46 protein-coding genes and 3 pseudogenes (1 of these 49 only partly in view) are annotated in these 57,671 nt (G+C 42.5%); 32 read left to right on the top strand and 17 right to left on the bottom strand.

Annotation, left to right across the window (positions count from 1 at the left end):
* Both H5114_RS05740 and H5114_RS05735 read left to right on the top strand, forming a co-directional pair.
* Positions 1-120, top strand: the 3' portion of a protein-coding gene (locus H5114_RS05740; RefSeq protein WP_182722421.1) for a tyrosine-type recombinase/integrase. It extends 477 nt beyond the left edge of the window; 120 of the gene's 597 nt are visible here — the last part of the coding sequence; its start codon lies beyond the left edge, outside the window; the stop codon is at positions 118-120.
* 225 nt (positions 121-345) lie between these two features.
* A pseudogene (locus H5114_RS05735) lies at positions 346-504 on the top strand (IS3 family transposase); the annotation flags it as partial.
* 1,005 nt (positions 505-1,509) lie between these two features.
* Here the strand turns inward: H5114_RS05735 and H5114_RS05730 are convergent.
* Positions 1,510-1,761 (bottom strand): hypothetical protein, encoded by a 252-nt coding sequence (locus H5114_RS05730; RefSeq protein ID WP_102036839.1) that lies wholly within the window; start codon positions 1,759-1,761, stop codon positions 1,510-1,512.
* A 398-nt stretch (positions 1,762-2,159) separates the two neighbouring features.
* Between H5114_RS05730 and H5114_RS05725 the strand changes: the two are divergent.
* Together H5114_RS05725 and arfB (H5114_RS05720) are read left to right on the top strand one after the other, a co-directional pair.
* A pseudogene (locus H5114_RS05725) lies at positions 2,160-2,935 on the top strand (DUF4113 domain-containing protein); the annotation flags it as partial.
* Between the two features lie 1,007 nt (positions 2,936-3,942).
* The gene (gene arfB, locus H5114_RS05720; RefSeq protein WP_123884033.1) at positions 3,943-4,356 is read left to right on the top strand and encodes an alternative ribosome rescue aminoacyl-tRNA hydrolase ArfB; all 414 of its coding nucleotides are present in this window, start codon (positions 3,943-3,945) and stop codon (positions 4,354-4,356) included.
* A 276-nt stretch (positions 4,357-4,632) separates the two neighbouring features.
* On the opposite strand, the pseudogene arfB (H5114_RS05715) reads toward arfB (H5114_RS05720), so the two are convergent.
* A pseudogene (arfB, locus tag H5114_RS05715) lies at positions 4,633-4,866 on the bottom strand (alternative ribosome rescue aminoacyl-tRNA hydrolase ArfB); the annotation flags it as partial.
* A gap of 321 nt (positions 4,867-5,187) precedes the next feature.
* Here arfB (H5114_RS05715) and H5114_RS05710 point away from each other — a divergent pair.
* The 7 genes from H5114_RS05710 to H5114_RS05680 all read left to right on the top strand — a co-directional run bounded on the left by H5114_RS05710 (position 5,188) and on the right by H5114_RS05680 (position 12,773).
* Positions 5,188-5,553 (top strand): STAS/SEC14 domain-containing protein, encoded by a 366-nt coding sequence (locus tag H5114_RS05710; protein ID WP_124015177.1) that lies wholly within the window; start codon positions 5,188-5,190, stop codon positions 5,551-5,553.
* Between the two features lie 163 nt (positions 5,554-5,716).
* The gene (locus tag H5114_RS05705) at positions 5,717-5,893 is read left to right on the top strand and encodes a DUF3012 domain-containing protein (RefSeq protein ID WP_082707351.1); all 177 of its coding nucleotides are present in this window, start codon (positions 5,717-5,719) and stop codon (positions 5,891-5,893) included.
* A 44-nt stretch (positions 5,894-5,937) separates the two neighbouring features.
* Positions 5,938-6,348, top strand: coding sequence for a hypothetical protein (locus H5114_RS05700; protein WP_124015369.1), 411 nt, complete (start codon positions 5,938-5,940; stop codon positions 6,346-6,348).
* Positions 6,349-6,532: 184 nt separating this feature from the next.
* Positions 6,533-7,765 carry an efflux RND transporter periplasmic adaptor subunit gene (locus tag H5114_RS05695; protein ID WP_182722420.1) on the top strand — a complete coding sequence of 411 codons (1,233 nt, stop codon included), beginning with the start codon at positions 6,533-6,535 and terminating at the stop codon, positions 7,763-7,765.
* A 16-nt stretch (positions 7,766-7,781) separates the two neighbouring features.
* The gene (locus tag H5114_RS05690) at positions 7,782-10,994 is read left to right on the top strand and encodes an efflux RND transporter permease subunit (protein WP_182722419.1); all 3,213 of its coding nucleotides are present in this window, start codon (positions 7,782-7,784) and stop codon (positions 10,992-10,994) included.
* Positions 10,995-11,181: 187 nt separating this feature from the next.
* Positions 11,182-11,556: a BlaI/MecI/CopY family transcriptional regulator gene (locus H5114_RS05685; protein ID WP_124015175.1), complete on the top strand. Its 375-nt coding sequence runs from the start codon at positions 11,182-11,184 to the stop codon at positions 11,554-11,556.
* Entirely contained in the window at positions 11,556-12,773 is a 1,218-nt protein-coding gene (locus tag H5114_RS05680) for a M56 family metallopeptidase (protein ID WP_182722418.1), read from the top strand. The genes H5114_RS05685 and H5114_RS05680 overlap by 1 nt, the downstream gene beginning before the upstream one ends.
* Positions 12,774-12,840: 67 nt before the next feature.
* On the opposite strand, the gene H5114_RS05675 is transcribed toward H5114_RS05680, so the two are convergent.
* Positions 12,841-14,049, bottom strand: a complete 1,209-nt coding sequence (locus tag H5114_RS05675) for a potassium/proton antiporter (protein WP_182722417.1) — start codon at positions 14,047-14,049, stop codon at positions 12,841-12,843.
* A 303-nt stretch (positions 14,050-14,352) separates the two neighbouring features.
* Between H5114_RS05675 and H5114_RS05670 the strand changes: the two genes are divergently transcribed.
* The 4 genes from H5114_RS05670 to H5114_RS05655 all read left to right on the top strand — a co-directional run bounded on the left by H5114_RS05670 (position 14,353) and on the right by H5114_RS05655 (position 21,815).
* A complete protein-coding gene (locus H5114_RS05670) occupies positions 14,353-14,727 on the top strand; it encodes a hypothetical protein (RefSeq protein ID WP_182722416.1) in 375 nt (124 codons plus the stop codon).
* A 230-nt stretch (positions 14,728-14,957) separates the two neighbouring features.
* Positions 14,958-17,780, top strand: a complete 2,823-nt coding sequence (locus tag H5114_RS05665; protein ID WP_182722415.1) for a hypothetical protein — start codon at positions 14,958-14,960, stop codon at positions 17,778-17,780.
* Between the two features lie 86 nt (positions 17,781-17,866).
* Positions 17,867-20,551, top strand: a complete 2,685-nt coding sequence (locus H5114_RS05660; RefSeq protein ID WP_124015170.1) for a TonB-dependent receptor domain-containing protein — start codon at positions 17,867-17,869, stop codon at positions 20,549-20,551.
* A gap of 313 nt (positions 20,552-20,864) precedes the next feature.
* Positions 20,865-21,815, top strand: a complete 951-nt coding sequence (locus H5114_RS05655; protein WP_182722414.1) for a hypothetical protein — start codon at positions 20,865-20,867, stop codon at positions 21,813-21,815.
* A gap of 68 nt (positions 21,816-21,883) precedes the next feature.
* On the opposite strand, the gene H5114_RS05650 is transcribed toward H5114_RS05655, so the two are convergent.
* The 3 genes from H5114_RS05650 to H5114_RS05640 all read right to left on the bottom strand — a co-directional run bounded on the left by H5114_RS05650 (position 21,884) and on the right by H5114_RS05640 (position 25,235).
* Entirely contained in the window at positions 21,884-22,930 is a 1,047-nt protein-coding gene (locus H5114_RS05650; protein WP_182722413.1) for a methionine synthase, read from the bottom strand.
* Positions 22,931-22,974: 44 nt separating this feature from the next.
* A complete protein-coding gene (locus H5114_RS05645) occupies positions 22,975-23,949 on the bottom strand; it encodes a DUF1852 domain-containing protein (RefSeq protein WP_124015165.1) in 975 nt (324 codons plus the stop codon).
* A gap of 794 nt (positions 23,950-24,743) precedes the next feature.
* A complete protein-coding gene (locus H5114_RS05640; protein ID WP_259395242.1) occupies positions 24,744-25,235 on the bottom strand; it encodes a protein tyrosine phosphatase family protein in 492 nt (163 codons plus the stop codon).
* Positions 25,236-25,804: 569 nt separating this feature from the next.
* Here H5114_RS05640 and H5114_RS05635 point away from each other — a divergent pair.
* Together H5114_RS05635 and H5114_RS05630 are read left to right on the top strand one after the other, a co-directional pair.
* Entirely contained in the window at positions 25,805-26,560 is a 756-nt protein-coding gene (locus tag H5114_RS05635; protein WP_124015163.1) for an ABC transporter substrate-binding protein, read from the top strand.
* 462 nt (positions 26,561-27,022) lie between these two features.
* The gene (locus H5114_RS05630) at positions 27,023-27,817 is read left to right on the top strand and encodes a transporter substrate-binding domain-containing protein (protein WP_182722411.1); all 795 of its coding nucleotides are present in this window, start codon (positions 27,023-27,025) and stop codon (positions 27,815-27,817) included.
* A gap of 82 nt (positions 27,818-27,899) precedes the next feature.
* Here H5114_RS05630 and H5114_RS05625 read toward each other — a convergent pair whose 3' ends face one another.
* The 4 genes from H5114_RS05625 to H5114_RS05610 form a co-directional block, all read right to left on the bottom strand.
* Positions 27,900-28,334: a dCMP deaminase family protein gene (locus H5114_RS05625; RefSeq protein WP_124015161.1), complete on the bottom strand. Its 435-nt coding sequence runs from the start codon at positions 28,332-28,334 to the stop codon at positions 27,900-27,902.
* Positions 28,335-28,545: 211 nt separating this feature from the next.
* A complete protein-coding gene (locus H5114_RS05620; protein ID WP_182722410.1) occupies positions 28,546-30,480 on the bottom strand; it encodes a radical SAM protein in 1,935 nt (644 codons plus the stop codon).
* Positions 30,481-30,795: 315 nt separating this feature from the next.
* Positions 30,796-31,473: a monofunctional biosynthetic peptidoglycan transglycosylase gene (mtgA, locus tag H5114_RS05615; protein ID WP_124015159.1), complete on the bottom strand. Its 678-nt coding sequence runs from the start codon at positions 31,471-31,473 to the stop codon at positions 30,796-30,798.
* 205 nt (positions 31,474-31,678) lie between these two features.
* Entirely contained in the window at positions 31,679-32,317 is a 639-nt protein-coding gene (locus H5114_RS05610; protein ID WP_182722409.1) for a DsbA family protein, read from the bottom strand.
* A 163-nt stretch (positions 32,318-32,480) separates the two neighbouring features.
* Here H5114_RS05610 and H5114_RS05605 point away from each other — a divergent pair, with 163 nt between their 5' ends.
* The 4 genes from H5114_RS05605 (at position 32,481) to H5114_RS05590 (ending at position 37,603) form a co-directional block, all read left to right on the top strand.
* Complete coding sequence (locus H5114_RS05605; RefSeq protein WP_182722408.1) at positions 32,481-33,758, top strand: glycerophosphodiester phosphodiesterase family protein; 1,278 nt, start codon at positions 32,481-32,483, stop codon at positions 33,756-33,758.
* Positions 33,759-34,087: 329 nt separating this feature from the next.
* The gene (locus H5114_RS05600) at positions 34,088-35,041 is read left to right on the top strand and encodes a TAXI family TRAP transporter solute-binding subunit (RefSeq protein ID WP_182722407.1); all 954 of its coding nucleotides are present in this window, start codon (positions 34,088-34,090) and stop codon (positions 35,039-35,041) included.
* Positions 35,042-35,141: 100 nt separating this feature from the next.
* Entirely contained in the window at positions 35,142-37,199 is a 2,058-nt protein-coding gene (locus H5114_RS05595) for a TRAP transporter permease (protein ID WP_259395241.1), read from the top strand.
* The gene (locus H5114_RS05590) at positions 37,199-37,603 is read left to right on the top strand and encodes a DUF1850 domain-containing protein (RefSeq protein WP_182722406.1); all 405 of its coding nucleotides are present in this window, start codon (positions 37,199-37,201) and stop codon (positions 37,601-37,603) included. The genes H5114_RS05595 and H5114_RS05590 overlap by 1 nt, the downstream gene beginning before the upstream one ends.
* A gap of 93 nt (positions 37,604-37,696) precedes the next feature.
* Here the strand turns inward: H5114_RS05590 and H5114_RS05585 are convergent, their stop codons facing one another.
* Positions 37,697-38,620 (bottom strand): manganese-dependent inorganic pyrophosphatase, encoded by a 924-nt coding sequence (locus tag H5114_RS05585; protein WP_182722405.1) that lies wholly within the window; start codon positions 38,618-38,620, stop codon positions 37,697-37,699.
* Positions 38,621-38,839: 219 nt separating this feature from the next.
* A complete protein-coding gene (locus H5114_RS05580; protein ID WP_182696771.1) occupies positions 38,840-39,301 on the bottom strand; it encodes a YhcH/YjgK/YiaL family protein in 462 nt (153 codons plus the stop codon).
* 105 nt (positions 39,302-39,406) lie between these two features.
* Between H5114_RS05580 and H5114_RS05575 the strand changes: the two genes are divergently transcribed.
* The 3 genes from H5114_RS05575 (at position 39,407) to H5114_RS05565 (ending at position 42,346) form a co-directional block, all read left to right on the top strand.
* Positions 39,407-40,462: an alpha/beta hydrolase gene (locus H5114_RS05575; RefSeq protein ID WP_182722404.1), complete on the top strand. Its 1,056-nt coding sequence runs from the start codon at positions 39,407-39,409 to the stop codon at positions 40,460-40,462.
* Positions 40,463-40,675: 213 nt separating this feature from the next.
* Positions 40,676-41,254 (top strand): LON peptidase substrate-binding domain-containing protein, encoded by a 579-nt coding sequence (locus H5114_RS05570; RefSeq protein WP_124015151.1) that lies wholly within the window; start codon positions 40,676-40,678, stop codon positions 41,252-41,254.
* A gap of 111 nt (positions 41,255-41,365) precedes the next feature.
* Positions 41,366-42,346: a pseudouridine synthase gene (locus tag H5114_RS05565; RefSeq protein WP_182722403.1), complete on the top strand. Its 981-nt coding sequence runs from the start codon at positions 41,366-41,368 to the stop codon at positions 42,344-42,346.
* Between the two features lie 92 nt (positions 42,347-42,438).
* Here the strand turns inward: H5114_RS05565 and H5114_RS05560 are convergent, their stop codons facing one another.
* The 5 genes from H5114_RS05560 to metJ form a co-directional block, all read right to left on the bottom strand.
* Positions 42,439-43,833, bottom strand: a complete 1,395-nt coding sequence (locus H5114_RS05560) for a tetrathionate reductase family octaheme c-type cytochrome (protein WP_182696768.1) — start codon at positions 43,831-43,833, stop codon at positions 42,439-42,441.
* A gap of 62 nt (positions 43,834-43,895) precedes the next feature.
* Entirely contained in the window at positions 43,896-45,608 is a 1,713-nt protein-coding gene (locus H5114_RS05555) for a DUF3373 domain-containing protein (protein WP_182722434.1), read from the bottom strand.
* Between the two features lie 152 nt (positions 45,609-45,760).
* Positions 45,761-46,090, bottom strand: coding sequence for a cytochrome c (locus H5114_RS05550; protein WP_124015148.1), 330 nt, complete (start codon positions 46,088-46,090; stop codon positions 45,761-45,763).
* A 309-nt stretch (positions 46,091-46,399) separates the two neighbouring features.
* Complete coding sequence (locus H5114_RS05545) at positions 46,400-47,137, bottom strand: sulfite exporter TauE/SafE family protein (protein WP_182696767.1); 738 nt, start codon at positions 47,135-47,137, stop codon at positions 46,400-46,402.
* 194 nt (positions 47,138-47,331) lie between these two features.
* Complete coding sequence (gene metJ / locus H5114_RS05540) at positions 47,332-47,646, bottom strand: met regulon transcriptional regulator MetJ (RefSeq protein WP_011638970.1); 315 nt, start codon at positions 47,644-47,646, stop codon at positions 47,332-47,334.
* Between the two features lie 207 nt (positions 47,647-47,853).
* On the opposite strand from metJ, the gene metB reads away from it, so the two are divergent.
* The 8 genes from metB (at position 47,854) to H5114_RS05500 (ending at position 57,369) form a co-directional block, all read left to right on the top strand.
* A complete protein-coding gene (gene metB / locus H5114_RS05535; protein WP_182696766.1) occupies positions 47,854-49,023 on the top strand; it encodes a cystathionine gamma-synthase in 1,170 nt (389 codons plus the stop codon).
* Between the two features lie 140 nt (positions 49,024-49,163).
* The gene (locus tag H5114_RS05530) at positions 49,164-51,557 is read left to right on the top strand and encodes a bifunctional aspartate kinase/homoserine dehydrogenase II (protein WP_182722402.1); all 2,394 of its coding nucleotides are present in this window, start codon (positions 49,164-49,166) and stop codon (positions 51,555-51,557) included.
* A gap of 463 nt (positions 51,558-52,020) precedes the next feature.
* A complete protein-coding gene (locus H5114_RS05525) occupies positions 52,021-52,617 on the top strand; it encodes a 3'-5' exonuclease (protein ID WP_124015144.1) in 597 nt (198 codons plus the stop codon).
* A gap of 353 nt (positions 52,618-52,970) precedes the next feature.
* The gene (locus tag H5114_RS05520) at positions 52,971-53,456 is read left to right on the top strand and encodes a VOC family protein (RefSeq protein ID WP_124015143.1); all 486 of its coding nucleotides are present in this window, start codon (positions 52,971-52,973) and stop codon (positions 53,454-53,456) included.
* 541 nt (positions 53,457-53,997) lie between these two features.
* Positions 53,998-54,882 carry a methylenetetrahydrofolate reductase gene (gene metF / locus H5114_RS05515; RefSeq protein ID WP_124015142.1) on the top strand — a complete coding sequence of 295 codons (885 nt, stop codon included), beginning with the start codon at positions 53,998-54,000 and terminating at the stop codon, positions 54,880-54,882.
* A gap of 331 nt (positions 54,883-55,213) precedes the next feature.
* Complete coding sequence (locus H5114_RS05510) at positions 55,214-55,837, top strand: c-type cytochrome (protein WP_124015141.1); 624 nt, start codon at positions 55,214-55,216, stop codon at positions 55,835-55,837.
* Positions 55,838-55,847: 10 nt separating this feature from the next.
* Positions 55,848-56,945, top strand: a complete 1,098-nt coding sequence (locus H5114_RS05505; RefSeq protein ID WP_182696763.1) for a c-type cytochrome — start codon at positions 55,848-55,850, stop codon at positions 56,943-56,945.
* A gap of 169 nt (positions 56,946-57,114) precedes the next feature.
* The gene (locus H5114_RS05500; RefSeq protein ID WP_165870036.1) at positions 57,115-57,369 is read left to right on the top strand and encodes a cysteine-rich CWC family protein; all 255 of its coding nucleotides are present in this window, start codon (positions 57,115-57,117) and stop codon (positions 57,367-57,369) included.
* Positions 57,370-57,671: the final 302 nt, after the last annotated feature.

Raw genomic sequence — 57,671 nt, 5'->3', positions numbered from 1 at the left:
ACTAAGGATATTCGAGCCGTCCAACTTTTACTCGGACATACTAGAGTAGACAACACAATTCGTTATCTTGGTGTTGAATTGGAGGATGCTCTTACACTTTCAGAATCTACTGATTGTTAATACGGTATGCCCCCAGAACCTAAGGCTATTTTTTGTGGTATTCTGACTATTAATCAATGACTTATAATATCTTTGGGTCATATATATGTAAAGAATTTATTGATTGAAACTAATCACTAAAAACACCTGTATATCGAGCTTTGCTATACTTATTATAATGCAAACCATATATTTTAGAGTATAAAATCTAACTCACTTTTGTCCATTTTCAAGTTAGCGTGGCCGAGACATGATGGTCTTGATGTTGGAATACTGGCGAAGCGAAAAGCGTTGTATCAGACAAAAAGAAATTAACATCTAGAGCTATGGTCAAAAGAAGAGCAAAACTGGCAGCCAATAAACGCTGTGGCGTTAAATCCAGAGCAACATAAAGAAGCTGCTTAACAATTTAGGCGACAACTGTCTTGAAAAACGCCGTTAACCGCATAAGGTAATGCTCTGCTAATTCTGGTCTAGAAAAATTCCAATCACTCATTGTTACCTCTAATTACACGCAATTATCTAACTCATGTATAATTATACGCAAGACAGGTAAATATGTGTAATTTGATTTACGTGTTTATTCCTGTTCAATTAATTATTGTCTGAAGGCGAAGGTGACAAATGATATTCTCACTATCGCTTCCCACCTTGGAATAGTGGTTCGCCCATCAAGACTTACATGCACATCGAAAACCCCAAAATTCCATTTAGGATGAATAGGTTAGGCCTATCCTACCACCCTTAAATCTTTATAATTTACTGATTTTGTTGATCTTTTTTGTAACCCATACACATTTGAGACTGAAAGCAGTCAACAACACCGAATTTGAGACCGACTTGTCTGAGGTTCAAAGAGGAATAGTCTTCTGCAATAAAATAAGGTTTTGATAACAAATTAGGATCTACAAGCAATTCTGAATACTGGTCCACGAGTTGCGAAGCAGTGGCCCATTGTGGGCGGAATATGCAATTAAGAGTGGCTCCTAACGTCTGGTTTTCTTGTCCTCCCGTTGGGCTATCTGTTTAAGGGGTTGTGCCATACAAAAAGTAATTTAACAATAACTAAATTAGAGTATCACCGGCACGGTTCTGTCCTGTCCAAAAGTGAGTTTGCCAAGCTATAAAGTTGAGAGTGTTTTTCACTGACCACTAGAGTTCTTTCCTGTCTCTATAGGAAGTCAAATGAGTCTAAATGTAGACTTCACCAATGACGTCTACAACTTAATGACCAAAGAAAATTATTGATTATTAAATCCATGAAAAACGAAAAACATGTATTCAAAAAGAATAAATCAATGACTTACGCTATGTTTTTCGTTTTCACATGGATCTAATCTCGAATTATTTCGCAACTTATAGAATAACTATTAACTCTTAATAAATATTGGAATTTACATTCGCTCTAACTTAAGCATTCCCACCCAATTCAGTCCCTTTTATGTACTCGATAAACGCCTTTGCATGCCCACCTTCGCAAACAGATAGGGCTGTGATATTACCGAATGCGGGTATTGGTTTATTGTTAAACCAAAATATGACCTTGTCAGGCTCCTCTGCCCAACTGAGCAATACAGGGAAGAGATAAGCTTGTTCTTCAATTGTAAAAAAACACTCTAGATTCTCTTTTAGTTGTTCATAAGAAGCTTGTATATAAGTCATCAGTTATGCCCTTAATGGTTAAATAAAATCCTAAGTAAGCCTATGTTTTTGATGGTATTTATTCAATTTAAAACTAGTGGGACACCTGACTTTCAGGTTTTTACATCAAACGTCTAAGCATTTTGAAGGTAAGAATATTTATGTACAAGAATTGTGTCTGAATTTATATGGTTAAGTGTCTGGCAGATAATGAGTTTAATATCAGATTATTTTAAAGCATTCTTGTTGAACCATTTCAAATTCTGGTTTTGGAATATGGATAACCTCGTCGTCACTACCGTTCAATATAACATTAAAAATCTCCCGTACATTGAGTTGAAACGGCTCAAGCATCTGTTCGATGCTCAGTTATCTAAAGACTTAGTTGGTAAAACAATTGCTGAACGAGAAAATTGAACGGTGTCTGCTTCATTAGTAATGAAGCAGGAGCGTATAGCAATCTTAAAACAACTAAGTGTCAGTGATGTTTGGGGGACTGGACGGCGTATTAGCAAGAAACTAGAGCTAATGAATATTCATTCGGCATTTCAATTAGCCTCTATGCCGCCTATTTTGGCAAGAAAGCAGTTTAATATTGAGATTGAACGTACGGTTCGTGAGCTCAACGGACAAGCGTGTAAAGTATTGGATGAAGAAAGGGCAGATAAAAAGCAGATCTTCTCAACCAGAAGCGTTGGAGAGCACATAACTGATTATGAATCGCTATTACAAGCATTGGGTAAACATGTCTGTATTGCAGCAGCTAACAGCACGCAAACAAGTCTCAAACTTCAAAACCATGCTGGTTTTTGCCAGTAACTCACAGCATTATGAGCGTCCTGTCAGCTATAAAGTTGTAGTGCATTTCCCCAGCCCGACGAGTTGTACTGTCGATCTCACTAAAGGAATGAGTGGTGCCGCAGTTCAGTTATTACGTGACGGTGTGCGTTATTATCTAATCGGTATTGGAGTTATCGATTTAGTCAGTGATAAGCGCAACCAGCTCGATTTATTTAACCCTCCTACTGCAAATCCTCTACGGATGCTTTCCTTAGACAACATTAATCAACGTTATGGCCGTGATACCTTATTTTTAGCAGCACAAGGAGTTGAGCATAATTGGGCCATGCTCCGTGATTCCCCTACCCCTCAGTACACGACTAGTTGGGGCTGTTTACCTAATATTAAGTGCTAAAAATTTTAGTTAAGTGGCAGGATAATATTCTTAATTTTTGCGCTGTTGATTGTTGGCTGAAGCTAAAATCGTTATATGTAACGGTTTCATGAAAGAAGATATGGCGACTAAAAATGATTAAATTTAAAGATCGACAGCTTGCTTTAAATGATCAAGCCCAAAAGTGAATGATCAATCAAACTATTTTGATCATAAGCTCTAAAACTGCATGACTTAACCTGTTAAACGCAGCCAGCTACCTAGGCCTTAATACTAAAAATCATGAGTTGCTCTCTTCGAAGAATACCAATGATGAGTGGTATTTCTCGAAGACTGAGTGCGTGAGATAGTAGTGGAAGACACTTCGAAAAGTTTTATTGGCTATCGAGTTGAGGTAACTTCCAGATGTACCGGCCTTTCATTTTGTACCTATCAACCCAAGTATTGTCTTGCTGCCAGAAGATTCTCCGTTTGATACGACTTCCGCTGACGGTATATCAAGGCTGAACTATGCAATTGTCACTGATAGCAGATCAGCCTATTGGTGCCATGATATAAATCGGCTGATCAAACTCCCCGCTTAAATCAGGGGTTCTACACCGGAACCCCAGAAAATTCCGTCACTAAAGCTAATGACCATCTGATTTGTATGATATTGAATAAATTACGGGTCATGTGACAGTTTTTAACGTCAAAATCGTCGTTTATGCTTTGTCACTAAATCGGTCGTTTACGTGACATCTCCTCTGATTGCTAGGTCGGTGTTTTTCAAGACAGTTGTCGCCTAAATTGCTAAAATCTTCCTATGAGCCTCCTTAAAATTGGCCGACCTCTCTTTCTATTGGTTATTATCTGAAAGATTGAACATAAAGCTAATTTGTATTCAAAATTAAATTGAGAAGCATTTGTTAGGAAAAAATGCTGGTGTTTGATTGCTAAAGTGGCAGTATTCATTTGAGTATCGTATTGTTAAGTAATACCACAACCGATAGCATGATCTGTAATATTTCAGAATCAGTAGGTGTACCATGCTAGAAATCTCGAGTAACGTAATCATAGGCGATTGGGAAGTTGAACTTAACGCAATAAGATCAGCTGGAAATGGAGGGCAAAATGTTAATAAAGTAGCAACAGCTATCCACCTGAGATTTGATATTAATCGTTCATCTTTACCAGCGATTTATAAAGAAAAAATTCTTAAGCTATCTGATAGTCGCATTTCCTCAGATGGTGTAATCATTATCAAATCACAACAGTTCAGAACTCAGTTACAAAACAAAGAAGCCGCACTAGAGCGTCTAAAAGAACTAATTTTATCCGCAATGATTATTAAAAAATCTCGAAGAGCATCAAAACCAACATTTGGCTCACAGTTACGCCGAATGGATAGCAAAACGAAACGAGGAGCATCTAAGGTAATGAGGAAAAAAGTAGATTTCTAGTAGGTCAAGAAGCTAAAAAATTACAGAAGTGAAGTCTTAGTATTGAGAATTAACAAAAAATCGATAAATACTAAATTATTGTATCCTCTCTTTTTAAAACTAATAAATACCATTTATAGTAATAGTCTTTGAATAAAAATATTGAGAAAGAGGGTTAATTTAAGATTTTCAATATTAAAACTAGAATGAAGACATTGGATAGTATGTTACGTATCGAATGCGGAAAAGCTAGAGCAATGTTGATAGATTGACAACTTTTACTTCATTTTGCATGTATCTGGGAAACTGGCACTTTATAATGATTTTGCCGCTTTTAGTTATGCGATGGTCGGCTTTTTCGAGCAGTTTTTGTTGATAAAACTCAGGTAAAGACGATGAGGCAATATCAAAGGTGAGTTGAGCGGCGGTAGAGACTTTATTAATGTGCTGGCCACCCGCACCGCTTGAGCGGACAAATTGCCATTCAATTTCGTTGTCTTGCAATATGACTCGTTGAGTAATTTGTATCATTCGGGTGTGGTCGTCCCCTTAAATTGATTATCGATAAACCTATTCTTATACTTAATATTTCAAAAGTACGAGGGTTTATTTTATGTGGTATTGGCCTATTCTACCGTAATTGGACAAATTTTTCAGTGTTGTCATTTGACCACCTCTAGTCTGATCAGTTGGCTCGGAGCAACTAAAATTCTGATTGGCCTCTGAGTTATTACATATTTAATGAAATGAATAGAATAGTTTTGCTATTATTAGCGCCATTGTGGCTTTACACGATTACATCACCGTATAAAGTCTGTTCTATGGCCTGATTACAAGGCTGGAGTTGCCGTTATGTTGTGTCAAATTCCCGATATTTCCAAGGGTGTGATTAGTTTATTTGTCAGTGGCCGTTTATCGGCACAAGATTATCGTACCCGTTTACAACCTGCCATTAAGAGTTACCGTAAAGATTGGAATCAAGTGTGTCTGTATATTGAAGCAGATGTATTACTCGAAGGCTGGGAATTTGGTTCATTAACCGGCAGTGGTGAAGTGCAGTTACCTGAGTTTGATGCGCTAGTGTTTGTCGGTGGCCCTGATTGGGTGGGTAATTCGGTGAGGTTGATGGGGCCATTTATGCAAGGCGAAGTAGCATGGTTTCCGTTAGAGCGTAAGCAAGATGCCGTTTCTTGGATTGCCAAACGTTCTGCGTGCTAGAAGCCGTGTGGTAGCAGATTTGATATTGCTAACGATTATTTATGGCGAAAATGACTCATCATAAGCGTTAGCTAGTAGCAAATTATCAGCAACTGTTGCAAAATTCATCTTCAAAGGTCAGTAGGCCTTAGTATTAATCGATTACTCTAGAACAGGATTACTTATGTCATTATCAAAGCTTTTTGCCGTATCAAGTGCGTTATTGTTAACGCTTAGTTTAACGGCATGTGCCCCAGAAGTGGGTAGTGAAGCATGGTGTAAGCAAATGAAAGAAAAACAAAGTGGTGATTGGACTGCTAATGAAGCTGCCGATTATGCCAAGCACTGCGTATTTAAATAATATTGTTTAGGAGTGGGTGGTTGAGTTATCGCGTTTTGCCTTTTATGGCTAGTATAGCCAAATTACTGATTGCCATTGTGCTACTACAATTTGTGGGCGCCAACATGGGCGCGCATCAATTGCATGCGGGCAACAGTAACGAAGAGCAAAATAACCACCCACATCTGCAATTTACCACCGAAGTGATTACCCTTGCTGAATGTGTCGACTGTGCCTGTGCGCTCGACGGCTTAGGTATTCATTCCGTTAATGATGATCATCAGCATGCTGCCAGTAGTACCGATATTGAGCGCGTTGATGTGTGCTTAGATTGCCAGTGTCATGGCGGTCATGTGGCACTTGCTATGCTTAACGATAATATCACCCATGAGCATTTTCATGATGCTTATGCCAATGTTAGCCTGCACTACTTAGCTCCAGAATCTTTTCCGACTTATCGTCCTCCGATAGCTTAATCCTGTTAAACAGCTTTTTATTGTTTAGTTCTGCACCTTGATCTGCTCACATTGCGTAAATGAGTGCTACTTTTCTGCATTTTATTTTAACGTTATCTGACGCTTATTAAGACTGGTGGCTAAACCGATTATCGTTGATTCCCTCTGGGGTTGTCGACGGTCTAGATTGTTTTTGGGATTGACCATGAAAACCAAATTAGTAGCGTTTTTATCTTTATTGGCAGGATTAAATGCCAAATTTACCGTACCTCATCTCAATAGTCGTGTCGTTATCATTGCTCAGTCAACAGCATGGATAAATAGCCAGAGGGGGCTATTGCTCTGTTCTGGGTTATTGACATCATTATTGTTATTGTCGAGCTTGCCTGTTCAGGCAAGCAATGAATCTACAGCAACTGACCACCAAGAGTTATTGTTAAGCTTAAATACTGAGCAAAGACAGTTAGCCGGAATTGAAGTGTCTGAATTGAGCCTACAAGCGTTTAATTTACAGGCGGTCGCGACCGCGCAATTAATCGTCGATAAAGACAAAACCATTACCATAGCCCCGCAATTAGACATGCAGATCCTCAAGCGTCATGTAGTGCCCGGAGAGCAGGTCACCCAGGGGCAGCCGTTGTTAACCATAGGTGGTGCTGACATTGCTGCTGCCCAAGCCGATTACATTAATGCCGCCACTGAATGGGATCGGATCAAGCGCATGACCCCAGGCACCATCAGTGCCAGTCAGCGGATGCAAATCGAAGTGAATGCCGAGTTAAAGCGAGCTATTTTACAAGCCATCATGATGACACCCGCGCAAATTAAAGCCTTAGCTAAATCACCGAGTTCGATTGGCCAGTTCCAGTTATTAGCACCTATCAATGGGCGAGTTCAACAAGATGTCGCGACGTTAGGCCAGGTACTCGATGCGGGTACGCCTTTAATGCAACTCACCGATGAGTCGTATTTATGGGTGCAGGCCGAGCTTACGCCTCTACAAGCGGATCAAGTGGATATGGGCCGCAATGTGTTAGTGCGTGTCGGTGATCGTACTCGTGACGGCATTATTATTGGTCGTTCCCATGAAATTAGTGCGCAAACCCGTACCGAGCAAGTGTTGGTGAGAATGGCAAATCCAGGCCATGAATTACATGCAGGAGAGTTTGCCGAATTGTACCTAGCGGAAGATAAGCAGGTTAAATCGGTTGGCTTTATTGTGCCTGATGCTGCGTTAACTCGCAGTGGTGATGGCGACTGGCAAGTGTTTATTGAGCAGGAGGGGAAGTTCAGTGCAGTCGAGGTGACTGTGGTTGAGCGTCAACGCGGGTTGAGTTTTATTCGCGGTTTAACACCGAAAACTCGGGTGGTGATTTCTGGGGCTTTTTTCTTAGCATCTGAGCAAGCCAAAGCTGGTTTTGACATCCACAATCACTAAGCGCTAGGACATCATCATGTTATATAAATTAATTGAGATTGCCGTTGAAAAGCGGTTATTGGTTTTACTTAGCTTGCTCGCAGCGGTTGTGGCTTCAATATTCATGCTGCCAAAACTAAATTTAGATGCATTTCCAGATGTGACTAATGTGCAAGTGACCATTAACACAGAAGCTGAAGGTTTGGCTGCCGAAGAAGTTGAAAAACTGATTAGTTATCCGGTCGAGTCGGCTATGTATGCCTTACCCGCGGTGACTGAAGTGCGTTCATTATCGCGCACTGGTTTGTCGTTGGTGACAGTGGTATTTGCCGAGGGAACCGATATTTACTTTGCCCGTCAGCAAGTGTTTGAACAACTACAAGCTGCCAAAGAGTCGATTCCTGCGGGTGTTGGCACTCCCGAAATTGGCCCGAATACCTCAGGTTTAGGGCAAATTTATCAATACATTTTACGGGCTGAACCTGAAACCCATATCAGCGCATCTGAGCTGCGTAGCTTAAATGATTACTTAGTTAAGCTGATATTAATGCCAGTAAGCGGTGTGACCGAAGTATTGTCATTTGGCGGCGAGGTGCTGCAATACCAAGTGCAAGTTGACCCTAATAAACTGCGCAGTTATGGCTTGTCGCTGACCCAAGTTAGCCAAGCATTGGAAAGTAATAATCGTAACGCAGGCGGTTGGTTTATGGACCAAGGCCAAGAGCAATTAGTGGTCCGTGGTTATGGTTTATTGCCCGCAGGCGATGCTGGCTTACAAGCCATTGCCGACATTCCGTTAACCGAAATCAATGGCACGCCCATTCGAGTGGCCGACATTGCTAACGTGGCATTTGGTAGTGAAATAAGAGTCGGTGCAGTGACCATGTCGCGTAGGCAAGCTGCTGATAATAACTCGTCATCTGATGTACAAGCACTGGGTGAAGTTGTTGCTGGCGTCGTGCTTAAACGCATGGGGGCCAATACCAAAGCCACCATTGATGACATCAATTCACGTATTAGTTTGATTGAGCAATCCTTACCAAAAGGAGTGTCATTTGAGGTGTTTTATGACCAAGCCGATTTGGTCGAGCAAGCGGTGACCACTGTGGTTGAAGCGTTATTGATGGCCTTTGGGTTTATCGTGATTATTCTGGCGTTGTTTTTGGTCAACATCCGCGCCACCTTATTGGTATTGCTGTCGATCCCAGTATCGATCGGGATCGCGTTATTGATCATGTCTTATTATGGTATGTCGGCTAACTTAATGTCCTTGGGTGGTCTGGCGGTCGCAATAGGTATGCTCGTTGATGGCTCGGTGGTGATGGTTGAGAACATCTTTAAGCATGTTAGCGCTGAAACGGGCGCCAACCCAAATGCTGCTGTGCATCTTGATGGTGATAATCATGCTACTCGTAAAAGTGGCCCTGATGCCCAAACCCAAAGTATGGCGATTAGGGTCATGCTGGCGGCCAAAGAAGTGTGCAGCCCTATCTTCTTTGCGACAGCGATTATCATCGTGGTGTTTATGCCGTTATTTGCCCTTGAAGGTGTAGAAGGTAAGTTATTTCAGCCGATGGCGATTAGCATTATTTTAGCCATGATGGCGGCATTGGTGGTGGCATTATTTGCAGTACCCGCATTAGCGGTATTCTTGTTCAAACGCGGTGTTGTGGTGCGTCAAAGTAAAGTGCTGGCACCCATTGATGCGGTTTATCGCCGTATTCTGACACTGGTATTATCAAGCCCTAAATCGGTGATGTTAGCCGCTGTAGTGTTGTTTATATCAAGCATGTTGTTATTGCCAAAGTTAGGCACTGAATTTGTGCCAGAACTCGAAGAAGGCACCATTAACTTACGCGTCACACTGGCACCGACAGCAAGCTTGGCCACTTCTATTAACGTCGCGCCTAAAATTGAAGCCATGCTGCTGGAGTTTCCTGAGGTGGAATATGCCTTAAGTCGCATTGGCGCACCAGAGCTTGGCGGCGACCCCGAACCTGTGAGTAATATTGAAATCTATATTGGTCTTAAGCCGATAGAACAATGGACATCGGCAAGTAACCGCTTTGAGCTTCAGCGATTAATGGAGCAAAGATTAGCGATATTCCCGGGATTATTGCTGACCTTCTCACAACCGATTGCGACTCGAGTGGATGAGCTATTATCAGGGGTTAAAGCGCAGTTAGCGATTAAGATATTTGGCCCAGATTTGAGCATATTATCGGAAAAAGGTCAGGTACTAACAGACTTAGTCGCAGCCATTCCTGGGGCGGTTGATGTATCGTTAGAACAAGTCAGCGGTGAAGCTCAGTTAGTGGTTCGGCCTAAACGTGAAGTACTGGCACGTTATGGGATCAGCGTTGATGAAGTTATGAGTTTAGTCACTCAAGGTATTGGTGGTGCCAGCGCTGGCCAGGTGATTGACGGTAACGCCCGTTATGACATTAACCTGCGATTAGCCGCGCAATATCGTAATGCGCCTGATGCAATTGAAGATTTGCTCCTCAGTGGCGCCAATGGTGCGATTGTTCGCTTGGGCGATCTCGCTGATGTGGTGATTGAAATGGCGCCGCCGAATATTCGTCGTGACGATGTACAGCGCCGCGTGGTGGTGCAAGCCAACGTGTCGGGGCGTGATATGGGCTCGGTGGTCAATGATATTTATGCCATAGTGCCGCAAGCTGCATTACCTGCTGGCTATACTGTGGTGGTGGGCGGCCAATATGAAAACCAGCAACGAGCGCAACAAAAGCTAATGTTAGTGGTGCCCATTTCTATCGCACTGATTGGTCTATTGCTGTATTTCTCGTTTGGTTCAGTCAAACAAGTGGCCTTGATTATGGCTAATGTGCCATTGGCATTAATCGGCGGCGTAGTGGCTTTATATGCTACTGGCACCTATTTATCTGTGCCCAGCTCCATCGGCTTTATCACCTTGTTTGGTGTTGCGGTGTTAAATGGTGTGGTGCTGGTGGACTCAATCAACCAGCGCAGACAATCATCAACTGAAAGCCTATACGACAGTGTTTATCAAGGTACAGTCGGGCGTTTACGTCCAGTGTTAATGACGGCACTGACGTCTGCATTAGGGCTGATCCCTATTTTGTTATCGTCTGGCGTGGGCAGTGAAATTCAACAGCCGTTAGCTGTCGTGATCATCGGCGGTTTGTTTAGCTCAACCGCCTTGACGTTATTGGTGTTGCCTACGGTTTATCAGTGGTTGTATCGCGATAAACTATCATTGTCATAAAGCCTATTCGCTAAATAATACTTCAATCTTAAGCCTAATCATCTGATTAGGCTTTTTCATTTTTATGAGTAAATCATGTAAAAAACTGCTTGCTTATTTAAGATTACAGTTGTAATTTAAATAAATCGATTACATCTGTAATCCTTTTTTGTCTTCACAAGTTTTAACAACAAATGAGCGGTATAGCATGAAAGAGATCAGCAATAGTGAATTAGTGGTGTTGCAGCAGCTTTGGCAACAGTCGCCATTAACCTCGAGCGAAGTGGTTGATGCCTTAGCACAAAGCCATGACATGCATGAGAAAACGGTGAAAACCTTGCTTAATCGTTTAGTTAAAAAACAAGCCGTCAGTTTTGAAAAACAGGGGCGGGTTTACCATTATTCACCGTTAATCGCTGAGCAGGACTATACCGTTAAAGAGTCGCTTTCTTTTGTGGATCGCATGTTTGCCGGCAAGTTAACCCCATTGGTTGCCGGATTTGCGCAGAAAAACAAACTGTCGGCAGAAGATGTCGCCGACCTGCAAACTTTACTCGATGATTGGCAAAAGGAACAAAAGTGATGATCAATTGGTTTATGGAACAAACCCTTTCACTGAGTATGGTGTGTTTGGCAATACTGCTATTACATCGGTTTTTATTGTCTAAGCTTGGCGCGCACTATACCTATTTTATGTGGATATCAGTGCCGCTATTTGTTTTTGCCGATTTACTGCAAATGATATTACCACAGCACTTTAGCTGGTTTGGCAGCAGTAATGGCGTCTCAGTCATCGAGCAATATTATGTGTTGGCGAATGATACTGTTGCCTTGTCGGCAGGTTTACTTGATCAACTCTATTTGCCTTATCTCTACGCCGCAGTGGTTGCCTTATTAGTGATTAATATCGTAATGGAATACGCCAATCTGCAACGGTTAATTAATAATGCAAAACCGCTAGCTGTAAGCTCTAGCAGGCTTAAGGTGCTGGTTCATTCTCAGATTGAATCACCTATGTTAGCGGGATTTTTCACCCCCAGTATTTTAGTCCCTGATAGCTTTATGCAACTCGATGACTGCCAGCAGCAAGCCATTATTCAGCACGAGATGTATCACTATCAACGTGGTGATTTGTGGATGAATATATTGGCTTATGGCTTAACCGTGTTGTTTTGGTTCAATCCCTTGATGTGGCTCAGCTACCGCCGATTTAGACAAGATCAAGAATTGTCATGTGATGCGCAAGTGACCGCCGACATGAAAACCCAAGCTAAAATTGCCTATAGCCAAACACTATTGGCCTATTCACAGCATGCACCTTTGAGCATGCTACACACCCCTTATGGGGACAAAACTATCTTAAAAGAGAGGATCTTACAGATGAAAAAGCAACATGGAAAAAGCACGCTAGCATTGATTGGAATGACCTTGGTTATTGGTATGAGTGCCTTTATGTTTAATCAGCAGGCATTGGCAGGTGACAATCTTAAGGCTAAAACCAACACCGATGCTATGGCAATGCCAGTAATCAGAATTGAGCCTAGCTATCCCATAGATGCCGCTAAAGAAGGGCTCAACGGCTATGTGCAAATGATATTTGATATTAGCCCTGCAGGAAAAGTGAGTAATGTTAGGGTAATGAAGTCAGCGCCAAAACAAATGTTCGACGCATCGGCAGTTGAGGCGCTTGAACAGTGGCAGTATCAAACTTCAGCAGATGGTTTTAAAGACGTACAAGTACAGTTAGATTATGTGATCCATCAGCCTGAAAAATCAGTGGAGAGAATCACAGTAAATTAGGGTTTAGTTATATCGCCAATATTGAAAATGATTCAATGCCTCATTGCTATGGGGCATTGAATCATTTTTAAACCTGAGGCGGTTTGGGTTTTAATTTGAGTCCCAGTTTATTGGCAAGTGGTTCGATGGCTGCGCCTTGAACAATGACCGATATCAGCACAATAAAAAACACCATGTGGATCATTTCTCGCGAACCTTCAACACCTGCCGCAGCGGGGATCAGCGCAAATACAATTGGCGTAGCGCCTTTTAGGCCTATCATAGAGACAAACAAACGCTTGCGCCAAGTTGCTTGCCTAAAGGGCAGATAACACAATTGCACCGCTAACGGCCGTGCCACCAGAATAAGCAAGATAGCAGGCAGTAAAGACACCATAAACACAGGTAATAACTGCTGCGGGAATATTTGTAAGCCCAAAATAATAAACATTAATGATTGCGCTAACCAAGAAATCCCATTAAAAAAATGCTTACTGACTTCAGCACCTTTCTTTAAATAGTTACCAATAATCACTCCGGTAATGTAAACCGCAATCAGTTCGTTACCGCCTAATATTTCGGTACCAGATACTGTGATGGCAAAAGTCGACAAAATAAATACAGGGATAAGTCCAAATTCAGGTAGTTTGATACGATTCAATGTCCAAACGGTTATTTTACCCATCAATAGGCCAATAATTGCCCCAACACCAATTTGTTGTCCTAGGTTTAATAGTATCGATATTGTTGTCGGAGCGCCGTTAGTACTATTGATAATGTAGTCGGTTAGCATGATAACCATCAGCAAGGCGACCGGGTCATTAGTGGCCGATTCGAATTCTAAAATAGTGCCGGTGCCGTGTTTTAATTTAAGTTTTTTGGATTCTAAAATAGAAAATACGGCTGCAGCATCAGTCGATGACACTACCGCCGCAAATAACATGCAAGTAATGAGGTTAAAGTCGAGTAAGGCATTCAGGATAAAGCCAAAAATGATCGTCGTGAAGATGACACCGGCAGTGGACAGCATGCCGCCTTCTTTCCAAGAAAATTGAATATTTTTCATTGGTGTATTCAGCCCGCCCACAAATACTATGGTGTTTAATGCGAGAGTGCCAATCAATGAGGTCAGTTGCAGATCATCGTATACAAAACCAAATTCCCCATTACCAAAGGCAAGTCCTACACCCATGAAAATTAAGAGTGAGGGTAGGCCTAATGTCTTAGAAGGGTGATGGAGCAAAATGCCAATAGCAATAAGAATAGAGATCCCTAAAATAATGATATCAGATGGCATATAGGCACTCCGAGGCTAATTTAAACGTTACTAAATGGCTATTTTAACATTAAATTAGCCCAAACTTGCTTTATGAGTATTTATTAATAGTTATTAATATTAATTTATAACTCATCAGTGATTTGCACCAACTAGCATGCGTTCAGGTATCAGAATTTATAAATAGCGGCTATGAGCCACTCTACTTTAGCTTTCATCATAATTGATAGATCTTTTTTCCTGCTCAACAATATTGGTTTGCCACATTTTCATTACATTATTTGGTGCTAATATCTGCATGTAGGAGTGCATTGTGGAGACATCATGGCGATATTAATTAGTGTTTGGGGCGTTATCATCAGTTGTGTTGGGCTGTTTATGTTACTTAAGCCACAAGGTTTTGCTGATGTTATTGTTCTATTTAGTCGCCAAAGGTATTTTCATGCTGTCGAAATCATTTCTCGGTTAATGATTGGCGCAGCATTGTTACTCGATGCGCATAATACTTCATTCCCGCTAGTGTTTGAGGTGATAGCTAACTTGCTGTTTATTATTGCAGTTTTTCTAGTTTTTATGACTGAAAAATATCATAAGATGTTTGCTTTATGGGCCGGTACACATTGTATTAGTTGGTTCAGACCTGCTGGTGTAAGTGCGCTGATATTTGGCTTATGGGCAGTATATGTCAGCATCAATTAACCACTCTTATTTGTTATGCAAACAGTTGCTAAGTTATTTTTTTGTCTTTTTTGTTAATTTTTTTCGCAAGTAAAATTCCTCCTAAGCCGCAGCACCATTGAACTTGAATATTTCTGAAATGTTAATGAAATGTGAGTGTAATATTTAAGCAGTCTCTTTGTCATTTTTGCAGGTTAGTTTGTCATCCAGCCAACTTACTCACATGCTTACATCCGTCTCCGGAGATGATAATGGAACTGAAAAATCTTTTTAAACTGACTGCACTTTCTACTGCTCTTGCTGCAACATTAGGGCTCGCTGGTTGTGGTGGCGATATTAATATCAATACAGGTAGTGATGTTGTTACCCCTACCACACCAACAACGCCAACTACTCCAACTCAGACAGCTCAAGAAAAATCATACAGTGGCTTTGCAACTAAAAGCACCACAATGACTGCTGTTGATGGAAAAGAAGTTTGGGTATTAAAAGGAACATTAGCGCCTTCAACAGCCGCATCAACCGTGACAACGGGTGGCCAAGATGGCGACAAAATTGTACTAGGTAATGATGTTGTTTGGCAGCTAGATGGTGCTGTCATCGCCGGTGGCGATAACGCCAATTCGGTTGAGTTATCTATTTTGCCCGGCACTAAAATACTCGGTGGTAGCGATTCTTATTTAGTGATCAGCCGTGGTTCAAAAATCATTGCCGACGGTACAGCAACTGCGCCAATCGTATTTACTTCAGTTGAAACCGCTTTAGGGCAAGAGGGTAAAGCGGGTCAGTGGGGTGGCTTAGTGTTGCTTGGTAATGCACCGGTAAACACATGTCCTGATTTAACCAATTGTTCAGCGTCTTTTGAAGTGGGTAACCATAGCTACGGCGGTAACGATACTGAAGATAATTCTGGCTCAATCAAGTATGTACGCGTTGAGTTTGGTGGTTTCAAAATTAACGACACACAAGAAATGAACGGCATCAGTTTTGCTGCTGTAGGTGCGGGTACTGAAGTTGATCACGTACAAGTGCACATGAATAACGATGATGGTTTTGAATTTTGGGGCGGCAATGTTTCCGTTACCAATATCGTACTAACAGAAAACTTTGATGACTCGTTAGATTGGACTAACGGTTGGCAAGGTAGCGCACAACACGTTTATATTCGTCAAGCTGATAACGGTTCTAACCGTGGTATTGAAGCCGACAGTAACAGCGACGCAAGCGCATTACCTATGTCGAAACCAACACTCGCCAACTTCACTATCCAAGTCGCTAACGGCACTAACAGTGGCGGTGACGATGCAGAAGGCATTTTGTTCCGTAAAGGCACAGGTGTTAATGCTTATAACATGCTCGTTAAAGGTGATGTTGATTCGGGCGAATGTTTAGAAGTTAACGATGACGACACAGTAAACAATGCCAATACTGCAGAATTAATCATGCAGAACAGTTTAATTGACTGTGTTGAGCCGTTTAAAAATGCTAAGGCAGATGCAGCAGAAGGCCGTACATTGGCATTAGATGTTGAAGCATGGTTTAACGACCAAGACGGTAACTTAGTTGCTGCAGCAGATTTAACTGACTATATGCCTAATTCATCATCGGTAGCCTTAACCGGTGGTAAAGCTGACTTAAGCAACCTTGATTCTCGCTTAGTGAATGCCCAGTATATTGGTGCATTTGACGGCACAAATGATTGGACGACTGGTTGGACTACAGCAATCCATGATGATGCGGCGCCAACACCAACTGAGCTGCCGGTGTTAACTTCTTGTCCTGTTGGCACTACAGCTTCAGCTGCGACAGCGGGTTTATATAAAGATGCATCAGTGACGCTTATTTGTACTCTAGAAGGGAATGTTCTGAGTAACACAACCTTACTTGCTGGTCAGAACGTGATGTACAAAATTGATGGCGGCGCTGTTCTTGTCGGGGCAGATAAAACCACATCGGCAACATTAGCAATTCAAGCGGGTGTAAAATTATTCGCGACATCTAACAGCTATATTGCCATTAGCCGTGGTTCTAAAATTATGGCTCAAGGTAGTGCTACTCACCCAATCGAAATGACGTCAGAAGAAGATGTTATTGCCGGTGCCACTGGTGAGCGCGGACAATGGGGTGGATTAGTTATCTTAGGTAACGGTTTAACAAATACCTGCCCAGATAAAACGGCTTGTGATGCATCGTTTGAAGTAGGTGACTTCCCATATGGTGGTAACGACAACGCAGATAACAGCGGACAAATCAGTTACGTAGTAGTTAAGTATGCTGGCTTTAAAGTCAATGATACTCAAGAAATGAACGGTATCTCATTTGCGGCAGTGGGCAGCGGAACTCAAGTAGACCACATTCAAATTCACGCTAACGGCGACGATGGCGTTGAGTTTTGGGGCGGTGCTGTAAACTTGAAATATGTCTACTTAACAGCCAACTTCGATGACAGCTTAGACTGGACCAATGGTTGGACGGGTAAAGCACAGTTTGTCTACATCACTCATGAAGACGGCAATGCAAACCGCGGTATTGAAGCTGATAGCAGCAGTGCTGGTGCAGCAGCGACCCCTGTTTCTGCCCCTAAGTTAGCTAACTTCACTATTTTACCCGGTACAGATACTGCAAACGCTAGCGGTGACAACGGCGAAGGTATCTTACTTCGAGTGGGAACAGCAGGTGAGTTATACAACGTACTTGTGCAAGGCCGCAAAGGTAGTACCGCTGACACTGAGTCTGGTGAGTGTTTAGAGCTAGATGGTTCAGTATCAAGCTTGGTTGATAACGTGAATAACAACACCTTAGTGATGTCGCATTCAATTATCGATTGTAATGAGCCATTCAAGACTTCAGGTACTACCGCGATTAATACTGAAACCTGGTTCTTGGGTCAACAAGGTAACTCTGCAACGGCAGTGACTATCACTGACGGCATGCCAGCAGCAACCGATACAACACTACTTGGTAAAGGTAAAGATTTAAGTACAGATGATAGCTTCTTCGAATCAACCAACTTTATTGGTGCATTCGATGGCCAGAATGACTGGCGTCAAGGTTGGGCTTACTTTCCACAGTAATCACCTTTGATGAACTAAATCTGTGACCTATTAATAGCCGCTCGCAAGGGCGGCTATCTCTGAACCGCATACAGGATAGTATAAGTATGAAAACCAAGCCGAGTTTTACCGTTAATAAGTTAAGCCTTGCCATTATCTCTGTGATTTCTGCGGCAACGTTATTAACCACAACCCCCGTATACTCGCAAGAACCCGCGCCTGTTCGTGATCCTGGTGAAGTGATTCCGATTGAACCCATTGAAGTGATTTCAGTGACAGGGCGTTTACGCAGCTCAGCATCAGAAGCAACCGAAGAGCGTCGTGAACAAATTGCTGTAGCCGATATTATGGGCTCAGAACAAATTTCAAGAACCGGTGACGGTGATGCAGCAGCAGCGCTTCGTCGTGTGACAGGTTTGACCTTAAAAGATGGTAAATTTATCTATGTTCGTGGTCTGGGTGAACGTTATTCAAGTACTTCGCTTAACGGCGCGACTGTACCCTCACCGGATCCAACCCGTAACGTAGTGCCACTGGATATGTTCCCAGCATCGATCATTGAATCGTTATCGGTGCAAAAGTCAGCGTCAGCCAATGCGCCAGCAGCATTTGGTGGCGGACATGTGGATATTCGTACTAAATCTATCCCTGCAGACTTCTTTTTTAAAGCTTCTGTGGGCGGTCGTTATAACACTAATGACTCGAATGACAGCTACACCTATAACGGTGGTGGCGATGATTGGACTGGCCAGGACGATGGCACCCGCGGCATGCCAAGCAACATTAATAATACTATTGATCAATACGGTGGCATCAGCCCGATTGATATCGTCAGTGGCTCAAATGGAGCGATTAATTACCCTGCGGCGCAACAAATTAACCGTGAGTTAGCGTTAGATATGTATCGCGACATGACGCTACAAAGTCAAAGTACAGATCCTGCCGTGCGCGGTGATATTGCCATTGGTGATCGTTGGGACATTAGCGACGACATCATTTTTGGTGCTTTGTCTGCGGTGTCGTACAAGAAACAAGCTGAAAATTACACTAAACGTGAAGTTGAGCTTGATGGCGACAGCAGCCAAGTGCAAGTTGAAAACCAAAAAGATATTGTTGGCACCGATTCGATAGTGCAAGTGTCTGGCATGTTGAACTTAGGTTTAGAAATTGGCTACAACCATAAAATCGAAACCTTCACCACTTATCTTCAAGATACCTCAGATGACGTATCAACGGGTATTGAAGAAACTATCGATACCTTAGGCGAGCCTAATGCACTGCAAGTTTATGCTATTGATTACGAAGAACGTTCGTTAATCAGTAATCAAATAAAAGGTCATCATTTCATTGAGTATTTGAATGACGCTGAATTTAATTGGAAGTTTTCTGATGCACGTTCTGAGCGTTATGCACCAAATGAAGTGTCGTATACCTATAACGTGATTTTAGATGCAAATAACCAGTTACTCTCTCGCAATCTTAACACTCAAGATGCACCTAAGTATGTCTACAGCCGCTTAGAAGATAACACTCAAAACTACGCCTGGGACTTTACTTACCCAATCAATTTAGATGCCACAGTGATTAAACTGACAACGGGTTATGAATACTTTGAACGCACCCGAGAAAGCTATGCTACCCGCTTAGGTTTTGATGTTGATTTAAGTCCAACAGATGTTAACGGTGGTATTTTATCCGGCGACTTTAATGATATTTTCTCTGATAAAAATATCAACGACAACACTCTAGGGCTAGAGCTAAAAGACGCGTCAACCGATACTGAAGACTACATTGCCGCCGAGAAAAACGATGCTGCGTTTGTCAGCATGGACATCGACTTTGACGATGTATGGCGAGTCTATGCTGGTCTTCGCTACGAAGACTTCCGCCGTGTCACTTTGCCTATTGACCCAAATGGACAGATTTCAGATGAAGGTGGCCGTTACGATTTGGCGGATTACGCCATCGCTGAAGATGGTTGGTTCCCGTCGTTATCATTAACCTGGAAACAAACCGACACCACTCAGTGGCGTTTAGGCGCAAGTAAAACCATAGTGCGTCCAGATCTCCGTGAAGTATCGCCAGTTCGCTTCCAAGATCCGGTTACCGACTTTGATTTCTTCGGTAATCCAGAACTTAAGAGCTCCGACATTCTAAACTTCGACTTACGTTGGGAATATTACTCAGATTCGGGTAACAATTTCAGTATGGGCGCGTTCTACAAGGATGTAGACGCACCGATTGAACCTATTCAACGTATTTCAGAAGCCGGCCGTCAGCTGAAGTTTTATAACGCCGAGTCGGGTTATGTGTATGGTCTTGAAACCGAGTTTTTACAAGAATTGGCGTTTTTGGGCAGCGAAGGCAGTATTTGGGAAGACTTCTTTGTGGCGGGGAACTTAACCCTTGGCGACTCAGAAATCAATATCGCTGCTAATGGCGAAATTGACCCAACCAATCAAACGCGTCGTATGACTGGGCATTCACAATGGGTGGCAAACTTACAATTAAGTTACGACTCATCAGACAGTTATCACAGTGCTACATTGGTATATAACGTGTTTGGCGAACGCATTGCCTACGGCGGACGTGGTGGTTTAGATGATGTATTAGAAAAGCCATTTCACAGCCTAGATTTTACCTATAGTTTCTTCCCGACAACCAGCACTACTGTGAAGTTAAAAGCGAAGAATATCTTAGGTGAAACCACGGAATACCAACAGCAAGATATTGAAGTTTATGCCAAAGATCCTGGCACTGAATTTACCTTGCAGTTTAGTTATCAATACTAATACGCGTTAGTTTTAAGACTTAGAAGAGTACTGGTTTTTAGTGATTTTTACTCATCATTTCAATCGCTAAAAATGTGCACGGCCACTTTCTTCGGAACAAAGAAAGTGGCCTTTTTAGGTTATGTCGCTGCGAAACTCATATAAGTTCAGCTTATCCTCATGATGAATAGATTAACCCCAGTTTAGACATTGACACTTTTTCATTCCAAATTGGGTAGAATACAGATTCGCTCATGATTGAACTCTCGATGGAACCACCTTAATGCCCAAAGTATCATCCGTATCCATTCACCTTAAAATATGTGTTTACATAATGTTAGCGTTATCAGCCAGTGCTTGTGCTATGCCTCTAGGGCTCACTCAAGCCGGTACGATTGTGTCATCTGATATTGATGAGGCCAGTGGTTTAGCCACATCGCGACTTAATGACAAGGTATTATGGGTACATAATGATAGCGGCGATTCGGCGCGATTGTTTGCGATTGATTCAAGCGGCAAGCAACTGGCAACGGTTAACGTTGAAGGGGTAAAAAGTATCGATTGGGAAGATATAGCCTCGTTTACGTATCACAATCAGTCTTATTTACTCATCGCCGATATCGGTGATAACCAGGCGCAACGATCGCAGTATCAATTACATCTGATCAAAGAGCCTGATTTGAGTCAATTACACGGTAATAAACTACTCTCGGTCAAACCCAGTTGGAGTATGACATTTACCTATGGAGATGGTGCTCACGATAGTGAATCTGTAGCGGTTGATGTTGCCAAGCAAAAAATACTGCTACTGACTAAACGCGATAAATTGCCGATTTTGTATGAGTTGCCATTGATCGATCCTGCTTTAGGACAAACTGAATCAAACCATTCAGCTAACAATCTAGCCGCTAATTCAACTAAACAGTTCAACAGGCAAGCAAAAAAGTTGGGCGAGATAGCGCCGTTACCATCGGCGATGCTCGATTACACCAGTATCTATACTTGGATAGGTTTTGCCGGAAAGCCTACGGCAATGGACATTTCTGCTGATGGCTTATCGGCGGTGGTATTAACCTACACTCACGCGTTCTATTTTACTCAAACAGAGCTAGGCGATTGGTTAACGCTGTTTTCTTCACCGCCACAACAGATCAATTTACCCAGTATCAGACAAGCCGAAGCGGTGGGTTTTAGTCAAGATGGCCGCAGTATTTACATCACGTCTGAAAATCTACCTGCGCCATTGTATAAAGTTGATTTAAAGGCTTATCGAACTCAATTTTAGGTGATTTACACCCGCGCTGCGATGAAATCCCCTAAATTGAATAAATGTTAACCCCTAAGGTTTAACAATCACTTGGCCGAGAGCTCTTTTCTAACAATTTCAGCCCCTGCACTCAATGCATGTAACTTACCTCTTGCGACATGATGAGGTAAGGGCGCCATGCCACAGTTGGTGCATGGATATAGTTTATCGGCATCGACATACTGAAGTGCTTTTCGGAGGGTATTGGCGACTTCCTCTGGTGTTTCAATAGTATTGCTTGCTACATCTATGGCACCAACCATCACTTTTTTACCTCGAATGAGTTCAAGCAGCTCAATGGGCACATGAGAGTTGTGGCATTCTAGTGAGATAATATCGATATTAGACTGCTGTAGTTTAGGGAAAGCTTTTTCATACTGTCGCCACTCTGAACCCAGTGTTTTTTTCCAATCTGTGTTGGCTTTGATGCCATAGCCATAACAAATATGCACAGCTGTTTCGCACTTTAGTCCTTCAATGGCTCTTTCTAAACAAGCAATTCCCCAATCATTTACCTCATCAAAAAAGACATTAAATGCTGGCTCATCAAATTGAATAATATCAACACCTGCCGCTTCTAATTCTTTGGCTTCCTGATTAAGTATTTTAGCAAATTCCCACGCTAGCTTTTCGCGACTTTTATAATGGTCATCAAAAAGCGTATCTATCATTGTCATGGGGCCTGGCAGAGCCCATTTAATGGGCTGTGTGGTTTGCTGACGTAAAAACTTGGCATCTTCAACAAAAACTGATTTTTGGCGACTAACCGGGCCGACAACCGTTGGTACACTGGCATCATAGCGATCACGAATTTTAACGGTTTTACGTTTATTAAAATCAACGCCGTTAAGATGTTCAATAAACGTAGTTACAAAATGTTGGCGTGTTTGCTCACCATCACCAACAATATCAATGCCTGCATGTTGTTGATCTTTTAATGACAAACGTAACGCGTCTTGTTTGCCCTTAATTAATTCTTCACCTTGTAGTTTCCAAGGTGACCAAAGTGTTTCGGGTTCAGCGAGCCAAGAAGGCTTAGGTAAACTGCCTGCAGTTGAAGTGGGTAGTATTCTTTTGTTAATAAGTTTTTTCATAATAAATCATGCCGTATATTGGGTGTAATTATTAAACGCAGCGATTAAACGTAATTGGCAGACCATTGCTCAAGCACCGTTTGATATGGTTTGATGAAGTGTTTTTCAGCAAACTTTCCCTGCTCATTAGCCAATTGGCTACGTTCTTCTCGATCATAAACAATTTGCGTTAATGAATGATCCTGGTTCTTTAAATTGGGTTGATAGGACTTTCCAGCAGCGGCATTCGCATTATAAATCTCTGGTCGGTAGATTTTTTGAAAGGTTCCCATGGTGCTGATGGTGCTTATAAGCTCAAGATTAGTGTAATCATTAAGTAGATCACCAAAGAAATGGAAAGCCAACGGCGCAACACTATTTGGCGGCATAAAATAACGTACTTGTAGGCCCATTTTTTTGAAATATTGCTCAGTCAAAGACGACTCATTTGGCTGGTATTCAACACCCAATACAGGATGCTGATTTTCAGTTCTATGATAGGTTTTGTTATCTGAAACACTAAGGCAGATAACAGGCGTTTTGTTAAAATTTTGTTTGTAAGCATCTGAATTAACAAAATACTGAAACAGCTTGCCATGCAGCTCGCCAAAGTTATCTGGAATACTAAAGTTGGGCTGGTCTTTATTATGAGCCTGCAGTAATACGCTAAAATCATAATCCCGCACATAAGAGGAAAAATTATTTCCTACAATACCTTCAATGCGTTGATTAGTTTGATGATCAACAATATTCGTTTTCAATATTTCAATCGATGGGAAGGTTTTACCACTGCCTTCAATATCCATATCAACAGAAATGATTTCAAGTTCGACGGAGTAACGATCGCCTTTAGGATTATCCCAATTCGCTAAGGCATTAAAACTGTTGTCAATCATCTTCAACGCGTTGCGCAAGTTTGCTTGGCGATAGCTTCCTCTGGCCAAATTAGCAAAGTTGGTGGTGATACGTGTATTGTTTGATGGATGATAATTTTCATCGAGACAAATGCTCTTAATCGTAAATGTGAAATCTTTATTCATGATGATCTGGTATCCAATTTTGTGATTTAAAAGCCGGAATTTATGTTTTGCTCTTTATCGATATGTTCTATTCGTACTGATTTTCTGAGCAAGTCGCTGTTACAGCTTTGTTTGCTTGGTGCCTGATGGCTTACTTAGGGAGCAGCTGTAATATTGCTTGGCGCTAAAAGCATGAGTTATTTATACGTGGGTCGAAACATGAAGAAAAACGGTTTTATTTCACCTGCTACATGAGCAGTATTCATGATTATAATTAAGCGTGATTACCTAGACATAGTTTGCGGTGTCGAATGACAATTCTGGATAATATGAGTATTGAATAACAGGCTATCTGACCTTGTTAGCCAGTGCTTGTTGAAGAGACTGGAGATATTTTTGTACTAAAACCTGCAACATTTTCACTATCTAACCAAACAATAGCAGCGAAAAAATGGTGACGAAATAGATCCCGCTTTTAACTTCATTTGTAGTCAGCTTCGGTCCATCTGATTTGTAAAGAGTGAAAATTCTAACGTTTTCCATGGGGAGCTGATGTGAATGGAATCACGAATGTCGTGGCGGCATGGTCAATAATGTTCTCGACATCAACTGACATTCCCCATATCCATATGGGTCAGGTGCCAAAGAGCGACCCTGCCACCGAAAACTAGCCTGACGTCTTGTCACTCTCAAGTATTTTTTCTTTTATAAATAGTCTTCAATCCATTGTATTCTCATAGGTTTGAAGCTAAGAACTCTCAAAGAGGTAATCGAAAAGTTTGTCGGTTTCAGCTAATGTGCTCGCAATATTTACATTACTGTTGTTTGGCTTGATATTGTTGTTTAACGTCTTCAATCAGTTTTTGCCACTGAGGATATTCAGCAAAGCTTTGTTGTAAGTCGCCCCAAGGCGTTAGCGCATCGGCCATTGAAGGTGCTTTAGATTGTGTGGTCTGGTATAAATAATAAAATGCTGACGCACGATAATTTGCTGCGCAATGGACTAGCACTGGAGCGTCGCCATTTTGCTTCATCAGGCTAAAAAACTGCTCAACATCTTCTTTTGTAGGATGCTGCCAGTCCACGCTAATATTGTGATAATTCATCCCTAGCTGAGTCACTATTTGCTGCTCATTTTTTAATGCATTTGGGTTGTCATTAGGAATGAGATTTATCACCGTTTTGATACCTGCTTGAGCGAGTTGTGCAAATTGCTGCTGTGTGGGCAAACCCGCGGTAATCACTTGTTGGTTATTAAATTTAACCGCTTTTATGTCGCCAAGTTTACTGGTGTCAATATGAGTCATGCTACCTCCTTTGTTCATATCCGCACTGAACACTTGCGCACTAAAAAAGAAACAACAGATCAATAAGCTAGCTGACAGTACGCAATAACGTTGCAGTATATTCATGTGGATCCCTCAGATTGATTGAATATGTAATAACACGTTTCGAATTTCCGCTAAGCTGGTTAATCATTGATGATAGTTAAGCGTGTCGGATATGCGCAATTATCTGCAATTAATACCAGTGATAGCAATCCTTAAATTGGCAGCTAACGGGCACAGGCTATTTTTGTTGTCACTGCTGCTGAATCTCATTATTGAGCAATTGTTGTGTGAATAGTTGTATAAATTGCTCGGTATTTCAAGTTGTCCTTTCGCTTGAGTAACAATCCGCTCAGGGTTGGTTTGCTAATCAGTATCAAGGCTTATTTAATGTCTTTTTCATCGTTAAACACAGTGAAATAGATATCGATTGGTTAAATATCATTGTCGAGTTAAAACTTATCTATATCGACTCCAAATTGCTTAGTGTCACTATCCAGTCTACTTTTAAAGTAAGACAAGACAAAAAACTCATCAAAGGACGTGTTATGCAGACATTTACAAAGTCATTTATCTTAGTTTCTGTTCTTAGCAGTAGTGCAGTATTGGCGGATACCATTAGCATCCGAGCCGACAATTGGTTTCCCATGAATGGCCAACCCAATGCTAAGCAACCAGGTTACATGATTGAGTTAGCAACCAATATTTTTACTGCGGCAGGTCACACGGTGGATTACAAATTAATGCCTTGGGAGCGCGCTGTTGACTCAGTACGTAAGGGCGAATTTGACTGTGTGGTAGGTGCCTACAAAGATGACGCGCCAGATTTTATATATCCTCAGGTACCCTGGGGAATGGACAGTACGGTATTTTTTGTTAAAGCAGGAGGTAGCTGGACTTACACTGGACTGTCATCACTACAAGGAAATAAGATTGCGATAATTAAAGGTTATGCCTACGGTGATGAATTTGATAAATATGTGACAGAGAACCCCAGTGTGTTTGATGCCATAGGTGCCAATAATGGCCTTGAAAACAACATTAAGAAACTCCAGGCAGGAAGGGTAAATGCTGTTGCCGAATCTCCCAGTGTCATGGGAGCAAAACTTAAAGATATGGGCGTTAGTGGCATTGTTGCGGCGGGCTCTTTGGGCGAGGCGACAGAAATGTATATTGCCTGTAGTCCGGCAAAGGCAACGTCTGCTGGCTACATCAAGTTGATTGATGAGGGAACGGCAAAACTGAGGGCATCAGGCGAATTCAATAAAATACTATCATCTTATGGGATCAGTGATTGGCAGTAATTGTGTGCCACTATAGTTAGTCATTCTACATCCGTTCAGCCTTGTGCTATCAAGAAACTCAAGACAATATATCGTCACTCAAACATAGACGCTTTCGGTGAATTAAGACCATCGTCTCTCACCGAAGGCTCTTGATCTAAGACTATTGCCTAAGCTATCTATTTAACGGCTCTCCCTTGTTGTTACGTTTGATGCGACTCATCCCGCTATAAGCGGTTGTACTGCGCTGATGTTCATCCAAGAGGCAGGCTATGCATGCATTCTTTTGAATGGGGTACCCCAATAAAATCCGTACCACTGTGCCTGTCAATTGTCACCCCCATGCGGATTAGAATTAACCTTATCCTTAGCCCATTCGGGCTAGTACGGATTGGACTGTGCTATATATTCATCGTAAACAGCAACCTTAGTGAGTTTGCAAAATTATACCGAGTTACCCTAGCTTGGTTTCTATTTGCGAAAATGAGCATTGTCGTTTATTGTTCAACGACTCTCCTCACCTTCGATTTTCTATATATGCGAAAGCTCGCACTTCTAATTCTTGTTTGCTCTACTCTGGAAGCTTGGGCTACGCCAGGGGTAAGAGTTGAGTATCGTGATAAGCCTCCTTACACTTATAGCGAAAGTGGTCAACCTCGCGGCTTTATTATCGATATGACCCAGGAGATCTTCAGCCGTGCCGGTGTTGCAGCAACTTATTCAGAAGTCCCGGTTAAGCGTATTTTTGCTAATATTCAGAACGACAGTGAAGCTATCTGCTCCCCCAGCTGGTATAAGCTGGCCGACCGGGAGTTATATGCAAATTTTTCTCTGGTGATCCATAAAGATAGGCCGCATATGGTGCTAGTGGCCCCCAGAGTTATCGAGCTTGTAAAACAACACCAGAGCTTAAGTTCATTGTTCGAAGATCCACGACTCAAGCTCGGCGTGGTTGCCCACGTGTCCTATGGCCCTGAGCTTGATCTGGTGATAGAGAGTAAAAGTCATTCTGTAACAGATTCGGCGCGATCCGTGGAGAGTTTGGCTAAGATGGTGTCACTCAATCATGGGGCCGACTATATGCTTATAGACAGGGAAGATTATGATTATATCAACCGAATGGGTGAAATCAGTGCCATGGGTTTGTTGCCAATGTATTATTCTGACATGCCGCCAGGACTGAATCGTTACCTTATGTGTTCCAAAAGCGTAGATGCAGAGACTATGACTCGTCTGAATCAGGCAATACGTGAGTTGTTACCCGAAATCAACGACTGATGCATCGAGCTACCCACGGTTAAGTTTATTCACTTGGCTCATTCGTTCTGATCCCACTTATATGAGCATAGTCCCTGCTTAGTTAATCTAGTTGCATCCAATCGACTTGAACGCCAGCTTGCTCAAACATATCTTGGCTGACTTTAATCTTATCTCCCCAGCGTGACAGGTAATCTTCGTTGGGTTGTGGACTATGCACGGCGCGCAATCCAGTTTGGATAATCTTGGCAGCGCAGTTTGGACAAGGGAAATGAGTCACCCAAATCTCACAGCTACTGAGATCTCGTTTTGCATGGAGAATGGCATTTTCTTCTGCATGAAGTGTCTTTAGCAGTTTCATTTCACGGTTATCGGTTTCAGCACTATCAGATATTCCGTGAGGATAACCATTAAAGCCTAAAGAGACGATGCGATTGTTTTCGGTGATTACTGCGCCAACTCGGGTGGAGGGGTCTTTACTCCAAGATGCTACGAGCTCGGCCATTTGTAAAAAGCGTATCGCCCATTTTGTCATCATCTTATTGCTATTCCTATGCTTTATGTATCACTTTAATTGGCAGCTATTCTCTATGCAGAACAGTGATAAATCAACCTTCAACCTTCAATATTCTAATCTTGGACCCACTTATCCTTTGTTATATAAGTAGGGTCATAGTGCGCCTGTAAAGCTGAATTTAACTGCCAATTCTTTAGGTTGCGTTGACTTATTTCAATGAGAGAGCCCGAACTTACTCTTCATGGCTCAAAATAAAATTATTCACAGCTTTTGATATCAGGTCTTTTTTCATCGTAGTGTGTGCGAGAGGCTGGTTAAACCAAAAGCTCATCGGCTGATCAAAACCGATACCGTGCATATAGTTGTAAAGCGCTTTACGTAGCCCTTCGCCAAGCATGTCATGATCGGTACCTGTTGGGTCGGTGAAGTCGACATCGTTTTCAGCGAATAAGATTTCAGGACGTTCAGCAAGGGTGATGCCAAATTGCTCTGGGTTGATGCCGATAGGGCTGTGGATCGTGGCGACAAAACGGTGCCAGTAGGCGGACTGGAAACAACCTTGCTGCATCAACTGACGCACCATTTCCAATGAATCTATGGTTTCTTGTTCGGTTTGTGTGGGAAAACCATACATTAAATAGGCATGCACCAGAATACCCGCGTCACTGAAGGCTTTAGTCACGTGGGCGACTCGTTCAACGCTCACGCCTTTTTTCATTAGTTTCAGTAGTCTGTCTGACGCCACTTCAAGGCCGCCGCTGACCGCGATACAACCAGAATCTGCCAGTAACTGGCAGCGGTCTGGGCTAAAGGTGCGCTCAAAACGGATATTGCCCCACCAACTGATCACGACCCCACGTTCTATAAGGCGTTTTGCAAACGCAAATAAGGTTTTTGGCGGTAAAGCTTCATCGACAAAATGAAAACCTGTTTGTCCGGTTTCTTCGATAAGCTCTACAATTCGGTCAACCAACACATCGGCGCCTGCGGTATCGTAGCGGTCGATGTAGTCCAAGCTAACGTCGCAGAAGCTGCATTTGCGCCAGTAACAGCCATGGGCTATGGTGAGTTTATTCCAGCGGCCATCACTCCAAATACGGTGCATCGGGTTGAGCATTTCACACAAAGACAGATATTCGCCCAGTGGCAGGCCGTCGTAAATCGGTGCGCCGACTTCGCTTTGCGGAATATCGTGCAGCTGATCATTTTGATTTAAGTGGACATAAGGTTGGCCATTTTCATCTTCGGCGAGAAAGTAAGTTCGCACTAACTCGTCTATCTCACGCTTACCTTCAAAGTACTCCAGCAGGGTGATTAAGGGACGTTCGCCGTCGTCTAGACAGATATAGTCGACAAACTCAAATACCCGAGGGTCTTTGAGTGCGCGCAGCTCGGTATTAACAAACCCGCCGCCCATGACGATAGGGATCTCAGGGTTAATGGCCTTACAGGTTTGCGCAATCCGTAACGCGCCGAGCATATTACCGGGAAACGGCACGGTTAGTGCGACTACGCTTGGCTGTGTGTCTTCCAGATACATCTCGACCAACTGCTCCAAAATTTCAGAGCTGAAACTCGGTTCGCCCATTAGGGTGTCGTAAAGGTTGTCAAAGCTTGGGTTGGCCGCTGCTAATTTCTCGCCATAACGGCTGACTTCAAAATACGGGTCAACACCTTGGGTGATGACGTTCGACAGATCATTGATAAACAGGGTGGCGAGATATTTAGCTTTATCTTGTACGCCTAAATTACCAAAAGCCGCTTGCAACACATCGCCAGATACGGCTTCCATTTGAGCAATTGCATCAAACGCTGGGCCTTCAGGTAAGAAACGGCGCGAGTTAATCCGCATCGCTAGGCTGGGGTCTTTACCCTGTAAAAAACGAATCGCGGGCTCAACGGTCAGATGATAACGCTCAAACTCAGCCAGAAAATTGAAGATAACATCAGGCAGTTCATCGTCTTCAAAATGCTCGAAGTTTTCTTCCACGTGCTGACGAATAATCTCTAGCGCAGGCGCCGTCATCATCTCAAGAAACAGCTCAATCGCAGGATCTCGCTGCACCGCCTCATAGCCTCGTGAGCGTAAAAAACCGGTCAAATACGCTGTTGCTGGATACGGTGTATTCAGCTGAGTCATAGGTGGAGTCATTAGAAGAACGGTCATAACCTGCCTTTAAATAGTAAAACCTGAATGCTTATTGCGAAGCAGAATAATGGCAGCAAACACTGCGGCCACAACATAATAATGAATTCTAACAAATGGCCTGTAAAAAAGCCCCGTAAATTAGATAATGGTTGATTGAGCATCAGCTCTTTAATTCATCAGGATTGACTCTGTGCAGCATCACTCAAGGATGAATAGTCGTCAGTGTCGACCTTATAGTTTGCGAATCATGCGATTAGGATACTGAGGCTTGCCGATAAAGCGCTTGAGTCAGATGGACTCAATCTTCATCTGACCCTTTTTAAGGTGTTAGCGTTAATTAAGAATAGGGCGTAAATAGCCAGCGCCAAGTTGTTTCATTTGTCGTTCAACCCAGACGACTCTCTGGCGAAGGTAAGGGGTTAAATTATTGGGATCGCGTTTGCGAGGGCTTGGTAGTAGCACTGCCAGCCGTGCGGCTTCATTACTGCTGAGATTGCGTGCCGATTTATGAAAGTAATGCTGGCTGGCTGCTTCTACGCCGTAAATTCCTTTGCCAAACTCAGCCACGTTTACATACACCTCTAAGATACGTTTTTTACCCCAAATCACCTCAAGGCTCAAGGCTAAACCCGCTTCCAGACCTTTACGAATAAAGCTTCGCCCCGGCCATAGCAAAAGGTTTTTGGCCGTTTGTTGGGTTATAGTGCTAGCCCCGCGAAGGCCTTCGCCATCGTCTGACTGGTTAAGGGCTTTACTGATAGCAGTGAAATCGACACCGAAGTGCTCTGGAAAACGCTGATCTTCTGAGGCAACCATCGCCAGCGCTATTTGCGACGGCAACTTATCAATGCTGACCCAGTGCTGGGTAACTGGATAAGGGCTTTGCAGCATAAATGACGTAGTCGGTGGTGGCACAAATCGTAGCAGCAATAATAATAGCGTCAGTAATAGCAACAACCGCCACATGACAAACCATGTCCAACCGAAAAAACCTCGTTTACGATCTGCCATTCACTGCCTCTTGTTATCATTAGCCTTTGGGGCTGTGTCGTTTTCGACGTGCAAGAGTATAGGATATTAACCATCAATACCAAATGCTAATCAATGTCGTGCAGATTATATATCTAAAAGGCAGATTATCTGGTCTCAGTGTACCGATTGGATTAAGCCACAACAGTAAGCCATGGCATAAAAATGTGTTCTTATGACAACCTCATCAAGCTGGAGGATTTGATAAAATAGTACGGATGTCGGCTAAACTCGTTTGCCATTGTTGGTAATCAAGCCTGATAGGATAGGCGTTGTTAGCAACCATCAATACTAACGAGGGGAATCCTTGAATAGGCAGTTGGCGGGCAAGGTTAATTTCTGTGGTTAATTGCTCTTCTGTTTCACTGGCGTTTAGTTGCTGGTTAAAAAGATCTGCCGGGATGCCTAATTGAGTGGCGATAGATGTTAAGGTGCCAATATCAGATGGATTGCGCGCGTGCAGGTAATAAGCCTGTTGGATTGAGTTGATCATTTGCTGCTCAAGTCCATATTGGCGTGCAACAATAGTGGTTCTGCAGGCTAGATAAGTTGATCGTCTAGGTTGGCAGTGCTGCCAAAAATCGTGATTAAATTGAGTCCCCAATTGTTGAGCTATCTTGTGCCAAGTTTGTTGGAGCATTTGCTGCATGGCTTGTGGCATAGGCAGTTCAGAATCGGGTGCTAAACCGCCAACTAAGTATTTTATTGTCAGTTGTTGGTTAAATTGCTGCAGTAGTTGGGCTTGGAGGGTGTCCCATGTTGGGCTATATCCCCAACACCAGCTGCACATAGGGTCGTGCACATAATAGAGTGTTGTATCTGACATTATGGTTCTCTTTATTAATTGCTTTGCAGCCTAGCAACTCAATCTATCTTAAATACAGTAGATACTAATATTGTCATATTAGTTCGCTATTTTAGTCATATTCATTGCGTAAGATAATTTTAACAAACAATGCATTACAGCATTACTACACGGAGGTACTAAAATGACAGGGCAAAAAAGTATAACACTGGGCATTATTTCTATTTTAACCAGTATGTTATGGGTCTCAGGCTGTAACAGTAACGACAATAATGACACGGCTTCAGCAGTGGTAGATAAAAGTGTTGTCGCGCAAGTCGGCCCTAGGCCGTTATTTTTAGTCGATCAAATGCAAGACAGTGAATTAAAAACTCAATTAGCCCAATGCGAGACTGGACCATTTTACCGCACTGACTTTGCCATTGGCCATCGTGGTGCATCGATGCAATTTCCTGAGCACACCAAAGAATCTTATCAAGCGGCTATTGACTCCGGTGCCGGTATTGTTGAGTGTGACGTCACTTTTACAGCCGACAAAGCGCTGGTATGTCGCCATTCACAGTGCGACTTAGCAACGACGACGAATATTCTCGCAATCCCTGAGCTTGCCAATAAATGTTCGGTGCCGTTTTCACCTGCCGATGCCGCTAACGGCGTGAGTGCTACAGCAACCTGTTGTACAAGTGATATTACGCTGGCTGAATTTAAAACCTTAAAAGGTAAAATGGATGGCTTTAATCCTAAGGCCACCACGGTTGCAGAGTTTATTGATGGTACACCAAACTGGCGCACCGATTTATATGCGGGTAATGGCACCTTAATGACCCATGCTGAGAGTATAGCCTTGTTTAAAGCCGCAGGCGTAAAGATGACCCCTGAGCTTAAATCGGCCAGTGTGAGCATGCCTTATGATGGATTTACTCAGCAAGATTACGCCCAAAAAATGCTAGATGAATATGCCGCCGCAGGTGTCGATGCATCACAGGTATTCCCGCAGTCATTTAATTTAGACGATGTAAAATATTGGATAGCCAATGCGCCAGAGTTTGCCGAGCAGGCGGTTTACCTTGATGGACGTGATGAGCAGGCTGGATTTGATCCGCAAAACAGCGCGACTTGGTCACCGAGTATGGATGCCTTAGCCGCTGATGGCGTGAAAATTATCGCGCCACCTTTATGGATGTTAGTCACCTTAGATAATAATAAGGCCATCATACCTTCTGAATATGCCAACGCGGCTAATGCAGCAGGCTTAAAAATTATCGCATGGTCTCTTGAGCGTTCCGGCCCACTGAGTCAAGGTGGGGGCGGTTGGTATTATCAAAGCATTGCTGATGCGATAGATAACGAAGGCGACACTTTTGAGTTATTAGATGTACTGGCTAAAGATGTTGGTGTTATTGGTGTGTTTTCCGATTGGCCTGCAACGGTAACTTATTATGCAAATTGCATGAATATGTAATGCTTAACAGCATGCTTATCCCGCGTTTAAATGGGGTAAACAGGATTGACTTAAAAGGTGCCAACATTGTTGGCACCTTTTTTATTCTATTCACTATACTCGTTATGGTGCGGTATTAATCACTCACGGTTCGATTAGCGATACACAATGGGTGATGATCATTGCCTAGGTTACGTGTCGAAGCATTATTGAAGTGACTGAAATAGTAAATAAATTCAATCTACAACCATGTTGTTAGCCTTTAGTCTATATAGGCAGTATTGGATGACAGTGGTAGTGTTACAGCACAATAATACTGATAACAATATAAAAAATAAGGATATTGCAGGATGAAATTAACCAAACGTTTTTGCATGATTGGCGCAGCTGCTGCGCTGTCTATTAGTACCGCTGTTATGGCTGCACCGACATTTATTAACATCCTCACCGGCGGAACCAGTGGTGTGTATTATCCTATTGGAGTTGCACTTTCACAACTCTATAGCAAGGGTATTGAGGACTCTAAAACTTCTGTTCAAGCGACTAAAGCTTCTGTTGAAAATCTTAACTTATTACAAGCGGGACGAGGTGAGTTAGCCCTTGCATTAGGTGATTCTGTGTCTGCAGCATGGGCTGGTGATGCTGGCGCTGGCTTTAACAAACCACTGGATAAGTTACGTGTGATTGCGGCAACCTATCCAAACTTTATTCAAATTGTCGCCAATAAAGACGCTGGGATTAATAGCCTTGCAGATTTAAAAGGTAAACGCATTTCTGTCGGCGCCCCTAAATCAGGTACTGAGCTAAACGCACGCGCTATTTTCAGCGCTGCCGGCTTAAGCTATGACGATATGGCTAAAGTCGAGTTTTTGCCTTATGCCGAATCTGTTGAGTTGATTAAAAACCGTCAATTGGATGCGACGTTGCAATCATCTGGCCTAGGTATGGCAGCCATTCGAGATTTAGCAGCAACAATGGCGATTAACTTTGTTGAGATCCCTGCTGATGTGGTGGCTAAAATCAATAATCCTGCTTACCAAGTCGGAGTGATTACAGCCAATACTTATGAAGGTCAAACGGAAGATGTCAGTACCGTTGCGATTCAGAATTTACTTGTAAGCCACAGTAAGGTCTCTGATGAAATTGCTTATCAAATGACTAAGCTGATGTTTGAAAACCTTGACCGTTTAGGCACAGCGCACTCTGCGGCGAAAGATATAAGCTTAGAAACGGCTACTAAAAACTTACCCATCCCATTACATCCAGGTGCTGAACGTTACTACAAAGAAGTGAATGCACTGTAATCTTATGCTTCTTTTTGTGAGCGCTTGCTTAACCTTAAGCAAGCGCTTAGTTGTTTTTTAGACACACCGATTTTAGCTGTAGTAAGTGTAGAGGCGTACCATGAGTGATCCATCCAATAACCAGACTACTATGTCTGAACATGGCTTAAGTGCAGATACCCGCGATTGGCCAAAAGCATTGTTTTTTGTGGCGCTGATTTTTTCAATTTTTCAAATTACCACAGCTGCATTTCATCCGGTTTCAACCCAAGTATTACGCGCAGTGCACGTGGGTTTTTTATTATTAGTGGTGTTTATAAGTTACCCCGGTATGGGCAAGAGTCAGCCATGGCAACCTTTGGCGTGGCTACTTGGTTTAGCGGGTATGGCAACAGCTGTGTATCAATGGGTGTTTGAAGCAGACTTAATTCAACGCTCTGGTGACTTAACCCAAAATGACATGATAATTGGTGTGGTATTAGTTGCGTTAGTGTTTGAAGCGGCTAGGCGAGTGATGGGCATTGCACTGCCTATTATCTGTGGTTTGTTTTTAGCTTATGGTTTATTTGGTGAATATTTGCCGGGTGAATTAATGCACCGGGGCTATGGTTTTGACCAAATAGTTAACCAGTTAGCCTTTGGTACAGAAGGCTTATATGGCACACCAACCTATGTTTCAGCGACTTATATTTTCTTATTTATTTTGTTCGGTGCCTTTTTAGAACAAGCCGGAATGATCCGTTTATTCACCGATTTTGCCATGGGCTTATTTGGTCACAAAGTCGGTGGGCCAGCAAAAGTGTCTGTGGTGTCATCGGCACTCATGGGCACCATTACCGGTTCGGGGGTTGCTAATGTTGTCACCACTGGACAGTTTACTATTCCGCTTATGAAACGCTTTGGCTATCGTTCAGCTTTTGCCGGCGGGGTCGAGGCCACGTCCAGTATGGGTAGCCAAATTATGCCGCCGATTATGGGCGCTGTGGCTTTTATTATGGCCGAAACCATTAACGTGCAATTTATTGAAATTGCTAAAGCGGCGATGATCCCTGCGGTATTGTACTTTTGCTCAGTATTCTGGATGGTGCATTTAGAGGCAAAACGCGCCAATTTATCTGGCTTACCCAAAGATCAATGTCCTGATCCATGGGCGGCGATTAAGTTACGTTGGTACTTACTCATTCCGTTATTTATTTTGATTGGCTTGTTGTTCTCTGGGCGTACGCCACTGTTTTCAGGCATGGTAGGCTTAGCACTGACCGCCATTGTGATTTTAGGTTCGGCGATAATTTTAAATGTGTCATCTGCTGTGATGCGTTTTGCTTTTTGGATAGCACTTGGCGTGTTATGTGCTGGCTTCTTTCAATTGGGCATAGGTGTGATGTTTGGCATCATTGCCATACTGATGGTGATGTGTTGGTTTGTTAAAGGCGGCAAAGAAACCTTAATATTATGTTTACATGCATTGGTTGAAGGTGCCCGTCATGCCGTGCCTGTAGGTATTGCCTGTGCGCTGGTGGGGGTGATTATTGGTATCGTCTCACTTACGGGTATAGCTTCTACTTTTGCTGGATATATCTTGGCGGTGGGCCAAGATAATCTGTTTTTATCGTTAGTATTGACCATGGTAACTTGTCTTATTTTAGGCATGGGGATCCCCACGATTCCTAATTACATTATTACCAGTTCAATAGCTGCTCCAGCATTACTCGACTTAGGTGTGCCGTTAATTGTGTCGCACATGTTTGTGTTTTATTTTGGCATTATGGCTGACCTGACTCCACCGGTTGCGCTAGCGTGTTTCGCGGCCGCGCCAATAGCAAAAGAGAAAGGCTTAAAAATCAGTTTGTGGGCTATTCGTATTGCGATTGCTGGGTTTATTATTCCTTTTATGGCGGTATACGACCCCGCGTTAATGCTCCAAAGTGGCGGTGTGCTAGAGACTATTTTTGTAGTGCTTAAAGCAACCGTTGCTATTGGTATTTGGGGGGTGATTTTTACTGGCTACTTATTACAAAACCTTTATTGGTGGGAACGTATTTTAGGCTTTGTTGCTGGTGGCTGTTTGATTTTAGCAACGCCATTAAGTGATGAATTAGGCTTTGGTTTAGCTCTGGCATTTATTTTACACCACGTATGGCACGCTCGTAAGCTCAAACGTTTAGCGCAGGACGAATAATGCTAGGGTTATGTTTAGGGCTAGCTGGCACTATTTGGGCGCAAGTTCCGGCTGAAGAAATGACTCTGTCTTGGACGCACACGATTGAAAAAATTCGTTGGGCCGAAGATTATAGTTTAACGAATGAAGGTTTTATTTTAGAACAAGCCAGGGTAAAAGGCAGTGGTGCAGGGATGGAAATTCCTGCCGATGCGGTGTTAAAAGATGGCAGTTGGCACTACAAACCCAATTTACCTATTTTGCCAATACTAAAGTTAGGCCGAACTCCAGAAGCGGGGGATTATCAGTTATGTGTTTCATCGGCTCAGGCTGGGCAACAATGCCACCCAATGAGCTTTTGGGTCGGTGAGCCTACCACTAAACAGCCCTCCATTGAGCTATGGGGCTGTGATATACCTGTATGAGTTTGGTGTGTTAACCATGCCGATAAGATGTATTAGACATAAAAAAAGCTGAATCAATTGATTCAGCTTTTTTATTGAATTTTTTACCACGACTTACTTTGTAAACGCATCTTGTAGTGCAGGTACAACTTGTTTTTTACGGCTTAATACGCCGTCTAACCATACGCGGCCATCAACGGTAGGCTTACCGTAAGCACGCTCGGTTAAGTCTGCTGAATCAGAAACCACTAACATTTCTGAACCTTCTTTCATGATATCGGTTAGCAGTAATAATACGCTGTGACGATTGCCTTCGACTTTTAATTTAGCTATATCAGCTTCTAAATCAGCTTTGATGTCGTCAAATACAGCCAAGTCGATCACTTCTAATTGGCCAATACCAACTAAGTTACCGTTCATGTTGAAGTCTTTAAAATCGCGCATAACTAGGTCACGTGCTGGCGTGCCTTCAACTGCTGATTTTACTTTAAACATGTCCATGCCGACTTCTTTAAAGTCTTCAACACCCGCTATTTCAGCTAATGCTTCGACACAACGAATGTCTGCAGTGGTACAGGTTGGTGATTTGAAAATGACAGTGTCACTTAAAATGGCGCACATCATGATGCCAGCGATGTTTGCTGGAATTTTTACTTGGTAAAAATCGTACATCATTTTGATCACTGTGTTGCTACAACCCACTGGGCGAATCCAACATTCTAGCGGAGTAGAAGTGGTGAGATCGCCTAATTTGTGGTGATCAACAATACCGACGATAGTTGCTTGAGCAATATCATCTGGTGCTTGAGTAATTTCTGAATGGTCAACAATGTAGACTTCTTCACCAGCATAGCTAGTTTTGTATTCAGGTGCTTCAAAACCAAATTTCTCTAAAATAAATGCGGTTTCTGGTGATAACTCACCTAAACGGGCAGCAATAGCTGGTTCACCGATTTGGTTTTTTAAATATGCTAATGCGATTGCACCACAAATTGAATCTGAATCAGGGATCTTGTGACCCACTACATACATTGCCATTGAAACACTCTCCTATAAAGTTACCATGATTTTAACAAGGATTAATCCTGATAGCATTAAAAAATACCACTTGAGTTGTTTAGCGCATCACCGGAGTATTATTACTAATGATTTGAGTCATCCATTAATAAAAAGCCCCAAGCTAAGAGTCTCAAGGCCTATTGTATTCTATAACCTAAAATAGCACATATGAACTTAGCTATCTTTTATGTAAGGCCATTAAATTCGAACTTTAATGACTACTTTGCGGACTTTCTGTGGGGTTGCGCTTGTACCAGGCATATGAATGTCACCAGGGAAAAATAGCGCAAACATCCCCGCCTTTAGCGGAATAAATGCTGCGTCATCTTGGTTCGATTGAAAATCGAATTCGGCGTAATCATGCTTATCAAAATATGGCTTAGAAGGGGTTTGGTTGGCTAAAGGTAAATAGCCAAACTCTTCTTCACCGCTAACCACATATTGCACATCAATATATTGACGATGAACTTCAAATGGCTCTGTTTCTTTGGGTTTAGTTTCATAATCATTAATGATAACGAAAATATCTTTGCCTTCGATTGGGTAGTTTCCTACCTCAAGTTGGCTAAAGTCGGTCTCGGCAAGATGGGCTAAGGCTTTGGCTAATCTCGGGCTGAGTGACGTATATAGGTGACGGTTAGTTAAAGTATCAACAATCATAAAAATTCCGTAAGATAATAATCACAAAAACATCATAGCGTGTTAGCGTTAAAGCATACAGTTTTAGCAAGATATCAGCATTACAAATATAAGAAGGATTGTACATTGCCTGCATTACGTTTACTTGCTGGACCAACTGCTTACGAACAACTTGAAGCGAACGGCTTGCAACAATCATTATTTACCCAGATTTTTGCTGCTTCAGGCGGGCCTAAATGGTTGGCGATAGCGGGCTTAGATAAATATTTATTTAGTGAGTTTTTTAAACAACGCCAAGATCCACTCTATACCATGGGCGCATCGTCGGGCGCATGGCGCTTATCTTGTATGGCACAACAAGATCCCTTAGCGGCTTATGAAAGATTAGAACATTTTTATATCCATCAAGATTACCAAAAAAAACCAACGCGTGAACAAGTCAGTGCCCAAGTATTGCACATTGTGGATGGTATTCTGGGTGAGCAGCAAGGTGCTGATATTATTGCTAATCCGTTAATTCGTCATCATATGGTGGCGTGCCGCGCTCGGCATTTAAATCGCATTCAGGCCAAGTTTGGCTTAATGATTGGGCTGTCGATGGCGGCTGTGAGTAATGTGGTTAATCGTAAAAGCTTAGGTTGGCATTTTGAGCGGGTAATTCTGAGCCATAAAGATGATGCATCACCTTTTAGGCGCTTAAAAGATTTGCCGACTAAGCATGTTGAATTAACTCAAGAAAATATTCGTCATGGACTATTGGCCAGTGGATCGATCCCGTTGCTGCTTGATCCGGTTAAAGACCTGCAAGGATCGCCAAAAGGCCATTATTACGATGGCGGCATTACCGATTACCATTTTGATATGCCATTACCCGCAGCAACTGGCTTGAGTTTATATCCGCACTTTTATCCTTATATGAGCCCCGGCTGGTTTGATAAATCCCTGTTATGGCGCAAAGCCAAAGCCAATTACCACAATGGCTTAATTTTAGCACCGAGTAAGCAATTTATTGCCAGTTTACCCTTTAGTAAAATTCCAGACCGTGAAGATTTTAAGCATTTAGATACCCCAACTCGTATTGCTTATTGGCAGCAAAGTGTACAACAAAGTCAAATATTAGCGGATGAATTTGCCGAGATAGTCGCCTCTGGCACGATAATGGATCGTATTGAACGTTTGTAAAGTGGCCACTCTCTGAGTGTTTTTTGTCCTGTTTGTGAAAGATAGTCTTATTGAACTAGGTCTATTGAAATAAGACCAAGAGTAAATGGCTGGTGACGTCGGTAATAAGCATTATTTACACTGCTTAAGTTGTTGAAATATTAACCACTGCTACACTTGTCTTATTGATTTGACTTTAGTTCAGTAACTTCACCTATGGTGTAGGAGGCTGTTATGCAAACAAAAGAAGTGGCATTACTTATCCAAGATGGAGTGTTATTGCCAGGTGGTCGACTTGAAATTCGAGTGGTGACACCGAGCGATTTACGCATGGTTGCCGATGTACTCAAAGGCCACTATGGCTTAGCATTCGCGCCATTGAAACTCAATAGTGAGCCGCCTTGTTACATTGCCGTTACCCAATGTAATATCATTGATTTCAACCAGTTAGATGATGGCTCTTTAAGCATTATTATTGAAGGTTTACAGCGGCTTAAAATATTATCTGCAGCAAAAAAACGCGACGGTTGCTGGATAGCCCGCGCGCTTCCTTGTGCGAATTGGGATCATGAACCCATTGCGGGCGAGTTTGAAATTATCAGTGCCGCACTGGACCAATTTTATCAAGTGAATCCAGATTTACTGGAATTGTATTCACAAACTCATTTAGAAGATGCTACTTGGGTTAGTCAGCGTTGGTTAGAAGTCTTACCTATGTATAATCGCGATAAGTTGATTCTTGTCGAGCAACCTAACTGCCATAAAACCATGGATTTTGTCCTGCAGTTGCTTAAATCGCATGTGGATGTATGACGCATGACGTGGCTTATTGAGATAGTGATAATCAAGATACAATCTGGGCCTAGCCTGATAAGATAGCGTTATCATTTTGCCATTTGTTATCTTCATATAGCCAAGTTATTTATGCCTAATTCAGCAAACTATAGCAAGAGTCACACTCAATCAGCCTCCAAAACAGCAACCGCCGCCATTGCCGCTCAACCTTCGTATATTGTGTTACCACGCGCGACTGAGTTAGCGGGCAAGCAATACCAAACTGTGTTGGAGTTTTTGGTCGATCATTTTCAGCAAATTGATGTCAGTGTATGGCAACAGCGAATTAACGATGGCAAAGTGCATTGGCTAAATGGTGAATTAATTACCGCTGACAGTGCTTATCAAGCTACTGCGCGGGTATATTATTACCGTGAAGTGTTAGCCGAAACGCAAGTGCCGTTTGCAGAGCAAGTACTGTATCAAGACAGTCATACCATTATCGTCTACAAGCCGCATTTTTTACCTGTAACGCCAGGTGGTAATTACGTTAACGAATGCCTAGTACATCGATTACGTATTGCGACACAAATTGACACTGTTGCACCCGCTCATCGGCTCGATAAGGACACCGCAGGGGTGATGTTAATGACACTCAATCCGCAAACTCGGCATGCTTATCATCAATTGTTTTTAGATGGCAACATCACTAAAAACTATCAGGCCATTGCAAAGATAACCCCGCAATTATTGACTCAATTAGCTGATAATAGCTGTGCATTACCTATCCACTGGACGGTGAAAAATCGTATCGCTCCAGCCAACCCAAGCTTTACTATGCAGGTGATCGAAGGTGAGGCCAATAGCCATTCTGAAATCAGCTTAGTGGCAGTAAAAGGTGATTTAGGATTATTTGAGTTAAGCCCAATTACTGGCAAAACTCATCAATTACGAGTACATATGCTGAGTCTAGGCATGCCTATCATCAATGATCGCTTTTATCCGGTGTTACAACCTAAAGGGCCGGATAATTTTGATAAACCATTACAGTTATTGGCCAAACGCTTGCGTTTTATTGATCCTGTCAGTGGTATTGAACAAGATTTCCAGTGCCAAGGTTTAGCTTTTTAGTCCATTTTTAACGACTAAAAAAACCGCCATCAATATGTTGATGGCGGTTTTAGGTTTGATACTCGTCTTTTACACTAGAGATTTATGCGACTTTATTCTGCTTTAGCGTGCTTAATCCCTTTGCTGTTTTTCATTGGGTCGCCATCATAACCAAGGGCTTGCCAGTTTAAACGTTGGCCTTTGTTATGGCAGTCATTACACTGTAATGCTTTATCTTTTGGTGACACCATATGGTTGATACGCCACCACATTTCGGTTTCAACAAAACCATGTTTACCGCTGTACTTAAGTCCTTTTTCTACCATGGTTGGGTTCGCTTCCATACCCAGTTTGGCCGCTAAGTCCCAATCAAAGTCAGTCCAGTAACCACCTTTACCGTATGTTTTAGGGGTCAGTAATATATTGAGTTCGGTGTCGTATATTTGCTTACCTGTATGCACTTTAAATGGATAGATTTTAGCTTTAGGGTCTTTTATATCACCTAATGGAAAAGCTAATTTTACCACTGTAGTTGGATCAATTTTGTCGCCCGCCATGTAGGCATCTGCGTGACCGTTAAACCAAGCGTATTGTGGTGGAACGTCTTTTTGCCAAATAAAGCTGCCTTTCTTTTTCATAAAGGTGTGCTTGCCATATTGGTCTGTAGTTTCAGGAAGATCTTGTCCTGCCTTTGACCAGTCCCAACGCATTTTAGTGGGTTCATTTTTAGCAAATGACGGTATATGACATGTCTGACACGCTACTGTTGCAGTATGTGTATTAAGCTTTTTATTTTTGTGAGGCGCGGCATCATGGCAGTTTTCACAGCCAATTTTGTTTTCACCACCAGGTGATACGCCCATAGCGTTACCGCTGATTTGATGATTTTCAGTGACGTGACAAGTTTGGCACTGGAAGTCATTACCGTCGGTGTCCATGTGGACATCGGTAGCCTTGTCTGGGTAAGCCATTGATGAGTCTAAATCACCATGTTTAACGGCATCACCACCGCCGCCGTAGAAGTGGCAACTGCCGCAATTATCACGCACGGGCGCACCCACATTCTGTGCTACGTTCGTTAAATTGACTTTGGCTAACGGTTCACCTGCACCAGCTGGATCTTTAATGTACGTCCCTGTTGTGTCATGACATACCAAGCAATCGACTTTGGTCATGTCTTTAAAATCAAATGTAGAATCTTTCCAACCATAACCCGCATGGCAACTGGTACAACGTGGTTCATTGCCAGATATCGACACACAAAAGTTGTTGATGCTATTTTTCTTGCCTCTTTTAACAGTGCGACCTGGCAGTTTTTGTTCTAACTCCCAAGTCCAGTGGGAAGATTTCATAAACTCTTCGGCATGTTCTTGATGGCAGGTTAAGCATTGTGTTGTCACCTCGGTGCCGCTGGTAAAAGGCCCTTGTAACGCCTCTTTGTGGTTAAAGGCAGCCTGTGCACTACTGCTTAATAACAGTAATACAGCCAGTGCTGATAATAGTTTCATGGTGTTTGTCCTTACCCCTGAGCTTGTGCTCAGGGGGGCCAAGTTAGAAGGTTAAGTGAGTGTTAGAAGTTAACGGTCAGTGAGGCATTGACGTCATAAGCAGTGTCAACCACAGGCAGCATTGAGTAGGCACTACCGGCAATCACATCGTCAATTTTCTGAGGAGCACCCACTGGTGAGCCACTTCCGGTATATTCATAGTCGTAATACAAACCGGCTAACTTGATAAACATTTTTGGATTAATATCAAAGATATAATAGGCTTCGGCAACATGACCGCGGGTGGCTAACTTACTGCCGATTGGGTCGTCTTGTGCTTGGGTGAAGGGACTCCAGTATTTAGAGCCGTAGTTATATTCCAAACCGAATTTACCGAAGGGGGCAGGGATTTGCATACCCACATAAATGCCATAACCGTCTTTGGTGTCGCTATCAATGGTTTCTTTTGGCACCATAATGATTTCAGTACCTGTGCTATTAAGTTCGGCTTCAAATACCGCATCGCTTAACATGCCGCCGAATAAACCGGCATTGCCGTTAGGTTCTGCACGAGTCCAGCCGAGTGAAGCAAACACTTTCATATCGTCATCGGATTCATAGGCATAACCAAGTCCACCTAAGTACATATCACCAATCACACCGCTTGGTTGCACGCGGGTGACGAAGTTAAAGTTGTCAAATTTTTGCATGTCTTGATACATGGTTGGGGCAAAGATGCCTGCCAGTTGAGTTGGGAATGCCATGGTGCCTGTAAAGCCATCATTGACATCTTTAGCGCCGAATAAGGTGAACTGTAAGAAATGGTTACCGTCATTAATCACGTCGATATTAAACCCGCCGAGGTGGGTGTCTTTAGTGATGATGTCACCAAACAATTCGCCATTACCGTACTGTGACTCAAAGCCTTGACCGTAGCAAAAACGTACAGTTTGCCCTTCAATACCTGTGATATCACCTAAGTTGTAACCTAAGGTAAGACCATCGAAGTTGAAATTGACTAAGTGGCCTGACGGTGTGCCGCCTCTGAGTTCATTTTCACGATAATGACTTGGTGGGCCATAGGTTGAAGGACGACGCCCAATAGAGAGGTAAACGCCACTATCGTTAATATCTTTCCAGTTAAAATAGGCGCGCTCTACTTTTAACTCATCACCACTGGTGCTTCCGCTACTGGTGCCATCCATGGTGAATGAGTTCCACGAGTCGAATACTTTAACCCCAGCTGAGTCTCCCCAACTCTTAAACATGGTTAAGCGTCCGGCAAAGCTGACGTTGTCCCATACTTTGGCATCAATGTTTAGGCGTAACCGGGTAGTGTAAAATATATCGTTATTAATATCTTGTTGGGTTTTCTGGCCTAATACCATTGGCATAATGCCTTGCAGCATACCGCTTTGAAACGCGCTGGCTAAATCAGGATTAGCCATCATCATTTGGCCCAATGGTGAGCTGGCACTATTTGGATCGCCAAATGCTCCTGACATGGCTTTCGCGCCAAAATCAGAAAAGTTAACGTTCATGGCAGGGTTCCATGTGACATTTTGATAATGTAATGAGTGTGCTTTGGTTCTAAAGTCACCAGTGATGGACACTCTGTCCAGTGCCGTATGGCGCTCAGTTTTATCAACCCGTGAGTTTAAGTCGTCAAGATCTTCGGTAATGGTGGCCAGTTGTTGTTTAAGATCGGCAATTTTTTGTGCATCGGTGTCTGCCGCTAAGCTAGCGCCGCTCATGAAAAGCGCATTAGCTACAAGTATTGATATCAGAGTTCTCATCATCTTTCTCTCCCCCTAAACTTGCCAAATGTATAAGCTGATGTGGCAAATTTTTGGTGTAAAAATCCCTGAGGCTAAGCCTCACTATTTTGTCAGTTTGGTTATTGGCTGATGTGTACGCTTAAGACGACAAGGCCCTAAGCTGTAATGACTTAGCCACAGGTTGCTGGTTGGTCTGAATCGGCTGCGTGGTCATATAAAAACTGTTGAATATCTTTCAAGTCTTTTTCTGATAGCGCCTCGAAAACAGCAGGTTTGGCTTTATGCATATCGCGGGTGAAAAAGCGATCCCACTGGCTCATGGTTTTGGTCATCGGGGTGAGCTCTTTGCCTTCACTATTGGCACTGTGGCAAGCTTTACATTCTTTTTTATAAAGATGTTTACCTTTTTTAGGGTTACCACCTTCTGCAGCCATTACTTGGCTACCAAGAGAAAATGCAATCGCGATTGCAATGCCAACTTTAACGTAAATGTTCATCATTTTATCCTCTACAAAGCTTTTTATGGCTGGTGCCTTAGCAACATATATTTATTGTTTTGCTGTAAATAATGTTACCTAAAAGGGGGTAGTGTTAATTTGAAGTAGATCATATCCATGAGAAAAAACTAATTGAAAAAAAGTTAATTGATAAAAATCTAATGGAGTTAGTGTGATACAGATCTATTGTCTAGAGGGTAATAGTTTGCTAGAGGATAAATTAACGTTTAGTGACAGGGATTCAGCCACATAAAATAATGCGCAGCCCTGTTTATTGGAAGGTCATTTGATAAAGAGAATCAGTGAGTGGCGTTAAATTAATGCGATTGTCGACTTTATTACTAATATTGTTGCGCTAATGCTACACAATATTAATGTCGCAGCCCGGGTTTTCTCTTTATCGACACGGCCAATTAATCGACCAGAGACAAGGTAGCCAGCAATGACTGAGGGGAGTAATAGCAGTGATAGCCATAAATGTTTTACTTCAACTAAGCCGACAACGGCTAAAATAGCCAATGCGATTAATGAGCTAAAGACAAAAAAGGCTGATAGCGCCGCCCTAAATTGACTGGCATCTTGACCGGCAAGTAAAATGGCCATTGGTGGGCCGCCGATCGCAGCGATATTGCCAAATATGCCCGAAAATACCCCAGCGATAAATAAACTGATGCGATTGATTGGTGCGGTAAAGCGAAAGACGCTTAGGATAACGGCAATAAACACGATTGCTGCAATCACCAAGCCTAGTATGGCTTGTGGTGCAAACAGTAATAACCCTGCACCTAAAAATCCTCCTGGAACACGTCCCAGTAAGGCATATTGTAATCCATTAAACTGCAGGTGGCCGCGCTCTCTAAACAAGGTCATTGCAGAGATTGCAAAACCCATGGCAATAATAGGAACAGGAACTAATTGAGGATTAACAATATACAGTAGTGGGCTTGCTACAACGGCTAACCCAAAGCCAATTAAGCTTTGGGTTAGCGCGCCAAAAAATACAATAATTGATGCCAGTATCAAAGTGGTTGGATCGATAAATGACATCATAATTTCTCTTTAAAATATTACTGCTTATAGCAATCCACATTGAAATTGGATCTATTTTAGGCGTACAGCAACTTTGCCTTTAAAAGACTGCCTCGAATACCACGCTAATCATTTTCGCTAAAAGAGCAAACTTCAATAAGGATTGGTATCAATGGGCAGTTTTAAAGTCGGTGAGGGATTCATTAACCTGTAGGTTATTCGAGCTCTTCCCATTCGATACCCATATCATCCATTAACTTTTTCGCTTCACTTGGAATGCTATCAGGCTGATCTTTTGATAAATCACCGTCATAAGGTAATGGTTGACCTGTGTACGCGTGCAAAAATGCTTCGCATAACAGTTCACTGTTAGTTGCATGGCGCAGATTATTTATCTGGCGACGCGTCCGCTCATCTGTCAGTACTTTTAATACTTTTAAAGGGATAGAAACCGTAATTTTTTTTACTTGTTCATTTTTTTTGCCGTGTTCGGCATATGGGCTGATATATTCGCCATTCCATTCAGTCATTAACTTACCCTTAACGATAAATACGCTGCAGATTTTAAACCGTTACAATCTCTAGTCAAATTATTGCTACTATTTAATCCCGATGCAAATAGATTTCTCGATGTTTAGACGTCTAAACGGCTATTTTGGTTGACTCGGGGAGAACTCTTCGGTAAATTTGGACGTCTAGACATCTATTGTGTGTTTGTGACTTTTTAGGAATCAATTATGACTCAGTATCAAAGTGCCACTTTGGCCGTTCGCCAGGGTATAGAAACAGACACACAACATGGTGCTATCGTGCCGCCGATTTATTTATCGACCAATTATTCATTTGATGGCCATACTAATCCTCGCGAGTTTGACTACAGCCGTTCAGGTAATCCGACGCGTTGTATATTAGGTGAGGCGATTGCAAAACTTGAGCAAGGTGTAACTGGTGTGGTGACATGTACCGGCATGGCGGCCATTACCTTAGTGACCAGTTTGTTGGGCCCAGATGATTTATTGGTTGTGCCGCACGATTGTTATGGTGGCAGTTACCGTTTATTTACTAACCTGGCCAAAAAAGGTCAATTTAAGTTATTGGTTGTTGATCAAACTGATGCGCAAGCGCTGGGCAACGCGATAGCGCAAAATCCCAAAATGGTCTGGTTAGAAACGCCATCAAATCCATTACTGCGGGTAGTCGATATTAATGCGATCAGTATCGCTTGCCATGAGGTTGGCGCGTTAGTGACGGTTGATAACACTTTTTTGTCGCCAATATTACAACAACCTTTATTGTTGGGGGCCGATATCGTTATTCACTCAACCACCAAATACATTAATGGTCACAGTGATGTGGTCGGTGGCGCTGTGGTGGCTAAAGATGCTGAAGTGGGTGAATTATTACATTGGTGGTCAAACACCCTTGGATTAACCGGTTCTGCTTTTGATAGCTATTTAACCTTACGTGGCTTAAGAACGCTGGCAGTCCGCATTCGTGAGCATCAACGTAATGCGCAAAAAATTGTAGAATTACTCAATGCCAGTGATGTGGTTGCCAAGGTGTATTATCCAGGGCTAAAAGACCATCCGGGTCACGAAATTGCCGCAAAACAACAACAAGGTTTTGGCGCTATGTTAAGTTTTGAATTAACCGGTGGTGAAGCTGAAGTGGTGGCCTTTTTACAGGCATTATCTTTGTTTAGTATTGCTGAAAGTTTAGGCGGAGTGGAAAGTTTAGTTGCTGTTCCTGCCACCATGACTCACCGTGCAATGGACCCACAGGCAAGGCAACAGGCTGGTATTAAAGACACTTTACTGAGATTATCAGTCGGTATTGAAGATGCAGATGACCTGCTCGCGGATATTCAAGCCGGTCTCGCCGCTGTTACAGCGATAAAATCAGCTTGAGTTGGCTTAATTCGAGTTTAAGTTTGCTGTGGTTCCGGCCAAATAAAGTAAAATAGAAAATATGCACTTGCCACACTATTTATTTCAAATTAGAAGTATAGCCGTCGCAATAAAAGTCTTAGTTGTTTAAGGAGTTAGTAATGACGCGAAGTCATTTACATAAGTTTGGTGGTTCAAGTTTAGCGGATGCAGATTGCTATCGCCGTGTTGCCCATATTTTGCTTACACATGGTCAAAGTGATGATTTAGTTGTGGTATCGGCCGCCGGCAAGACGACTAACTTTTTATACAAATTACTCACTCTGCGTGACAGCGGTCAGTTATGGCAAGAAGAGCTTCAAGTGCTGATCAGTTATCAGCAGACATTAATTGAACAGTTATTATCAAATGAGCTGGCTCGTGACCTACGTGAGCGCCTGTCGACTGACAAATCGCAATTAGTCAGTTTATTGTCTTTAGAGCAGCGTAATGACTACCAATTAAACCAAGTGGTCAGTTTTGGTGAGCGTTGGTCTGCACGCCTTATGGCCGCATTGCTGAGAGAAATGGGCGTAACAGCCACTCATGTGGATGCGTGTTCTATTTTGGTTGCAGACGAAGGTGCTATTCCCAATATTTTAGTGGCGCAATCGCGTGAAAAAGTACAAGCCTTACTCGCTTTGCATCCGCAAGAGCGTTTAGTTATTACAGGTTTTATTTGTGCTAATCGTCATGGTGATACGTTATTGTTGGGCCGTAATGGTTCAGATTTTAGTGCTACCTTAATTGCCAGTTTAGCCGACATTGAGCGTGTGACGATTTGGACTGATGTTGAAGGGGTATTTAACGCCGACCCGAATAAAATTAATGACGCTAAATTACTCAAGAGTATGTCACTAGCAGAAGCGGATCGCTTAGCTCGTCTAGGCTCGCCTGTGTTGCACTCACGTACCTTACAGCCATTGTTTAATACTCACGTAAGTTTAGCCGTGCGGTCCAGTTATGCTTCACACACTGACTTTACCTTAATTGCTCCACTGAGTTCATCAGCCAGTGCACCCGTTGTGACTAACTTAAATGAAGTGGTGTTGTTTAGTTTTAAAATGAACGCTGACATTGAGCCGTTACTGACTATTTTAGATAACGTTGGCATTACGCCTTTAGCTTATTGGTCGCTAGCACAGAATAAGATTGAACTTGCGCTTACCCTAGAGTGCCAGAAACAAGTACAGGCCTTATTAACGCAATACAGCAGTGAGTTTGGTATTGACGAGTTAATTGCCCAAACTGATTTAGGTCTAGTGGCCCTTGTCAGTGCTGATGCGCATCACTTTAGACGCAGTTTTGCCCGATTACTTAGCCGCGATGCTAAACCTGTTTATCAAGATTCACTGAGTTTAGTCACCTTAGTGCCGCAAGCTCAAGTGAGCTTATTGACTCAGAAAGTGCATCGTCGTTGCGCTGGGCCAAGAATGCGCATCGGAGTGTTATTGTTGGGCGTGGGCAATATAGGTGAGGCGTGGATTGATTTATTTAAACGCGCAAGCCCTGCATTGGATCACGAACTTGAGGCTACTGTTGAGTTAGTGGGTTTAGTCGGCTCGAAAAAAGCCTTAATCTCTAATGACGGAATTAACCTCGAGCAATGGCAACAAGATTATCAGCAGCACGGCATTGAATGGGATTATGACAAATTGTTTGATCAGTTGGCGCTGTTGTCATGCGATGAAATCGTCGCACTCGATATCAGTGCCAGTGCAGCGTTAACCTTACAATATCCAGAGTTATTTGCCCGCGGAATTCATGTGGTGAGCGCGAATAAATTAGCCGGCTCTGGGCCATTACCTTTTTATCGCGAATTAAAACTGCAACTCAGTAATCGTCGCTTGTTTTGGCGTTATAACGCGAGTTGTGGCGCCGGTTTACCAATACAACATGCATTAAATGATTTACGTAACAGTGGCGACACAATTGAGGCCGTTGGTGGCATATTTTCCGGCACCTTGTGTTGGTTGTTCGAAAATTATGACGGCAGTAAACCGTTTTCTGAATTAGTACTCCACGCTCGAAGTTTAGGTATTACAGAACCTGATCCGCGTGATGACTTGTCGGGCCGCGATATGCAACGTAAGTTGTTAATCTTGGCGCGCGAGATTGGTTTGGCGATAGAATTAGATGATATCAGTCTTAACTCGTTAGTGCCCAAAGCCTTAGCAGAGTTATCACTTGAAGACTTTTTATCACGCATCAGTGAATTAGATGATGGTTTGTTGCAGCAATATGTCGCCGCAACAGAGCAACATAAAGTACTGCGCTATGTGGCTTCGTTGGATAAAGTGGAAGGTAAGTTACAAGCTGAAGTGAGTTTGCAGTGGGTGGATAATCATCATCCTTATGCCAATTTAACCCCAGGCGATAATGTGTTTGTTATTCGCAGTACGTTTTACCAAGGTAACCCTTTGATTATCCGCGGACCAGGGGCCGGGCGTGAGGTGACTGCTGCAGCGGTGCAGTCCGATTTAGTGCATATCTGCAAAGACCTATTGCAAGAGTAAGTCAATTAAGCTGTCATCCCGGTAACGCTTTGGAGCCGGGGTTTAGCTTTTTTGGCCTGCGGCCATCAACGTCATGCCGACACTTCACTATTTCGTCATCTCAACACTTCATTATTTCGTCATATTCCGGCAATGCTTGTGAGCCGGAATCCAGCACTATTATTTATTGCTTTGTACTTATGGCCAGCGGCCAGCCAGCTTAGTGTTGCTTGGCTCATAACAGAGTAAAGGGGTAGGGCGCTTATACTCTTTTGCAAACCCTTAGCGCCCGATCAACATTTCCTGGAAAGCGAACACTTCGCGACAGGGTTTTATCCTACTGCTCACGTATTCTGTTATGGGAAGTTTTCAACGGCCTCAATGTTAGTTAGCATTACCGTTATGGATAAAGCCAACTAGCGATTTATGCTCTTATCAATATCGCCACACATGAGTACTGACTCTCTGGGCAAAAGGATATCCAATGCAAAGGCCAACAAAGGAACAAATTCGAGATTTACCCCTTTATGACGGTATTAGTTTAGAGAATATCATCGTCGTTACAAACAAAGCCGACTCTATAAATGCAATAGCGGAGTTAAGAACTCATTCTTGTTTAGGGTTTGATACAGAGAGCAAACCTTGTTTTGTAAAAGGTGAGGTCAGTGATGGACCTCATTTAATCCAGATAGCCACAAAATCTAAAGTATTCTTATTTCCTACAAAATTTTATGAAAACTTTACTGCAATTGCTGAAATATTATCTGACCCGACAATAAGGAAGGTAGGTTTTGGATTGAAAGAAGATAAAAAACTTCTTTTTAGAAAATTTGGCATTAAATTAATCAATACAGAAGAACTCTCTTCAAAGGTGATGCGTTTTGCGCAAGTTAAACAACGCGTTGGCGCTAGAGTTGCGGTTGCGATGTTTTTTAATCAACGGCTATCTAAGAGTGCACAACAATCCAATTGGTCAATATTCCCCCTACACGATCATCAGAAAAGATATGCCGCAAATGATGCACATAGCGCATTATTAATTGATCTCGAAATAGAAAGACAGAGCCATTCATCTCCCTAAAGAATATGAGCCTCTCACCAATTAATAAACAACATTAGCTTATTTGACCAAATAAGCTTGTTGACAATTAGTTAGGGTCATCAAGTTTCCTGCACTGCCTCTGCGCTTAATCACTCACCTATTAAACCCGTTGCTTGATTTCTACTCGTTGGTTCTCAAGCTCTCTGCTGTGTTGAATTTGTCTTGTTGGCTAAAGCTACATCATTGCTTGAGAATCTCTATTTTGTGATTATCAAAGTGTTATAAATTTAAATTATCAATTAGATAAGTTTTGATAATTTTTATTCATTCACTGTCCGCCGTAAGATTACGCCATCGAACAAAGACGAATCAATAGTTTTTAGGAGTAAGTTATGAAAATGAATCATGTAGGTTTGATGGTTGGCGACATGGATAAAGCGGTTGAGTTTTATACTAAAGCGCTGGGACTAAGAGTGGTGATGGGTAACACTAAGGTTCAAGAAGAACGTAAAACCGCTATTGGCAGAATGTGTGTGGCCGTTTTTGGTGAAGGCTTTAAAGGCTTTAACATTGCACACTTAGTCACGACTGATGGTATTGGTGTGGAGATGTTTGAAATGATCGACCGTCAACAACGTCACGAAGTTGATTTTACCCGTCTTGGTATCTTCCACTTTTGTTTGCAAACAGATGACTTTGAAGGCGCTATTGCGCGTACGGAGCAATATGGCGGTAAAGTAAGAATGGACATTATGCGCTACCACCCAGAAGACGACAGTAAGCTAGCACAAATGGTCTACTTAGAAGACCCGTTTGGCAACTTGTTTGAACTTTACTCGCACAGCTATGAAGAAACTTACTCTACTGATTACGAGTAATTTGTTTAACGATATCCGTATTACTTTAACGCTACCTAGATGGTAGCTTTTTTATGTCATGGGAAATGTTTTTGAGGTTACTTTTGAGCATTTTTGCAGAGAAACTTAAAATATATCAAGTGATTAAATAAGCTAACCAGCTTCATCAGAGTAACACTCGCTTTTTATTAACCGCATAAGAAACTCATTTATTGTCAGTTTGATGGTTTATCACACAGTGATTTGATAAAGGCTTGCAGACATATGCAGATGTCAGCGTAACTGATTTGAGCTGTTAGGCACTAAAAGGAATACAGTGAACACTTATAGTCGGTCTGTAGTCATTTTTATTGTGGTTCAAAGGATGTGGCTGGTTTAGTTAGCGCTCGCGTTATTGCTTGCGATTGAGCTGTAGACTTAAATTGGTTAATTGATGGTATTTTAGCTTGACTTAGGATGCAGTTAAACTAGTATATGGACATATAGACGTCCAAACGGCTAAGTTAAAAGTTAGTTAATTGGTATTGGCTCCTAAGTTTTACTGAAGTTGAAGGAATACATTATGGCTTTTCATCATGCGCAACATGCCCAGTCGTTAAATCAGAGCTTGTCTGAGCTGAATGATATTAATGTTTCTTTTGAGTTCTTCCCGCCATCAACGCCAGAGATGGAAGAGATCCTGTGGAATTCAGTTCGTCGTTTAGAGCCGTTAAATCCTAAATTTGTCTCTGTTACTTATGGTGCCAATTCCGGCGTACGTGATCGTACTCATAGCGTGATTGAACGTATTCAGAAAGAGACGAATCTTCTAGCGGCACCGCATTTAACCTTGGTTGATGCTAGTGATGAAGAGTTAGTTGAACTGGCAAAGCATTATTGGAATTCAGGTATTAGAGACATTGTCGCCTTACGTGGTGATTTGCCTGAAGGCAGCCCAAAACCAACTCGCTTTGCTAATGATTTAGTACGTTTATTACGTTCAGTGGCAGATTTTGATATTTCGGTTGCGGCGTATCCTGAGGTTCATCCAGATGCGCGTAACGCTCAGGCTGATTTAATTAACTTGAAGAAAAAAATTGATGCGGGCGCCAACCGTGCCATTACTCAGTTTTTCTTTGATGTTGAATCCTATTTACGTTTTCGCGATCGCTGTGTCACCGCTGGCATAGATGTTGAAATTATCCCTGGCATTTTGCCGGTGACTAACTTTAAGCAAACTAAACGTTTTGCTGGAATGACTAACGTGGCGATTCCACATTGGTTACATCGCCAATTTGAAGGTTTAGATGACGACCCTGCAACTCGTCAGTTAGTTGGAGCCAACGTTGCGATTGATATGGTAAAAGTATTGTCTCGTGAAGGGGTTAAAGATTTTCATTTTTATACTCTTAACCGTGCCGAATTAACTTATGCTATTTGCCATACGTTAGGTGTGCGTCCAAAGTAAACAGGCATAACGACTCTACGCCTATTTTATCGTTGCAAAAATGCTCATTCATTTAAACCATTAAATTGCGCCTTTTGCCTTGAACTAAGCGTAAATAGCTTAGCGTTGAATAGGCCGTCCTATTCAAAAAAGTTAAATTAGAATGGCTGCTAAGTCGATAGCAACAGACGCAGTGGTCATAGTCTCTAACCCCGTTAATGATTTCATTAGCGGGTTTTTTGTTTAATATTTATGGCCTTTTGTGTGAGTATTCGACGTTTGCCGTATTCTTTTTTTCATATTTATAGCCTATGGTATATTAACAACAATTAATAACTAAAAAGGTGTGATGATGAAAACATCCTTTTATGTACTCAGTGTATTGGCTGGCTTAACCATAGTTAATATTGTGCAAGCAAATGCTGCAGAACCTCAACAAGCCATTCCACCCGCCGCTCAGTTATGTACTTCTTGTCATGGTGCTCAAGGTCAAGGAATTGATATCATTGGCCCTCGTTTAGCTGGTTTATCGGCTGAATACATTACCAATCAACTCAAGTTGTTTCATGCCGGTAAACGTCAAAACCCCACCATGCTAGCAATGGCTGCCACGGTACAAGGTGATAATATTGGCCTAGTGGCACAATATTTTAGCCAACAGCCAGTTGCTGATATTTCGCTGCAATTTCGCGGTGACAAGGTTGCCATTAGTGATCCCTCTGAAAGATTAGCCTTTCAAGGCGATTGGTCGCGAACTATTCCGGCGTGTACCAGTTGTCATGGGCCATCGGCAATTGGCGGAGGCAATTTCCCTCGCTTAGCAGGCCAGCAAGCCAGTTACATCAAGACCCAACTATTAGCTTGGCAAGACGGCACTCGAACCGGTGATGTTGACAATATGATGGGTAATATTGCGCGGAAATTAACAGCTGCCGAAATCGATGGATTATCGCAGTATTTTGCCAATATAAAATAAGGACATGGCTATGAAATTATTATCGCTATTGAGCATTGGTGTCCTGTTTAGCTTGCCTTTACAGGCCAATGAAATGTTAACTGAAGTCCCTGCTACAGCTTCAGCAGCACTACCTGATCGCCAAGCGGCATTGCCTGCAGTACCTAAAAAAGTGGGTGAGAACTATCTACAACCTGCGTCATTAACCGATATTCCTGCGGGAGTTTTTGGTGACAAAGTTCGCCTAGGTTATCAATTGTTCGTGAATACTCAAACGCTTAGAGATAAGTACGTTGGTAATCAACTCAGTTGTGCTAATTGTCATATGAATGCAGGGCAACAAGCTAATTCGTCGCCTTTATGGGGGGCATATTTTGCCTATCCGGCCTATCGTAAGAAAAATGATAAAGTGAACAGCTTTCAAGAGCGTGTTCAAGGTTGTTTTACTTATTCAATGAACGGTAAAGCGCCCGAGTCTGGTTCTCCTGAGTTAGTGGCAATATCTGCTTATTCATACTGGTTAGGCATGAGTGGATTAATGGCACAATATAACGTTAGCGGCCCTGTGCCTGAGTTATCTGATGCTGAATTAGTGAAAGGTGCAATGCGGGATGATTTCCCGATGCCAGAGGCCATTGCCAAAAATTTAGATACCAAAGCGCTAAGTCAGTTACCTGGACGGGGCTTTCCTAAAGCGCCAGATCCAGAATTAGCCTATGCGCCGGAGCGCGGTATGATTGTTTATCAAGCTCATTGCCAAACTTGTCATGGCGAAGATGGTCAAGGACAAATAATCGCTGGGGTTGCTGCCTTGCCGCCATTATGGGGACCTCAAAGCTTCAACTGGGGCGCTGGAATGCATCGCGTAAATACGGCTGCTGATTTTATTTATGAAAATATGCCGTTAGGTAAAAGTGTCCAGCTTACTGTTCAGCAAGCTTGGGATGTTGCCGCTTATGTTAATTCGTTTGATCGCCCACAAGATCCTCGTTTTAATGGTGATGTGAGTAAGACTCAAGCCACATACCATCAGCACCAGGGCTATTATGGCCAATCGGTTGCTGGTAAGCCTATTTTAGGGACTGATTCGTATCCGGTTTTTCCGCTTAAAAATACAGTTAAGCCTTGATATCTATCTGAATTAAGATAAACCTATGAATGATGCCCATTGAGTGAACGCTTAATGGGCTTTTTTGTAAGTGTACACATTACTTAGACAGAGCTTATTGAGCATAGCGATCAGAAATGGCAGTATGTTGATCTTAGCTTTTATTTATTATTACCTCATAGGTTGGGCAATGACATTATTCACCTTTGCTGCACAATTGTGCCCACTGTGCCAACAAGATAATGCTTGTGCCATGGAGCAAGGATTAGCCATAGATGCATGTTGGTGCGCTAAGCAAACAGTGGATATGCCCTCAGTTATTGCGCAGTTTAACGCAACATCTTCTGGGGTTGATTTACCCAATAATCAATGTGTTTGTCAGTCTTGTATGGCTAAATTAGTGCAACAATCTGATATTGATGCCGTTGAAATTTATTCACCCTAACCTTAGATTACTCATTAGCGAAATCTCAATGCTATTTGAGTGATGGTTTGTGTTACCGCTTCGAAGCGGCTTAACTTGGCATATAAACACTTAACGCCAATCAATAGCTGCTTTGATGTCCTCGCTCTTGTCCTTCCCAAGTAAGTTAATATTTTATTTATCGACCTATAAACCAATATTGGTACTTATCTATAACCGTCTCTGAATGCATATTTGTGTCATGGCAGAACAATGCGCGATTTATATTAATAGGGGGATCTTCTGATGACTTTAGGACGGTATTATTGAAGTTGGCGCTAGTC

The organism is Shewanella sp. SR43-8 (genome assembly GCF_014163775.1).
GTDB classification, from domain to species: Bacteria; Pseudomonadota; Gammaproteobacteria; order Enterobacterales; family Shewanellaceae; genus Shewanella; species Shewanella vesiculosa.
Note: the sequence above shows the minus strand (reverse complement) of the source record. Positions and strands in the feature narration are given on the sequence as shown.

Bases quoted from the DNA above. Each gene is read 5' to 3' on its own strand.
- H5114_RS05695 (WP_182722420.1), top strand. From the start codon at position 6,533: ATGAAAACCAAATTAGTAGCGTTTTTATCTTTATTGGCAGGATTAAAT.
- metB (WP_182696766.1), top strand. From the start codon at position 47,854: ATGACTCAGTATCAAAGTGCCACTTTGGCCGTTCGCCAGGGTATAGAA.
- H5114_RS05625 (WP_124015161.1), bottom strand. From the start codon at position 28,334: ATGATGACAAAATGGGCGATACGCTTTTTACAAATGGCCGAGCTCGTA.
- H5114_RS05705 (WP_082707351.1), top strand. From the start codon at position 5,717: ATGTCATTATCAAAGCTTTTTGCCGTATCAAGTGCGTTATTGTTAACG.
- H5114_RS05600 (WP_182722407.1), top strand. From the start codon at position 34,088: ATGAAATTAACCAAACGTTTTTGCATGATTGGCGCAGCTGCTGCGCTG.
- H5114_RS05650 (WP_182722413.1), bottom strand. From the start codon at position 22,930: ATGAAAAAACTTATTAACAAAAGAATACTACCCACTTCAACTGCAGGC.
- H5114_RS05660 (WP_124015170.1), top strand. From the start codon at position 17,867: ATGAAAACCAAGCCGAGTTTTACCGTTAATAAGTTAAGCCTTGCCATT.
- H5114_RS05510 (WP_124015141.1), top strand. From the start codon at position 55,214: ATGAAAACATCCTTTTATGTACTCAGTGTATTGGCTGGCTTAACCATA.
- H5114_RS05630 (WP_182722411.1), top strand. From the start codon at position 27,023: ATGAGCATTGTCGTTTATTGTTCAACGACTCTCCTCACCTTCGATTTT.
- H5114_RS05555 (WP_182722434.1), bottom strand. From the start codon at position 45,608: ATGAGAACTCTGATATCAATACTTGTAGCTAATGCGCTTTTCATGAGC.
- arfB (WP_123884033.1), top strand. From the start codon at position 3,943: ATGCTAGAAATCTCGAGTAACGTAATCATAGGCGATTGGGAAGTTGAA.
- mtgA (WP_124015159.1), bottom strand. From the start codon at position 31,473: ATGGCAGATCGTAAACGAGGTTTTTTCGGTTGGACATGGTTTGTCATG.
- metF (WP_124015142.1), top strand. From the start codon at position 53,998: ATGGCTTTTCATCATGCGCAACATGCCCAGTCGTTAAATCAGAGCTTG.
- H5114_RS05635 (WP_124015163.1), top strand. From the start codon at position 25,805: ATGCAGACATTTACAAAGTCATTTATCTTAGTTTCTGTTCTTAGCAGT.
- H5114_RS05640 (WP_259395242.1), bottom strand. From the start codon at position 25,235: ATGACTCATATTGACACCAGTAAACTTGGCGACATAAAAGCGGTTAAA.
- H5114_RS05590 (WP_182722406.1), top strand. From the start codon at position 37,199: ATGCTAGGGTTATGTTTAGGGCTAGCTGGCACTATTTGGGCGCAAGTT.
- H5114_RS05655 (WP_182722414.1), top strand. From the start codon at position 20,865: ATGTTAGCGTTATCAGCCAGTGCTTGTGCTATGCCTCTAGGGCTCACT.
- H5114_RS05710 (WP_124015177.1), top strand. From the start codon at position 5,188: ATGTTGTGTCAAATTCCCGATATTTCCAAGGGTGTGATTAGTTTATTT.
- H5114_RS05685 (WP_124015175.1), top strand. From the start codon at position 11,182: ATGAAAGAGATCAGCAATAGTGAATTAGTGGTGTTGCAGCAGCTTTGG.
- H5114_RS05690 (WP_182722419.1), top strand. From the start codon at position 7,782: ATGTTATATAAATTAATTGAGATTGCCGTTGAAAAGCGGTTATTGGTT.
- H5114_RS05645 (WP_124015165.1), bottom strand. From the start codon at position 23,949: ATGAATAAAGATTTCACATTTACGATTAAGAGCATTTGTCTCGATGAA.
- H5114_RS05730 (WP_102036839.1), bottom strand. From the start codon at position 1,761: ATGACTTATATACAAGCTTCTTATGAACAACTAAAAGAGAATCTAGAG.
- H5114_RS05520 (WP_124015143.1), top strand. From the start codon at position 52,971: ATGAAAATGAATCATGTAGGTTTGATGGTTGGCGACATGGATAAAGCG.
- H5114_RS05700 (WP_124015369.1), top strand. From the start codon at position 5,938: ATGGCTAGTATAGCCAAATTACTGATTGCCATTGTGCTACTACAATTT.
- H5114_RS05595 (WP_259395241.1), top strand. From the start codon at position 35,142: ATGAGTGATCCATCCAATAACCAGACTACTATGTCTGAACATGGCTTA.
- H5114_RS05550 (WP_124015148.1), bottom strand. From the start codon at position 46,090: ATGATGAACATTTACGTTAAAGTTGGCATTGCAATCGCGATTGCATTT.
- H5114_RS05620 (WP_182722410.1), bottom strand. From the start codon at position 30,480: ATGACCGTTCTTCTAATGACTCCACCTATGACTCAGCTGAATACACCG.
- H5114_RS05665 (WP_182722415.1), top strand. From the start codon at position 14,958: ATGGAACTGAAAAATCTTTTTAAACTGACTGCACTTTCTACTGCTCTT.
- H5114_RS05545 (WP_182696767.1), bottom strand. From the start codon at position 47,137: ATGATGTCATTTATCGATCCAACCACTTTGATACTGGCATCAATTATT.
- H5114_RS05570 (WP_124015151.1), top strand. From the start codon at position 40,676: ATGCAAACAAAAGAAGTGGCATTACTTATCCAAGATGGAGTGTTATTG.
- H5114_RS05670 (WP_182722416.1), top strand. From the start codon at position 14,353: ATGGCGATATTAATTAGTGTTTGGGGCGTTATCATCAGTTGTGTTGGG.
- H5114_RS05675 (WP_182722417.1), bottom strand. From the start codon at position 14,049: ATGCCATCTGATATCATTATTTTAGGGATCTCTATTCTTATTGCTATT.
- H5114_RS05500 (WP_165870036.1), top strand. From the start codon at position 57,115: ATGACATTATTCACCTTTGCTGCACAATTGTGCCCACTGTGCCAACAA.
- H5114_RS05680 (WP_182722418.1), top strand. From the start codon at position 11,556: ATGATCAATTGGTTTATGGAACAAACCCTTTCACTGAGTATGGTGTGT.
- metJ (WP_011638970.1), bottom strand. From the start codon at position 47,646: ATGACTGAATGGAATGGCGAATATATCAGCCCATATGCCGAACACGGC.
- H5114_RS05525 (WP_124015144.1), top strand. From the start codon at position 52,021: ATGCAAAGGCCAACAAAGGAACAAATTCGAGATTTACCCCTTTATGAC.
- H5114_RS05505 (WP_182696763.1), top strand. From the start codon at position 55,848: ATGAAATTATTATCGCTATTGAGCATTGGTGTCCTGTTTAGCTTGCCT.
- H5114_RS05560 (WP_182696768.1), bottom strand. From the start codon at position 43,833: ATGAAACTATTATCAGCACTGGCTGTATTACTGTTATTAAGCAGTAGT.
- H5114_RS05610 (WP_182722409.1), bottom strand. From the start codon at position 32,317: ATGTCAGATACAACACTCTATTATGTGCACGACCCTATGTGCAGCTGG.
- H5114_RS05530 (WP_182722402.1), top strand. From the start codon at position 49,164: ATGACGCGAAGTCATTTACATAAGTTTGGTGGTTCAAGTTTAGCGGAT.
- H5114_RS05585 (WP_182722405.1), bottom strand. From the start codon at position 38,620: ATGGCAATGTATGTAGTGGGTCACAAGATCCCTGATTCAGATTCAATT.
- H5114_RS05605 (WP_182722408.1), top strand. From the start codon at position 32,481: ATGACAGGGCAAAAAAGTATAACACTGGGCATTATTTCTATTTTAACC.
- H5114_RS05580 (WP_182696771.1), bottom strand. From the start codon at position 39,301: ATGATTGTTGATACTTTAACTAACCGTCACCTATATACGTCACTCAGC.
- H5114_RS05565 (WP_182722403.1), top strand. From the start codon at position 41,366: ATGCCTAATTCAGCAAACTATAGCAAGAGTCACACTCAATCAGCCTCC.